This is a genomic window from Streptomyces sp. TRD_SC_5, assembly GCF_056836825.1.
Genome location: NZ_JBWZZS010000001.1, coordinates 1,243,505 through 1,300,214 on the forward strand (window position 1 = coordinate 1,243,505; position 56,710 = coordinate 1,300,214).

51 protein-coding genes (2 of these 51 cut by a window edge) are annotated in these 56,710 nt (G+C 70.7%); 18 read left to right on the forward strand and 33 right to left on the reverse strand.

Translation table 11 applies throughout. From position 1 onward, the window contains the following. From AC1P0E_RS05845 to AC1P0E_RS05855, 3 genes are all read right to left on the reverse strand, one after another. Positions 1-287, reverse strand: partial view of a TetR/AcrR family transcriptional regulator gene (locus AC1P0E_RS05845; RefSeq protein WP_482741073.1) — the beginning only. 349 nt of this gene lie to the left of the window's left edge; 287 of the gene's 636 nt are visible here — the first part of the coding sequence; it begins with the start codon at positions 285-287; its stop codon lies beyond the left edge, outside the window. A gap of 77 nt (positions 288-364) precedes the next feature. Further along, positions 365-652 carry a YiaA/YiaB family inner membrane protein gene (locus tag AC1P0E_RS05850; RefSeq protein ID WP_028815684.1) on the reverse strand — a complete coding sequence of 96 codons (288 nt, stop codon included), beginning with the start codon at positions 650-652 and terminating at the stop codon, positions 365-367. Positions 653-740: 88 nt separating this feature from the next. Further along, entirely contained in the window at positions 741-1,892 is a 1,152-nt protein-coding gene (locus AC1P0E_RS05855) for an acyl-CoA dehydrogenase family protein (protein WP_482741074.1), read from the reverse strand. 62 nt (positions 1,893-1,954) lie between these two features. On the opposite strand from AC1P0E_RS05855, the gene AC1P0E_RS05860 reads away from it, so the two are divergent. Then, positions 1,955-2,620, forward strand: a complete 666-nt coding sequence (locus tag AC1P0E_RS05860) for a TetR/AcrR family transcriptional regulator (RefSeq protein WP_482741075.1) — start codon at positions 1,955-1,957, stop codon at positions 2,618-2,620. Between the two features lie 296 nt (positions 2,621-2,916). Here AC1P0E_RS05860 and AC1P0E_RS05865 read toward each other — a convergent pair whose 3' ends face one another. The 13 genes from AC1P0E_RS05865 to AC1P0E_RS05925 form a co-directional block, all read right to left on the reverse strand. After that, positions 2,917-4,236: a pectate lyase family protein gene (locus AC1P0E_RS05865; RefSeq protein ID WP_482741076.1), complete on the reverse strand. Its 1,320-nt coding sequence runs from the start codon at positions 4,234-4,236 to the stop codon at positions 2,917-2,919. 45 nt (positions 4,237-4,281) lie between these two features. Then, entirely contained in the window at positions 4,282-5,124 is an 843-nt protein-coding gene (locus AC1P0E_RS05870) for a rhamnogalacturonan acetylesterase (RefSeq protein WP_482741077.1), read from the reverse strand. Between the two features lie 43 nt (positions 5,125-5,167). Continuing rightward, positions 5,168-6,502 (reverse strand): ABC transporter substrate-binding protein, encoded by a 1,335-nt coding sequence (locus tag AC1P0E_RS05875; RefSeq protein WP_482741078.1) that lies wholly within the window; start codon positions 6,500-6,502, stop codon positions 5,168-5,170. Positions 6,503-6,554: 52 nt separating this feature from the next. Beyond that, complete coding sequence (locus tag AC1P0E_RS05880; protein WP_482741079.1) at positions 6,555-8,573, reverse strand: pectinesterase family protein; 2,019 nt, start codon at positions 8,571-8,573, stop codon at positions 6,555-6,557. Further along, entirely contained in the window at positions 8,570-10,150 is a 1,581-nt protein-coding gene (locus AC1P0E_RS05885; RefSeq protein WP_482741080.1) for a glycoside hydrolase family 43 protein, read from the reverse strand. Before AC1P0E_RS05885 ends, AC1P0E_RS05880 begins: the two co-directional genes overlap by 4 nt. Next, the gene (locus tag AC1P0E_RS05890; RefSeq protein WP_482741081.1) at positions 10,147-10,971 is read right to left on the reverse strand and encodes a DUF6807 domain-containing protein; all 825 of its coding nucleotides are present in this window, start codon (positions 10,969-10,971) and stop codon (positions 10,147-10,149) included. Before AC1P0E_RS05890 ends, AC1P0E_RS05885 begins: the two co-directional genes overlap by 4 nt. Continuing rightward, the gene (locus AC1P0E_RS05895; protein WP_482741082.1) at positions 10,968-12,149 is read right to left on the reverse strand and encodes a Gfo/Idh/MocA family protein; all 1,182 of its coding nucleotides are present in this window, start codon (positions 12,147-12,149) and stop codon (positions 10,968-10,970) included. Before AC1P0E_RS05895 ends, AC1P0E_RS05890 begins: the two co-directional genes overlap by 4 nt. Beyond that, entirely contained in the window at positions 12,146-13,498 is a 1,353-nt protein-coding gene (locus AC1P0E_RS05900; RefSeq protein WP_482741083.1) for a pectate lyase family protein, read from the reverse strand. Before AC1P0E_RS05900 ends, AC1P0E_RS05895 begins: the two co-directional genes overlap by 4 nt. Further along, a complete protein-coding gene (locus tag AC1P0E_RS05905; RefSeq protein ID WP_482741084.1) occupies positions 13,498-14,412 on the reverse strand; it encodes a carbohydrate ABC transporter permease in 915 nt (304 codons plus the stop codon). The genes AC1P0E_RS05900 and AC1P0E_RS05905 overlap by 1 nt, the downstream gene beginning before the upstream one ends. After that, positions 14,409-15,338 carry a carbohydrate ABC transporter permease gene (locus tag AC1P0E_RS05910; RefSeq protein ID WP_482741085.1) on the reverse strand — a complete coding sequence of 310 codons (930 nt, stop codon included), beginning with the start codon at positions 15,336-15,338 and terminating at the stop codon, positions 14,409-14,411. The genes AC1P0E_RS05905 and AC1P0E_RS05910 overlap by 4 nt, the downstream gene beginning before the upstream one ends. Positions 15,339-15,451: 113 nt before the next feature. After that, the gene (gene araD / locus AC1P0E_RS05915; RefSeq protein ID WP_482741086.1) at positions 15,452-17,188 is read right to left on the reverse strand and encodes an L-arabinonate dehydratase; all 1,737 of its coding nucleotides are present in this window, start codon (positions 17,186-17,188) and stop codon (positions 15,452-15,454) included. Then, a complete protein-coding gene (locus tag AC1P0E_RS05920) occupies positions 17,185-18,087 on the reverse strand; it encodes a dihydrodipicolinate synthase family protein (protein ID WP_482745662.1) in 903 nt (300 codons plus the stop codon). The genes araD and AC1P0E_RS05920 overlap by 4 nt, the downstream gene beginning before the upstream one ends. 32 nt (positions 18,088-18,119) lie before the next feature. Next, a complete protein-coding gene (locus AC1P0E_RS05925) occupies positions 18,120-18,776 on the reverse strand; it encodes a GntR family transcriptional regulator (protein WP_482741087.1) in 657 nt (218 codons plus the stop codon). Positions 18,777-19,048: 272 nt separating this feature from the next. On the opposite strand from AC1P0E_RS05925, the gene AC1P0E_RS05930 reads away from it, so the two are divergent. Further along, on the forward strand, positions 19,049-19,858 hold the full coding sequence (locus AC1P0E_RS05930) for an NAD-dependent epimerase/dehydratase family protein (protein WP_482741088.1): 810 nt from the start codon (positions 19,049-19,051) through the stop codon (positions 19,856-19,858). Between the two features lie 332 nt (positions 19,859-20,190). Here the strand turns inward: AC1P0E_RS05930 and AC1P0E_RS05935 are convergent, their stop codons facing one another. After that, a complete protein-coding gene (locus AC1P0E_RS05935) occupies positions 20,191-23,415 on the reverse strand; it encodes an AfsR/SARP family transcriptional regulator (protein ID WP_482741089.1) in 3,225 nt (1,074 codons plus the stop codon). A gap of 138 nt (positions 23,416-23,553) precedes the next feature. On the opposite strand from AC1P0E_RS05935, the gene AC1P0E_RS05940 reads away from it, so the two are divergent. From AC1P0E_RS05940 to nadE, 4 genes are all read left to right on the forward strand, one after another. Then, positions 23,554-24,591: an NADP-dependent oxidoreductase gene (locus AC1P0E_RS05940; RefSeq protein WP_482741090.1), complete on the forward strand. Its 1,038-nt coding sequence runs from the start codon at positions 23,554-23,556 to the stop codon at positions 24,589-24,591. Next, positions 24,588-24,962 (forward strand): NAD(P)H oxidoreductase, encoded by a 375-nt coding sequence (locus AC1P0E_RS05945; protein WP_482741091.1) that lies wholly within the window; start codon positions 24,588-24,590, stop codon positions 24,960-24,962. Before AC1P0E_RS05940 ends, AC1P0E_RS05945 begins: the two co-directional genes overlap by 4 nt. Before the next feature lie 3 nt (positions 24,963-24,965). Further along, a complete protein-coding gene (locus tag AC1P0E_RS05950) occupies positions 24,966-25,160 on the forward strand; it encodes a hypothetical protein (protein WP_482741092.1) in 195 nt (64 codons plus the stop codon). Between the two features lie 151 nt (positions 25,161-25,311). After that, on the forward strand, positions 25,312-26,142 hold the full coding sequence (gene nadE, locus AC1P0E_RS05955; protein ID WP_482741093.1) for an ammonia-dependent NAD(+) synthetase: 831 nt from the start codon (positions 25,312-25,314) through the stop codon (positions 26,140-26,142). A 192-nt stretch (positions 26,143-26,334) separates the two neighbouring features. On the opposite strand, the gene AC1P0E_RS05960 is transcribed toward nadE, so the two are convergent. The 7 genes from AC1P0E_RS05960 to AC1P0E_RS05990 form a co-directional block, all read right to left on the reverse strand. Next, positions 26,335-27,669: an MFS transporter gene (locus tag AC1P0E_RS05960; RefSeq protein ID WP_482741094.1), complete on the reverse strand. Its 1,335-nt coding sequence runs from the start codon at positions 27,667-27,669 to the stop codon at positions 26,335-26,337. A gap of 230 nt (positions 27,670-27,899) precedes the next feature. Continuing rightward, the gene (locus tag AC1P0E_RS05965) at positions 27,900-28,991 is read right to left on the reverse strand and encodes a Zn-dependent alcohol dehydrogenase (protein ID WP_482741095.1); all 1,092 of its coding nucleotides are present in this window, start codon (positions 28,989-28,991) and stop codon (positions 27,900-27,902) included. A gap of 20 nt (positions 28,992-29,011) precedes the next feature. Then, positions 29,012-30,406: an aldehyde dehydrogenase family protein gene (locus AC1P0E_RS05970; RefSeq protein ID WP_482741096.1), complete on the reverse strand. Its 1,395-nt coding sequence runs from the start codon at positions 30,404-30,406 to the stop codon at positions 29,012-29,014. 95 nt (positions 30,407-30,501) lie between these two features. Further along, a complete protein-coding gene (locus AC1P0E_RS05975; RefSeq protein WP_482741097.1) occupies positions 30,502-31,302 on the reverse strand; it encodes a dioxygenase family protein in 801 nt (266 codons plus the stop codon). 67 nt (positions 31,303-31,369) lie between these two features. Next, entirely contained in the window at positions 31,370-32,278 is a 909-nt protein-coding gene (locus AC1P0E_RS05980; RefSeq protein ID WP_482741098.1) for a helix-turn-helix transcriptional regulator, read from the reverse strand. Beyond that, positions 32,278-32,523, reverse strand: a complete 246-nt coding sequence (locus tag AC1P0E_RS05985; protein WP_482741099.1) for a DUF397 domain-containing protein — start codon at positions 32,521-32,523, stop codon at positions 32,278-32,280. The genes AC1P0E_RS05980 and AC1P0E_RS05985 overlap by 1 nt, the downstream gene beginning before the upstream one ends. Then, the gene (locus AC1P0E_RS05990; RefSeq protein ID WP_482741100.1) at positions 32,520-33,338 is read right to left on the reverse strand and encodes a helix-turn-helix domain-containing protein; all 819 of its coding nucleotides are present in this window, start codon (positions 33,336-33,338) and stop codon (positions 32,520-32,522) included. Before AC1P0E_RS05990 ends, AC1P0E_RS05985 begins: the two co-directional genes overlap by 4 nt. A 158-nt stretch (positions 33,339-33,496) precedes the next feature. Here AC1P0E_RS05990 and AC1P0E_RS05995 point away from each other — a divergent pair, with 158 nt between their 5' ends. Continuing rightward, positions 33,497-33,958 carry an ATP-binding protein gene (locus tag AC1P0E_RS05995; protein ID WP_482741101.1) on the forward strand — a complete coding sequence of 154 codons (462 nt, stop codon included), beginning with the start codon at positions 33,497-33,499 and terminating at the stop codon, positions 33,956-33,958. A 2-nt stretch (positions 33,959-33,960) separates the two neighbouring features. Here AC1P0E_RS05995 and AC1P0E_RS06000 read toward each other — a convergent pair whose 3' ends face one another. From AC1P0E_RS06000 to AC1P0E_RS06030, 7 genes are all read right to left on the reverse strand, one after another. Beyond that, entirely contained in the window at positions 33,961-34,416 is a 456-nt protein-coding gene (locus AC1P0E_RS06000) for a DUF3574 domain-containing protein (RefSeq protein ID WP_482741102.1), read from the reverse strand. Positions 34,417-34,496: 80 nt separating this feature from the next. Further along, positions 34,497-35,021: a class F sortase gene (locus AC1P0E_RS06005; RefSeq protein ID WP_482741103.1), complete on the reverse strand. Its 525-nt coding sequence runs from the start codon at positions 35,019-35,021 to the stop codon at positions 34,497-34,499. A gap of 367 nt (positions 35,022-35,388) precedes the next feature. Then, the gene (locus AC1P0E_RS06010) at positions 35,389-36,018 is read right to left on the reverse strand and encodes a hypothetical protein (RefSeq protein ID WP_482741104.1); all 630 of its coding nucleotides are present in this window, start codon (positions 36,016-36,018) and stop codon (positions 35,389-35,391) included. Between the two features lie 128 nt (positions 36,019-36,146). Continuing rightward, a complete protein-coding gene (locus tag AC1P0E_RS06015) occupies positions 36,147-37,427 on the reverse strand; it encodes an MFS transporter (RefSeq protein WP_482741105.1) in 1,281 nt (426 codons plus the stop codon). Continuing rightward, a complete protein-coding gene (locus AC1P0E_RS06020; RefSeq protein ID WP_482741106.1) occupies positions 37,427-38,842 on the reverse strand; it encodes a CitMHS family transporter in 1,416 nt (471 codons plus the stop codon). The genes AC1P0E_RS06015 and AC1P0E_RS06020 overlap by 1 nt, the downstream gene beginning before the upstream one ends. 120 nt (positions 38,843-38,962) lie before the next feature. Next, positions 38,963-41,188 (reverse strand): molybdopterin oxidoreductase family protein, encoded by a 2,226-nt coding sequence (locus AC1P0E_RS06025; protein WP_482741107.1) that lies wholly within the window; start codon positions 41,186-41,188, stop codon positions 38,963-38,965. Between the two features lie 90 nt (positions 41,189-41,278). Next, positions 41,279-41,908, reverse strand: coding sequence for a TetR/AcrR family transcriptional regulator (locus tag AC1P0E_RS06030; protein WP_482741108.1), 630 nt, complete (start codon positions 41,906-41,908; stop codon positions 41,279-41,281). A gap of 126 nt (positions 41,909-42,034) precedes the next feature. Between AC1P0E_RS06030 and hmgA the strand changes: the two genes are divergently transcribed. The 4 genes from hmgA (at position 42,035) to AC1P0E_RS06050 (ending at position 46,725) form a co-directional block, all read left to right on the forward strand. Next, on the forward strand, positions 42,035-43,354 hold the full coding sequence (gene hmgA, locus AC1P0E_RS06035) for a homogentisate 1,2-dioxygenase (protein ID WP_482741109.1): 1,320 nt from the start codon (positions 42,035-42,037) through the stop codon (positions 43,352-43,354). 34 nt (positions 43,355-43,388) lie between these two features. Beyond that, on the forward strand, positions 43,389-44,138 hold the full coding sequence (locus AC1P0E_RS06040) for a GntR family transcriptional regulator (protein WP_482741110.1): 750 nt from the start codon (positions 43,389-43,391) through the stop codon (positions 44,136-44,138). Between the two features lie 43 nt (positions 44,139-44,181). Further along, positions 44,182-45,393 (forward strand): type ISP restriction/modification enzyme, encoded by a 1,212-nt coding sequence (locus AC1P0E_RS06045; RefSeq protein ID WP_482741111.1) that lies wholly within the window; start codon positions 44,182-44,184, stop codon positions 45,391-45,393. Positions 45,394-45,522: 129 nt separating this feature from the next. Next, complete coding sequence (locus AC1P0E_RS06050) at positions 45,523-46,725, forward strand: CaiB/BaiF CoA transferase family protein (RefSeq protein WP_482741112.1); 1,203 nt, start codon at positions 45,523-45,525, stop codon at positions 46,723-46,725. A gap of 31 nt (positions 46,726-46,756) precedes the next feature. Here AC1P0E_RS06050 and AC1P0E_RS06055 read toward each other — a convergent pair whose 3' ends face one another. Beyond that, entirely contained in the window at positions 46,757-47,020 is a 264-nt protein-coding gene (locus AC1P0E_RS06055) for a hypothetical protein (protein ID WP_482741113.1), read from the reverse strand. A gap of 292 nt (positions 47,021-47,312) precedes the next feature. Here AC1P0E_RS06055 and AC1P0E_RS06060 point away from each other — a divergent pair, with 292 nt between their 5' ends. Further along, positions 47,313-49,079 (forward strand): serine/threonine-protein kinase, encoded by a 1,767-nt coding sequence (locus AC1P0E_RS06060; RefSeq protein ID WP_482741114.1) that lies wholly within the window; start codon positions 47,313-47,315, stop codon positions 49,077-49,079. On the opposite strand, the gene AC1P0E_RS06065 is transcribed toward AC1P0E_RS06060, so the two are convergent. After that, positions 49,063-49,872, reverse strand: a complete 810-nt coding sequence (locus tag AC1P0E_RS06065; protein ID WP_482741115.1) for an SGNH/GDSL hydrolase family protein — start codon at positions 49,870-49,872, stop codon at positions 49,063-49,065. The two genes, AC1P0E_RS06060 and AC1P0E_RS06065, sit on opposite strands and share 17 nt — an antisense overlap. A 184-nt stretch (positions 49,873-50,056) precedes the next feature. Here AC1P0E_RS06065 and AC1P0E_RS06070 point away from each other — a divergent pair, with 184 nt between their 5' ends. From AC1P0E_RS06070 to AC1P0E_RS06095, 6 genes are all read left to right on the forward strand, one after another. Beyond that, on the forward strand, positions 50,057-50,464 hold the full coding sequence (locus tag AC1P0E_RS06070; protein WP_482741116.1) for a hypothetical protein: 408 nt from the start codon (positions 50,057-50,059) through the stop codon (positions 50,462-50,464). Beyond that, entirely contained in the window at positions 50,461-51,564 is a 1,104-nt protein-coding gene (locus AC1P0E_RS06075) for a GNAT family N-acetyltransferase (protein WP_482741117.1), read from the forward strand. Before AC1P0E_RS06070 ends, AC1P0E_RS06075 begins: the two co-directional genes overlap by 4 nt. 406 nt (positions 51,565-51,970) lie before the next feature. Then, positions 51,971-52,777, forward strand: a complete 807-nt coding sequence (locus tag AC1P0E_RS06080; protein ID WP_482745663.1) for a glycosyltransferase family 2 protein — start codon at positions 51,971-51,973, stop codon at positions 52,775-52,777. Then, entirely contained in the window at positions 52,774-53,784 is a 1,011-nt protein-coding gene (locus tag AC1P0E_RS06085) for a glycosyltransferase family 2 protein (RefSeq protein WP_482741118.1), read from the forward strand. The genes AC1P0E_RS06080 and AC1P0E_RS06085 overlap by 4 nt, the downstream gene beginning before the upstream one ends. Before the next feature lie 20 nt (positions 53,785-53,804). Continuing rightward, entirely contained in the window at positions 53,805-54,578 is a 774-nt protein-coding gene (locus tag AC1P0E_RS06090) for a polysaccharide deacetylase family protein (protein WP_482745664.1), read from the forward strand. Next, positions 54,571-56,710: the 5' portion of a lipopolysaccharide biosynthesis protein gene (locus AC1P0E_RS06095; RefSeq protein WP_482741119.1), read on the forward strand. Its footprint extends 1,826 nt past the window's final position; 2,140 of the gene's 3,966 nt are visible here — the first part of the coding sequence; the start codon lies at positions 54,571-54,573; the stop codon falls past the right edge of the window. Before AC1P0E_RS06090 ends, AC1P0E_RS06095 begins: the two co-directional genes overlap by 8 nt.

Consider the following 56,710-nt stretch of genomic DNA (forward strand, 5'->3'; position numbering starts at 1 on the left):
GTGCCCGGGGCCTCGGCCGAGGCCCGGAGAATCTCCAGGGCCTTGTCGTGCCCGATGCGGCTGATCCGGTGGAGCAGCTCTTCCTTCGTCTTGTAGTGGATGTACAGCGCCGCGGGGCTCATCCCCGCGCGGCCCGCGATGTCGCGGGTAGTGGTCGCGTGGTAGCCGCGCTCGGCGAACGCCTCGACGGCGGCGACCAGCAGCTTCCTGGCCGCCTCGGGGCTGACCTCGCCCCATGGCTTGTCCGTGTTGTCGCGTGGCTCGGCCATCTCGTCCGCCGTACTCATGGCTCGCCCCTTCCGTCCGACAGGAACGAACACCATACCCCGAAGGTGAGCAAGCGCTTAGAGCTTGCTCACCTCGCTCAGAGCTTCTGGAAGGGGTCGTGTTCGGCGAGGAGCTTCTCCAGCCGGGCCTGATCGACGCGGCTCACGATCTGCCCCGCCTCCTGCCGGTCCCTGATCACCTTCGCGAGGGTGAAGGCGGAGGTCACCAGGTACAGGACGCCGATGCCGAGGAAGGCGCGCACCCAGGCGTCGGCGTCCATGTAGAGGATGCCGAGAGTCACCGCTCCCAGGGCCACCACGAAGGCGGCCACCGCCTGTCCGTAGTACGCCGTCGTGTTCTGCTGCTTTACGGGTGTGTCGCTCATGACCGACAGCATGCGCGGGCCCGGCACAGGGTCACATCCGCTCACCTACTCACATCAGTCATGGGGTACTCAGGCGCCGGTCCGGCCGTCAGAAAGCGGAAACGCCTGTCAGTGCTCGGCCTATGACGAGCTTCTGGATCTGACTGGTGCCTTCGTACAGCGTCATCACGCGGGCATCGCGCAGCAGCTTGCCGGCCGGGTATTCGTCGATGTAGCCGTAGCCGCCGAAGACCTGGAGGGCGTTGTTCGCGGCGCGTACAGCGGCTTCGGAAGCGAAGAGCTTCGCCTTGGAGGCCGCAGTGACGAACGGCTGACCGCGGTCGATCAGATCGGCGACGCGCCAGGTCAGCAGGCGGGCGGCGTCCACGTCCACCGCGATGTCGGTGATCAGTTCCTGTACGAGCTGGTGGTGCGCGATCGTCTTGCCGAACTGCTCGCGCTCGGTCGCGTACTTCACGGCCGAGTCCAGCGCCGCCTGGGCGATGCCCACGCATCCGGCCGCGACCGACATGCGCCCCTTGGCCAGAGCCGACATGGCGACCGAGAAGCCCTTGCCCTCGCTTCCCGTCATGGCGGAGGCGGGGACCCGTACGTCCTCCAGGAACAGCTCGGCGGTGGCCTGGCCTCGCAGGCCGAGCTTGCCGTGGATCTCGCGGCGGGTGAGGCCGGGCGTGTCGGTGGGCACCAGGAAAGCGGAGACGCCCTTGTGGCCGGGGGCGTCGGTGGAGCGGGCGAAGAGCAGCACGACGTCGGCCCAGGTGCCGTTGGTGATGAACATCTTGGAGCCGTTGATGACGTAATCGTCGCCGTCGCGCACGGCGCGGGTGGTGAGGTTGCCCGCGTCGGAGCCGGTGCCGGGCTCGGTGAGCCCGAAGCAGCCGACCAGCTCGCCCGAGGTGAGGCCGGGCAGCCACTGCCGCTTCTGCTCCTCGGTGCCCCAGTGCGCGATGGTCTTGGCGACCAGGCCGAGCGATACGGACACGATGCCGCGCACCGAGGAGTCGCCGCGGCCGAGTTCCTCGGTGACGAGGCAGTACGCGAGGTGGTCGCCGCCGGAGCCCCCGTACTCCTCGGGGATGGTCAGACCGAGGAACCCGAGAGCGCCGAGCTTCTTCACGATGGCGCGGTCGACGCTCTCGGCGCGGTCCCACTCGACGACGTGCGGAGTGATCTCGCGGTCGGTGAAGTCCTTGGCGAGCTGCCGCACGGCGTTCTGCTCTTCGCTGAGCTCCAGATTCATCCCGGCACCCCACTTTTAATTAGCACTGCTAGTTTCCTGTTGCACGGCCTACTATGTGCCGCATGGCCCGACCGCGCAAGCCCCTCCTCAGCCGTGACCGCATCGTGGGCGCGGCGGGTGCGCTCGTGGACGCGGACGGTCTCGACGCGGTCTCCACGCGCCGGCTCGCGGCCGAGCTCGGGGTCAGCGGGCCGTCCCTCTACAACCACTTCCACAACAAGGACGAGATCCTCGACGCGGTCGCCGACGGGGTGAGCGCCAAGGTCGACCTGTCGATGTTCGACCCGGCGGACGGCCGCGACTGGCGGACGGCGCTGCACGACTACGCGGTCTCCTACCGCGCGGCGCTCACCGAGCACCCCAACATCGTTCCGGTACTGGCCCGGGGGCCGGGGCGGCGGCCGGCCGGCCTGCGGGTCGCCGACGCCGTGTTCGGAGCGATGGTGAGGGCGGGGTGGCCGCCCGCGCAGGCGACGTACATCGGTGCGCTGATGCGGTACTTCATCACCGGTTCGGCGCTCGGTTCGTTCGCGAGCGGCTTCGTGGACGACGAGACGGCGTACGACCCGGCGGACTACCCGCACCTCGGCCAGGCGCACCTGCTCGCCCAGCGGCGGCAGCAGGTCGACGAGGGCGCCTTCGAGACGGGGCTGCGGGCGCTGATCGAGGGCTTGGCGCTGCAGTACGAGCAGTTGGGTACGGTCCGGCGGTCGCCGAAGGATCACTGACGCACCCTGGGCACCATGGCGCGTGACGGCTCCCCGGTGGACCGGCAGCGCGCTGAAACTGGACGTACCCCTGGAAGAGACGACCTCATGAACCGTTACGACGCGTTCCGCGCCCTGCATCACCGCCCCGGCACCCCGCTCGTCCTCCCCAACGCCTGGGACCACGCCTCCGCCGCCGCGCTCACCGAGGCCGGCTCGCGGGCCGCCATTGCCGCGCGCCGAGCCGGCGCGCCGGGGATGGATGTGTGCCCTCCGTCGGACCGGTCCGACGGAGGGCACGTGTCTTCAGCGTGCCTTCAGCAGCCGGGCACCCTGCCCGCGCCCGCCCGGCGGTCCACGAGGGCGGGGACCGCGAGCGGGTGGTCGATATTCGCGCGCAGGGCCGGGGTCCAGCCGGCGCCCTCGGTGAGCTGCTCCTCGGGCACACCCGCGTTGTGGACGGCGATCAGGTCGGTCCTGCGGCCGTTGACGTAGTTGTTCTCGGCGGTGACCGGGGCTTCCTTCCACTTCTTCAGGATCGCCGCCGGGTTGAACCCCGGGCCGACCGAGAAGGCGTTGTGCTCGGCGACCAGCTGGGACTCGGCACCGATGCCGTACGTGTACCCGTACGCGCTGCCCTCGGTCGCCACGAAGTGGTTGTTGTACGAGTCGACCTTTCCGAAACGCACTCGGGGCGCGCGCTCCTTCACGTCCTGGAAGACGTTGTGGTGCAGGGTGACGCGGAGCTTGCCGCGGTCGGTCGAGCCGGCACTGTCGCTGTTGCCGATGAGCATGGTCTTGTCGTGGTTCTTGAGGACGTTCCAGGAGACGGTGATCAGATCGGCGCCGCGCACGATGTCGAAGAGGCCGTCGTGCTGCTGGAACAACTCGCCGTAGTAGCGCGGCTGGTCGGCGTCGGGCCGGTCGCCGTCGCTGAAGGTGTTGTGGTCGACCCAGACGTGGCTGGAGCCGCTGACGACGAGGTTGTCGTACTCGGAGTTCCAGGCGCCGCTCGCGCCGTCGGTGGGATCCCACTGCGGGAAGCAGTCGTAGGTGTCCTCGAAGGCGATGTTGCGGACGATGACGTTGGAGACGTTCTTCACCTGGAGGCTCACGCCGATGACGGTGGCGTCCTTGCCGACGCCGATCAGGGTGGTGTTGGAGGGGACCTCGACCGTGACGGCGGCCCTCTGCCGGGCGGCGGAAGCGGCGCGGGCGTCCTCCAGCGGGCCGGCCGGCGGCTCCTTGCCCCAGGTGGCCGGGTCGTACGCGGCGAGGTACTTCTCCAGGGTGTAGCCGTCGCTCTCGTAGTCCTCGCAGTCGACCGGGGTGCCGTCGGCGTCCGCGTTGCCGTGAATGGTCCCGGCGATCCTGACGATCTTCGGCGCGTCGCCCGCGTCCTCGAAGGCGGCGACGAGTTCGGCGCGGTCGGTGACGGTGTAGACGTGGTCGGGGGTGGCCGTCGACCCGCCGGTGGTGGAGCCGCCGGCGGCGGCCCAGCCGTCGCCGGCGGGGAGTACGGCGCGCTCGATCGGCGGCCGGGGCGCCGCCTGGGCCGGGAGGGCCGGGGTGAGGGCCAGTGAGACGCAGCCCATCACCACGGCGATGGCGCGCACATGACATGCGTGTGTCGGCATGGGTGATCCTTGTCTGTCGTACGGCGGGGAAGTCCGGACGCTGCCTCAGGCCTGCGGCCAGGTAATCCAGTCGACGGGCACCGGCGTGTCCAGGCGGCGGACCTCGCGCGGGGCGACGACCTGCCCGTCGCGCAGCGCCCGGGCGGTCATCCGGGCCACCTCGATGGCACCGGGCGGCCGGAAATGAGTGTTGTCCTGCTTGCCGTCCGGGTAGTTCGGGGACTCCCCCGGCTCCAGCAGGTTGAAGTACGCCTCGGTCCCGTCCGGGCCGAGCTCCTGCCAACGGGCGAGGGAGAGTGCCTGAACGTCGAGCAGCGGTACGCCCTCCTCGGCGGCAAGGGCGCGCATGGCGGCGGGGTACTCCCCGTGGGTGGGCTTCGCGGTGCCGTCGGCGGCGAACCGGCGCCGCTCCACCGAAGTGATCAGTACGGGCCGCCCCCGGCGAGCACGGGCGCCCTTCACGTACTGCCGCAGGTACTCCTGGTACGTGGTGTACGGGTCGGTGCCGCGTGCCGGGTCCTCGGTCTTCTCGTCGTTGTGCCCGAACTGGACGAGTACGAGGTCGTCCGGGCGGACGCCCTCCAGGAGCGCGGTAAGGCGGCCCTCGTCGATGAAACTCTTCGAACTGCGGCCGTTCACCGCATGGTTGGCGACATCGAGGCTTCCGCCGAGGAAGAACGGCAGGGCCATGCCCCAGCCGGTCTCGGGCGCGGCGTCGGTGTATTTCTGGGCGGCCGTCGAGTCGCCCGCGATGTGGAGGGTCCGCGTGCGGGGCCGGCCACCGCTCCCGCCCCCGCCGCTGTGCGCGGCGGCGGGGGCGGGGGCGGCGCTGAGGGCAAGGGGCAGCGCGACGAGCGCGGCCGCCGTCTGTCTGCGGGTGAGGGACACGGGGATTGCCTCTCTCGTACGAACGGGAACGGTCTGGGCCGGATCAGCTGTTGTCCCGTTCCTTCCACTCCTTCTGAGCCGCGTTCAGCTCGTCGGCGATCTTGTCCAGGAATGCCTTGGCCGTGACCTTGCCGAGCAGCAGCTTCTGGAACTCCGGCTCGTTGTCGGCCTTGCTGATGTTGTTCCAGTCAGGCAGGTAGTACGGCAGCTGCACGATCTCGGTGGAGCCGTCGGTGAGGGCCTTCGCGCCGAGCGCGGTCGGCTCGGACTCGGTGATCCAGGGGTCCTTGGCAGCCTCGGTGTTGGCGGGGATGGCACCTGCCGACTCGTTCCACTTGCTGTTGGACGCGTGGGAGGCGGCGAACTCGATGAACTTCCAGGCCGCCGCCTTGTTCTTGCTCGACTTGAACAAGCCCAGACCGTCGACCGGGTTGGAGACCTGGACGCGTGTGCCACCGTCCCCGATCGGGTTGGGGATACCGGCGAACTTGTCCTTGCCCAGCGCCTTCAGGTGGTCCTGGTAGGAGCCGAGGTTGTGGCTGAGCATGCCGATGGTGCCGGTGTCCCACTGCGCGACCATCTTGGTGAAGTCGTTGTTGACGTCGGCTGCCGGCGTCGTCCTCTTGAAGAGACCGGCGTACTTCTCCAGCGCGGCGACGTTCTTGGGGTCGTTTAGCGTCGTCCGGTCGCCGTCCCAGAACTCCGTGATGCCGGACTGGCCGTACGACGCGTCAATGGCCTGCGCGATGGAGCCGGCACCGCCGCGGATGGTGTAGCCGAACTTGTTGTTCTTCGCGTCGGTGAGCTTCTCGGCGGCCTCGTAGAACTTCGCCCAGGTGGTGGGCGCGCCCAGGTTCGCGGCCTTGAACAGGTCGGTGCGATACCAGAGCGCACCGTTGTTCGCGGAGGTCGGCACGGTGTACATGTCCTCGCCCCGGCCGCCCGCGTCCTTGACGCTGTCGACCATGGTCTCGACGAGCTTGCCGTTCAGCGACGAATCCTTGATCCGGTCGGTGACCGGTTCCAGCGCTTCCTGCGAGACGATGTTGGCGAGGTACGCGGTGCCGACGCCGCCGACGTCGGGCAGGCCGCCGCCCGCTATCGCCGTGTCGTACTTGGACTGGACGTCGGCGATCGGGATGGGGACGTACTTGACCTTGATCTCCGGGTTCTGCTTCTCGAAATCCTTGATGATTTCGGTCCAGACGGCGGTGCGCGGACCTCCGTTGTTGTCCCAGAAGGTGATCTCGCCCTTGCCGCTGCCCTCGTTGCCCGAGCTGGTCCCGTCGTCGCCGCAGGCCGTGGCCGTCAGGGCGAGCACCGCCGTGAGGGACACCGCTGCCGCGGCACGCCCCCGGCGCGTCTTCGAGATGTTCATGGTCGGCTCTTCTCTCTCGGTTCTCTCGGTCCTGTTACGCGTACGTGGGGGGTCAGTGGCGTGCGCGGTACGGCGCCCAGCCGTCCTCGCCCGCGAGGTAGTCGGACACCCGGTGGTCGGCGGCGTCCGACGCGGACATCTGCGGCCGGTCGGCGGTGACGCCGGCGCCGGGCCCGTACGTCCGGTATTCGCTGAACCGCGCCTCCTGCCAGGGGAAGCCGCCCATGTCGGTCCACGGCGTGTCCTTGACCGCGGCGGGCAGCTCGGTCTCCCGGATCAGCACCTGGCCGATCGCGTCCGGGTTGCCGCTGGGGTGCCAAGGGCGGCCGAGGTGGTAGGAGTTGGCGGGGGCGTCGCTGATGATCCGGCTGCGGGTGATCAGGAAGCCGTACGGGTTGTCCTTCCACGTCGAGGCGGCGGTGATGTAGCCGTTGTTGGTCTGTGATCCACGGCTGAGCGCCTTGATCACGGAGCGCTCGACGACGGTGGTGGCGCGGCCGTAGATGAAGTCGACATCGCCCTCGATGTAGGAGTCCCTGATGTAGACGCGGGCCTTCTGGGTGAGGACCGGGGTGTCCGTCATCAGGGTGTCCTGGTTGCCGAGGAACCCGGTGTTCTCGAACGTCAGCCGGTCGCCGGTGGTCTTCACCGCGAGGGCCTGTTCGCCGTTGATCTCGACGGCGGCCTCGTCGAAGTCGTTGGAGAAGGTCAGATTGCGGGCCGTGAAGTCATGCCCCTCGACGACTACGGTCGCGCTGCCCCAGGAGCCCTGGGTGGTGCCGTCCGGCTTCCGCTCGCCCGACGGGGTGTTGAAGACGATGAGCGTGTCGGCGCGGCGCTTGCCGGTGCCGATGAGGGAGACGTACGGCTGGTTCTTCCCGATCCGGACGTGCTCGCGGTACGTACCGGGGGCCAGCTTCACCGTGATCCGGCCGTCGTTGCCGGCGGGCACGGCGTCGACCGCCGACTGCACGGTCGCGTAGTCGGCCGGGACGCGCAGGACGGTGTCGGTGCCGATCTTCTTCTGCGGGCCGGAGTGGCGGGTCACCAGCTTCGGTACGTCGGCCGCCCGGTCCAGGGTGTACGGGTAGAAGTCACGCGGATCGAACGCGGTGCCCCGGGTGTCGGTGCGCCCCGTGGTGTTCTCCAGGATGGAGCCGCGCTGAACCAGTTGGGCGGAGGCGTCGGCCTGGTAGGGGTGCTGGACGTCCTCGTAGTAACTGTTCTCGATGACCATGCTGGTGCGTCCGCGCGCCCAGTTGCCGTACGTCCACAGCGGGTCGCCGTCCGCGAGCTGAGACGAGAGGTAGTTGTTGTAGAGGTGGGCGTAGGCGCAGTTGTCGGCCGACGGGTTGCGCTGCTTGGTGCCGCTGAACCAGTTGTGGTCGATGGTGATCTGCGTCTTGACGTTCTCGGTCCAGCCGATGCCGAGTGCCTTGTTGTGGTTGTCGAAGTGGTTGTACGACACGGTGATGTACTGGCTGTCCTTGCGGATGTCGAGCAGCCCGTCGCCCATGTGCGTCAGCCGGTTGTGGTCGATCCAGACGTGGTCGGCCGAGTCCATCTGAATGGCGTCGAAGTCGTTGGTCTTGCCGTCCCAGTCGCCCTCGACGTACGAGTCGCGGATGGTGAGGTTACGGATGATGACGTTGCTGGTGCCGGGGTTCAGATGCAGTTCGCCGTGGACGATCTCGCCCGTGTCGCCGACGCCGACGATGGTCTTGTCCGACGCCACGTCGATGTCGTGGCCGAACGGTTCGACGGCGATGGAGCCCGCCACCCGGATGATGTACGGCTCATCGGCACCGGCGTACTTCACCAGGTCGGCCTGGGTGGAGACGGTGACGACCTTGCCGCCGCGGCCCCCGGTGGTGCCGCCGGCCAGCGAGGCGAACCCGTGCGGTGTGTCGGACCAGGTGCGGTGCGCGGAGGACCGGTCGGGCGCGGAGGACCGGTCAGCAGTCGCGGCCGACGCGGTCCCGGGGGCGGAGGGTACAAGGAACGCTGCGGCAAGGGCGAAGGCCGTGACCAGGGTTCTCGCTCTGGTGCGCTTGGTACGGAGGTGCGTCATTGCGGCTCCCATACAGGCGGTTGGGGAAATCTCGGTGGCGGTCGGTCGCTGGTGCGGAAGTCGGTGAAGCCGGCTGTTCCGGAGGGTCCCGTTCCGGTCGGTGCGGTGGCGAAGAGTCCGAGGAGAGCACCGACCCAGCGCCAGGGCGTGGCGGCGAAGACCTGGCCCGAGGAGCGGAAGCCGGTGCCGTCGCCGGTGTCGGCGAAGAAGCGGCAGCGGGCACCGCGGGTGACCTCGATGCGGAGCCGGGCCCGGGCGCCGGGTGCCGGGCGGGGGTGCGCGGCGTCCCGTTCGTGCTCGGCGACGGTCTCGGCGTACCGGTGCACGAGCTGCACCGTTCCGTCCGCGCCGGCCTCCAGACCGATCCAGCTGAAGGCGTCGCCGAGCACCGCGAGCCCTGTCTTGGCCCCCGGTTCGTCGCTGTTCAGGGCGACATCGACCTCGACGGTGAACTCCTCGGCGGGCAATCGCTGCACCAGGACGTTGGGCAGGGCCCGCAGATCGTGTGCGTACGCGGTCCGTACGCAGCTGAGGCGCAGCCCGTCGCCCGCGTGCTCGACCGTCCAGCCGGGCCGGGGGTTGGCGGTCCACTGCCACTGCCTGCCGTACCGCCCGCCGGGGAAGTGGTCGTTGGAGGCCGGGGCCCCGACGGGCTGCCGTGGCGCGGCGGGCTTGAGATGTACGGAGACGGGTTCGCCGTCGTCGCCGATGACGGGCCAGCCGTCCGCCCCCCAGCGCATCGGCTGGAGGTGCACCACCCGCCCGTACGCTCCACGCGCCTGGAAGTGCAGGAACCAGTCCTCGCCGGCCGTGGTCCTGACCCAGCCGCCCTGGTGCGGCCCGTTGACCTCGGTGCTGCCCTGCGCGAGAACGATGTTCTCTTCGTACGGGCCGAAGAACTCCCGCGACCGGAAGGCGCCCTGCCAGCCGGTCTCCACTCCCCCGGCCGGGGCGAAGATCCAGAAGTGTCCTTCGTGCCGGTAGAGCTTGGGGCCTTCGAGGGTGAACCAGCCTGGGATCCGGTCGGCGTCGACGAGAGTCTTGCCGCCGTCGAGGAGTTCGCGTCCGTCGGGGCTCATCCGGTGGCCGGTGAGCCGGTTCTTCACCCCTGAACGGGACTTGGCCCAGGCGTGCACGAGATACGCCTCGCCGGTCTCCTCGTCCCACAACGGGCAGGCGTCGATCAGCCCCTTTCCCGCCTTGACGAGATGCGGGGCGGTCCACGGCCCCCGGATGTCCTCGGCGTTGACCTGCTGGATGCCGTGGTCGGGGTCGCCCCAGAAGATCCAGAACCGTCCGTCGTGGTGACGCAGGGAGGGTGCCCACACCCCACAGTCGTGGCGCGGCACGGCGAAGTCGGCGGCCGGTTCGAGGCGGTCCAGGGCATGGCCGACGAGCGTCCAGTTGACCAGGTCGCGGGAGTGCAGCAGCGGCAGTCCGGGGACGCGGCCGAAGCTGGACGCGGTGAGGTAGTAGTCGTCGCCGACCCGTACGACGTCCGGGTCGGACCAGTCGGCGTTGAGGACCGGGTTGCGGTACGTGCCGTCGCCGAGGTCGGCGGTCCAGGGCCTGCTCATGCCGTCACCACCTTGCGGACATGAGCGGCGGCCGTGTCCCGGTCGAGCCGGCCGTCGGCCACGACGGTGACGACGCGGCGTACGACGGTGGCGCCCGCGGCGACGGGCAGCCGCCGGTCCGCGGCGAGGGAGGAGCCGACGCCCGGGTACTCGGTGCTCCGTACGAACCACGGGTCGGCCCGGGTCTCGTCGGTCACCCCGGCGAAGACGAGGGTCCAGCCGTCACCGGCGAGGGCCACCCACTCGGCCGGGCTGCCGTGTACCGCCGCCTCTCCGTCGCGGTTCTCGCTGAACACGGCGGGTGCGGTGGGCTCCTTGGGGGCGCGCCAGAAGAAGCCGCCGTATCCCGCGCCGGGCCGGCCGTTGCTGGCGGGGCTGCCGATGGAGAGGTCGGTGGTGCCCCGGTTGGTGAGCGAGAAGGAGAAGTCGAGCGCCCAGGCGGTGTCGCCGAGGTGAACGACGGCGACGGTGCGGTGTTCGTGCAGCAGCTCGGTGCCGTCGGCCTCCCAGCTGAGCTCCTGGACGAAGCCGTCCGGATCGCGGAGCTTCCAGCCGAGGTGGCGCTGCACGCCGTGGTTGTCGAGCTCGGTGGGGCCCTTGCCGCGTACGAAGGTGCGCCCGCCCCAGAAGTTGTGTCCGGCCACATCGGGGACGGCGACGGAGGCGCCCAGGTGGTGGACGTGGTCGGCGGGGCGTTCCTCGGTGACGGGGATGCCCGCGAGGGTGGTGACGGGATGGAGGCGGGGGCGGCCGTCCGTTTCGGACCGGTAGCCGTAGCGGCCGACGGGGCGACCGGCGCAGGTGAGAACTGTGGTGGTCACGGTGCGTTCACCTCGCTGGGAAGCGCCCAGGGGACGCCGAGTTCGGAGAAGAGCCTGAGAGTGTCGGCGCCCGCGGCGACCAGCGCGTCTATGCCGCCTACGACGCGCCGCGTGCCGGTACCGGTGCCCGCCGCCTCGGTGTGCCAGGCGTCCGGGGGCAGTGCGGTGGGCTCGGGGGCGCTCCGTACTGCCTCGACGACGCGCATGAAGGCGCCGGTGCGGTGCGGCGGTGCGAGAAGTCCGGTGCCGCGTACCAGGTGGTCGACGAGGTTCTCCAGCAGGTCGGTCCGCCCGTACACGAACTCTTCGGGACCGCGTCCGGCGCGCTGGACCAGGAGCCGGTCCTGCTTGTACCAGAAGGTGATGCGGCCGCGGGAGCCGTGGACGATGACGTACGGCTCACCGGCCCGCTCGGCGCAGAGGGTCACGGCGACGGTGACCGGCAGCCCGTCCGCGGTGGTGACGCGGACGCAACTGGTGTCGTCGGCCTCGATGTCGTGGGCGCGGAACAGCTCGGTCTCGATCGTCGCCACGTCCTCGGCCGCGCCCCGGCCGGCGATTGCGAGGGCGGTGGCGACGGCGTGCGCGAGTGGGTTGGTGAGGACGCCGTCGACGACGTCGACGGCGGCGAGCCTGCGGCGTCCGGCCCAGGGAGCCCGTCGGTAGTAGGCGTCGTCGCGGACCCAGGCGCCTGCGGCGCCGATACCCCGTACGGTTCCGACGGCTCCCGTACGTATGAGCTCCCGGACGGCGGGCACGGCGTGCGAACCGAAGGACTGGAAGCCGATCTGGCAGGCGACACCGGCCGCCCGTACGCCGTCGGTCATGCGTGTGTAGTCGGCGAAGGTCGCGGCGGGCGGCTTCTCCAGGAGGAGGTGGACGCCGCGGGCCGCTGCGGTCAGGGCCAGTTCGGTGTGGGTCTGGATCGGGGTGCAGATGACGGCGGCGCGGGCCCCGGTGGAATGGAGAAGAGCGCCGAAATCTGACGACTGTGGCGGGAGTTCACCGGCGAAGGCTTCGAGTTCGTTGTCGGTCAGCGGGTTCGGTTCGCAGATCCCGACGAGCCGGACGAGGCCCTCGTTCTGGAGGCGGCGGATGTTGGCGAGGTGCCAGCGGCCGTGGCCACGGGCACCGGCCAGGACGACGGGGACGGGGACGGAAGCAGCGCTCGTACTCATCCGGCCCTCCCCGCTCCCGCGCCCCGTGCGACGTCGGCGGCGGCGCGCTCGGCGCTGTCGATCCGGCCGTGCAGGGCGGGCGTCCAGCCGACGTCGGTGGTGAGATCCCTCTCGCTGCCGGAGTTGTACGCGTTGTTGAGGGAAACCAGGTCGACGGGGAAGCCGTTGAAGTCCGTGCCCCGCTGGCTCAGGGCGCTGCCGTTCCAGCTCTTCAGCAGGTCAGCGGCTTCGACGTGGCCGGGCGTGGTGAAGGAGTTGTTCTCGGCGACGATCCGGGACTCGGTGGAGACGCCGATGGAGTAGCGGTGGTCGCTGCCCTCGGGAACCACGTACCGGTTGTTGTAGAGGTGCACCTGCCCGAAGCGGACGCGGGGTGCGCGCTGCACGACGGAGTTGAACTCGTTGTGGTGCAGGGTGACGCGGAGCTTGCCGCGGTCGGTGGTGACCGTATCGCCGTTGCCGATCAGCATGGCCTTGTCGTGGTCGGTGAAGCGGCTCCAGGAGACGGTGACGAGATCGGAGCCGTTGGTGATGTCGAGCAGCCCGTCGTGGCGCAGGTAGTTGCGTCCGAAGTGGGTCGGCTCCCGGTCGTCCGGATGCCCCTTGTCGCTCGCGGTGACGTGGTCGACCCAGACGTGGGTGGCGCCGCGCAGCCACAGGGTGTCGTACGCGGTCTTCCAGTCGCCGAGCCCGCCCGTGTTGGGCTGCCAGGCCGGGAAGCAGTCGTAGGCGTCGCGGAGTTCGAGATTGCGGACGATGACGTTCTCGGCGTCCTTGACCTGGAGGCTCGCGCCCTTGAGCACGGCGCCGCGGCCGGCACCGACGATCGTGGTGTTCGATCCCACGCGCATTTCGACGCGTTCGGCCTGGCGGGCGGCGGAGGCCTTGCGTGCGTCCTCCTGCGGCCCGGCGGGCTTGGCGCCGCCCCAGGTGCGGGGGTCGTAGGCGGCGAGGTACGCGTCGAGGTCGTAGCCGTCCGTGGCGTAGTCGGCGCAGTCCAGGCGGCCGCCCCGGTCGTCGGTGTTGGCGTCGATGGTCCCCTCGACGTGGATGATTTTCGGTACGGAGCTGCCGCCGTCCAGCGCGGCGACGAGCTGGGCACGGCTGCGTACGGTGAAGACGTGGGCCGCGTCGGCGGTGGAGCCACCGGTGGTGCCCGCGCCTTCGGCGGCCCAGCCGTCGTCGGCGGCGAGGACCTCCCGGCCGAGGTCCCGGCCGGAACCGGGCGCAGGGGCTTGAGGTGCGGCAGCGGCCTCGGCACCCGGCTGGAGGGCCGGGCTGCCGAGCAGCAGGGCGAGAGCGGCAGCGGTGCGACGCGCGGGTCGCAGGCGGGATACGTACATGTTCATCAGCCCTTCACAGCGCCGGCGCTGAAGCCGGTGATCAGCCACTTCTGGATGAAGGCAAAGACGATCACCACGGGTACGGCGGCGATGACGCCGCCCGCGGCCAGCGCGCCCAGGTCGACGCTGTCGGCGCCGATGAGGGTGTTGAGGCCGACCGGGATCGTCTGCTTGTCCTGTTCGCTGAGGAACATCAGGGCGAAGAGGAAGTGGTTCCAGCTGTGCACGAAGGCGAAGGAGCCGACGGCGATCAGTCCGGGGCGCAGCAGGGGCAGTACGACCGCGCGGAAGGCGGCGAAGCGTGAGCAGCCGTCCACCCAGGCGGCCTCTTCCAGGGAGACCGGCACGTTCTTGATGAAGCCGCTGATGAGGATGATGGACAGGGGCAGTTGGAAGACGGTCTCCGCGATGATGACGCTCCCCAGGGAGTTGATCATCTGGAGGTTTTTGAAGATCTCGAAGAGCGGTACGAGCATGAGTGCGCCCGGGATGAACTGGGAGCACAGCAGCGCCAGCATGAAGGCGTTCTTGATCTTGAAGTTGAAGCGGGCCAGGGCATAGCCGCCGGCCAGGGCGATCAGGGTCGTGGTGATCAGGGTGCAGACGCCGACGATCATGCTGTTCTGGAAGAAGAGCGCGAAGCTGCGTTCGTTCCAGACCTTGGAGAAGTGCTCGCCGGTCATGGGCCAGGGCACGAGCGAGGTGGAGCCCGCGGGCCGTACGGAGAACAGGAACATCCAGTAGAACGGGACGAGCGTGAAGAGCAGGTAGATGCCCAGGGGCAGATAGATCTGCCGGCGCGGGACGTCGTCGAAGGCACGCTCGCGCTTGCCGCGGCTGTGCTTGGCGGGCGGCGGGGCGTCGTGCGGGGGCAGAGCCGAGGAGGGGGTGCGGTTCTTCTCGGCAAGTGCTGCGGTCACTTGTGGTCGCCTCCGAACTTGCTCAGGCGCAGATAGAGGATCGAGCAGAAGAGGAGGATCACGAAGGCGACGGTGGTGAGCGCGGATGCGTAGCCGAAGTCGTGGCCCTCGATACCGGTGTTGGCGACGTAGAGCGGGAGTGTGGTGGTGACGCCGGCCGGTCCACCGCCGGTGAGGGTGTAGAGCAGGTCGACGTTGTTGAACTCCCATACGCCGCGCAGCAGGGTGGCCAGCACGATGGCGTCCCTGAGGTGGGGCAGCGTGATGTGGAAGAACTGGCGCAGCCGCCCGGCGCCGTCGACCGAGGCCGCCTCGTACAGCTCCTTCGACACGGACTGCAGGTCGGCGAGGATGAGGATGGCGAAGAAGGGCACCCCGCGCCAGAGTTCGGCGACGGTCGCGGCCCAGAAGACGGTCCCGGTGTCGGAGAGCACCGAGGTGCCGTACGAGCCGATTCCGGCGTCCGCGAGGTAGCGGCTGAAGCCGGTCGAGGAGTTGTAGAGCAGGATCCAGATGGTGCTGGTGAGCACGCCGGAGACGGCCCACGGCGAGAAGACCATGGCGCGGGAGATACCGCGGCCGATGAAGCTCTGGTTGACGATCAGGGCGAGCGCCAGGCCGAGCGCCAGCTGAAGCGCGACCTGCGTGACGACCCACTGGGCACTGAAGCCGAGCGTCGTCCAGAACTGCTCGTCCTCGGTGAAGATCCGGGTGAAGTTGTCGAACCCGGCGAAGCCGTTCCGCCACGGCTTGGTGACGTTGTAGTTCTGCAGGCTGTAGTAGAAGACGCTGATCACCGGATAGGCAATGAAGCCCAGCATCAGCAGCCCCGCGGGCGCGATCAGCAGGTACGGCAGTCGGCGCGGGCTCGCCGAGCGGTGCCGGGGCACCTTGGGGGGTTTGGCCACGGCTGCGGCTTGGGCCATGACACGTCTCCGTTCTCGTGAAGTGCTGGGTGTGGCGCGTGTCGTGAGCAAGCGCTTGCCGCACGATGTTCGGTATGCCGAACATGGCGGTGCGGAAGTTTCTTCCGGCCGTTTCAGCCCGCGTAGGGGTCGGGCACTTCTCCCTGCCGGGCCAGGAACGCGAAGTCGCATCCGGTGTCGGCCTGGGTGATCTGGTCCTGGTAGAGCGCCCCGTAGCCGCGCCCGTAACGCATGGGCGGCGGCGCCCAAACCGCTCTGCGCTTCTCCAACTCCTCGTCTGTGACGTGGAGATGAAGGCTGCGCGCCTCGACGTCCAGGGTGATCGGGTCGCCGGTGCGGACCAGGGCCAGCGGACCTCCGACGTACGACTCGGGGGCGATGTGCAGCACGCATGCCCCGTAACTGGTGCCGCTCATCCGGGCGTCGGAGATCCGCACCATGTCCCGTACACCCTGCTTCAGCAGGTAGTCGGGGATCGGCAGCATGCCGTACTCGGGCATGCCGGGGCCGCCCTTGGGTCCGGCGTTGCGGAGCACCAGCACGTGGTCCGGGGTCAGCGCCAGGGCCGGGTCGTTGATGGTGCGCTGCATCTCGCGGTAGTCGTCGAAGACGGCCGCGGGGCCGGTGTGGCGCAGGAGACCCGGTTCGGCGGCGATGTGCTTGATGACCGCGCCGTCCGGGCAGAGGTTGCCGCGCAGCACCGCCACACCGCCTTCGGGCGCCAGCGCGTTGGACCGGTCGCGGATGACGTCGGTGTTGTGCACGAGCGCTCCGTCGAGCTGTTCACGCAGCGTGGCGTGCGCGACGGTGGGGCGGTCCAGATTCAGTACGTCGGTGAGCCCGGCCAGGAACGCGGGCAGCCCGCCGGCGAAGTGGAAGTCCTCCATGAGGTACTTTCCGCCGGGTCGGAGGTTGGCGAGGACCGGGACGGTACGGGCGATGCGGTCGAAGTCGTCGAGGGTGAGCTTCACCCCGGAGCGGCCGGCCATCGCGATCAGGTGGATGACGGCGTTGGTGGAGCCGCCGAGTGCGAGGACGGTGGCGACCGCGTCGTCGTACGCGTCGGCGGTGAGGATCTTCGACAGCGTCAGCTGCCGCCACACCAGGTCGACGACCCGGCGCCCGGAGTCGGCGGCCATCCGCTCGTGCCCGGAGTCGACTGCCGGGATGGACGAGGCCCCCGGCACCGTGACGCCCAGTGCCTCGGCGGCGGCCGTCAGGGTCGACGCGGTGCCCATGGTCATGCAGTGGCCGGGCGACCGGGCGAGCCCGTTCTCCAGCTCGGCCAGGTCGCAGTCGCCGATGAGCCCGGCCCGCTTGTCGTCCCAGTACTTCCACATGTCCGTGCCGGAGCCGAGGACTTGGCCGCGCCAGTGCCCCGGAAGCATCGGCCCGGCCGGCACGAAAACCGTCGGCAGGTCGACGGAGGCGGCGCCCATCAGCAGCGCGGGCGTCGACTTGTCGCAGCCGCCCATCAACACGGCGCCGTCGACGGGATAGGAGCGCAGCAGCTCCTCCGTCTCCATCGCCAGCATGTTGCGGTAGAGCATCGGGGTGGGCTTCTGGAAGGTCTCCGACAGCGTGGAGACCGGAAATTCGAGGGGGAAGCCGCCGGCTTGCCAGACTCCCCGCTTGACCGCCTGGGCGCGGTCGCGCAGATGGACGTGGCAGGGGTTGATGTCGGACCAGGTGTTGAGGACCGCGATCACCGGCTTGCCCAGGTGCTCCTCGGGGAGGTAGCCGAGCTGGCGGGTGCGGGCACGGTGACTGAACGACCGGAGGCCTTCGGTGCCGTACCACTGGTGGCTGCGCAGTTCTTCGGGGGCGATGCGGCCGTCCTCGCTGCTCATATGGACCACCCGGCGACCTGGTCGACGACCTCGGCGCGCCGCGCCCCGGACAGGACGCGGCTGGGCGCGCGGACGTCGCGGCGGCAGAGTCCGAGGGAGGCCAGGGCTTCCTTGACGACCGTCACATTGTCGGCGGACTGCCGGTCGCCGCGCAGTTCCTCGAAGCGGCGGATCTGCTCCCACACCTTCATCGCGGCGGTGTAGTCACCGGCTCGCAGCGCCTCCAGCATGGCCAGCGAGACGCCGGGGGCGACGTTGACGAGGCCGGAGGTGAAGCCGGTGGCGCCGGTGGCGAAGTACGACGGGGCGTAGAGCTCGGCGAGTCCGGCGATCCAGACAAACCGTTCCAGGCCTGCGTCCCTGGCGAAGGCGCCGAAACGGGCGGCGTCCGGGACGGCGTACTTCACGCCGATGACATTGGGGCAGCTGTCGGCGAGGGCGGCCAGGCGGTCGCCGCCGAGCAGCGGATTGCGGATGTACGGCACGACACCGAGCCCGGGAACGGCCTCGGCGATGGCGCGGTGGTAGTCGATCCAGCCGTCCTCGGAGACGTACGGGTGAACGGGCTGGTGCACCATCACCATCGCGGCTCCGGCGTCCCTGGCGTGCTCGGCGGCGGCCACGGCGGTCGGAACGTCGTGGCCGACGCCCACCAGGATCGTGGCGCGGCCGCCCGCCTCGTCGATGGTCAGCTCGGTCACGGTGCGCCGTTCCTCGGGCGTGAGCGCATAGAACTCACCGGTGTTGCCGTTCGGGGTGAGAACGCGGACGCCGCCGTCGAGCAGCCGTCGCAGCAGGGCGCGGTGCGCCGCCGTGTCGATGCCTCCGTCCGCGGCGAACGGGGTCACCGGGATCGCGACGACGTCTGCGAGGGCCGCCTTCAGCGGGGAGAGGTCCATGCGGACCGGCCTTTCGTCGGTGTGCGGGCGGTTCACGCCACGTCACCCCCGTCTGCCTCCTGGGGGAACGCGCGGCGCACGAACGAAGCGATGTGGTCGTGCAGGGCCTGCGTGGCGGACGCCGCGTCACCGGCGAGCGCGAGCCGCAGGATCTCCCGGTGCTCGGCCGCCTCCCGCTCCCAGGACGGGACGGCCGCCCAGGCCACGGTCGACACGAGCGCGGCCTGGTCACGGATCTCGTCGAGCATCCGCGAGAGCAGGGGATTGCCACAGGGCAGATACAGCGCCCGGTGGAAGTCCCGGTTGGCCAGCGACCTGTCCGCCTTGTCCAGCGCCGAGTCGGCCCGTTCCAGGGCTTCCTGGGCCGCGTCGAGCGAGGCTTTGCGGCTGATGGAGCGCCGCAGTGCCTCAGGCTCCAGGAGCAGACGTACGTCGTACACCTCTCGCGCCATCGTGGTGTCGACGAGCCGTACGGTGGCCCCTTTGTACTGGCTCATGACGACGAGTCCGGTACCGGCGAGCGTCTTGAGCGCCTCACGCACCGGGGTCTTCGACACCCCGAACTGCGCGGCGAGTTCGGTCTCGACGAGCGCCTGCCCTGGTCGCAGCTGCGCTGTGAGGATCGCGTGCTTGATCGCCTCGAGCACGTACTGGGTGCGGGACGGAATCTGGGTGGGAGCAAAGGTCATGGGTGAAGGACTCTCGCATCTCGCGTACGGCGCATGGAGTATGGCATCTCATATATGACGTATGAAGTACGACGCGATGAAGCTAGAGCGGTCCGGAATGTTTAGTCAACGCTTCTGACAAAAGAAGTTCGGAAGATGGACGTAGTCGAATCACCCACTACGCACGGCACTTGACGCGATCGGCCGCACCTTCATAGCTTGCCCACGTACATAAACGCCGTCCACAGGCCTGTACGTCGCGCCCTGGCTCCCGCACCGAGGAGATCCCCGCCGTGCCCCGTCCGTGCACCATCCTGCTCACTGGCGCCGCCGGCGGCCTCGGCACCCTGATGCGGGGGCTGTTGCCCGCGTACGGTTACGAGTTGCGCCTTTTCGACGTCGCCCCGATCGAGGGCGAACCGGACGCGATCACCGCCGATCTCGGCGACAGGGAGGCGCTGCGCGAGGCCGTGCGGGGCGTCGACGCGATCATCCATCTCGCGGGAATCTCGCTGGAAGCCTCGTTCGACAAGATCCTGCGCGCGAACATCGAGGGCACGTACAACCTCTACGAGGCCGCGCGCGAGGAGGGCGTACGGCGCGTCGTGTTCGCCTCTTCCAACCACACCATCGGCCACACTCCGCGCCCGCTCCCCGGCGACCCGCTGATCCCCATCGACACGCCGCGCCGCCCCGACACCTTCTACGGTCTCTCCAAGTCCTTCGGCGAGGACCTGGCCCAGCTCTACTGGAACAAGCACGGCGTGGAGACCGTCTCCGTGCGCATCGGCTCCTGCTTCGCGGCGCCGACGTCGGTAAGGATGCTGTCGGTCTGGATGAGCCCGGCCGACGGCGCCCGGCTCTTCCACGCGGCACTCACCGCCGAGGACGTGCGGCACACCGTGGTCTACGGCTCCTCCGACAACACCCGCCTGTGGTGGGACCTGACGACGGCCCGATCACTGGGTTACGACCCCAAGGACGACTCTGAGCGGTACGCGCACCAGCTCGTCGCCGCCCAGGGTGAGCTGGACCCCCGCAACCCGGACCACGCCCACATCGGCGGCCAGTTCGTCACCGACCCGCCGGTCTGGCCGCACTGACCGGCCCCTCGGCTCAGCGCAGTTCCAGGCCGAGCTCCTTCTCCAGCACCGTCGCCTGTTCGGACCTCGCCGCACTCCTCGTCCTCACGCAGCCGGACGTCGGTGATGGTGACCGCGCCGTCGGTGAGTGCCGCGGCCTCTTTCAGGATGCCCGAGTAGCTCTGCTCCAGATCGTCGACATCGTCCGCGTGGGCCGAGATCGCCACACCGAACGCCTCGAGCGCGCCTGGCACCTCCTGGGGTCTCAACTCATCGTGTGCGAAGCCGGCGTACTCCGCGAGGACGCTGTAAGCGGGAAGGGGCGGATAGGGGAAAAGGCAGGCGCCGCAGGGTCAGCCGTGGGACTCCGGGGGCGAGGTCCGGCCGCGGGACATCGCTTCGGTGAACGCCGCCTCGCCCAGCACCGCCCTCGCCCGCGCCGCCGCCCTGTCCACGTCGGCGCGTTCAGCCGGCGGCAGACTCGCGTCCACAGAGGCGCGGAGCGCGGCGGCCGTGCCCAGGAGTTCCGCGGCCGGCGTCGCCGCACCCGCCGCCGCGTGCGCGCCGGCCAAGCCCTCCAGGGCCAGAGCCACCGCACGGGGGTCCTCGGTCCTGCGGGCCGCCGCCAAGCCCTCCCGGTGGAGTGCCAGCGCACCCTCCGCGTCCCCGCGCTGCTCCGCGACGTAACCGAGCTGCGCCAGGATCAGCGCGGCGCCGGAGTCGACGCCCAGGCGGCGGTTCCACTCCAGCCACGGGAGCAGGTGCTTCTCGGCGGTGTCGAGATCGCCCCGGCGACGGGCGCCGAGTGCGAGGCCCGTCTCGGCGAACTGTTCGGCGGGGCCGTGGGACTGCTCCGCCGCGAGCCGCCGGGCCCGCTCGTGATAATCGGTGGCGCGCGCGTCGTCGCCGGTCAGCAGCGCGACGCGGCCCAGCCGGGCCAGCCGGAAGGACACGTCGGTCCACAGCTCCAGTTCCTGCGCGCTGCGTACGCCTTCCTGGTGCAGACGGGCCGCCTCCTCGTACGACCCGGCGATCTCCGCCAGTACGCCGAGATGCTCCGAGGAGCGCAACTGACCCCACCGGTCACCGAGTTCGCCGAAGAGTGCCGCGCTCTCCTCCGCGCCGGCGCGCAGCGCGGGCAGGTCGCCCCGGTAGCCGGCCCTGGTCGCACGGGCGGACAGTACCGCCGCCACGCCCCAGCGATCGCCGCCGGACCTGAACTCGGCCAACAGCCCCGCGAGTTGCACGTTGTCCTCGGCCGCCTCGCCCTCGAATCCGCACCGCGCGATCTCCAGCAGCCAGCGGGCCCGCGGATCCGCCGCGTCGAAGGTCTCGCCGAGCAGCGAATCGTCCCCGGTGAGCAGAGCGAAGGCCGCGCGCCTGGCCCCGGCGCCGGCCCGGTCCCGCGCCGGCCCGCCCGCGCAGCCGAGCGCGAGATCCAGCGCCCGGCACGCCTCGCCGAGGCGCCCGCGCAGGAACCAGTACCAGGACATCGCGTTGACCAGCCGCAGCGCGAGCGCCGCGTCGCCCTGTTCCACGGCGGTGTCCAGCGCGGCGCGCACATTGGCGGTTTCGCTGTCGAGCGTGCGCAGCGAGCGGCGCTGGTCGGGGCCGTAGAGGCGGGGCTCGGTCCGTTCGAGCAGGTCGGCACAGTGGGCCGCGTGACGCAGCCGTACCGGCAGGGATTCGTCCGCCTCCTCCAGCCGTTCCCTGCTGTACGCCGTCACGGATTCGAGCATCCGGTAGCGGGCGTCGTACGTGTCGTACGTTCCGTCGACCGTGACCACCAGCGAGCGGTCCACGAGGCGGGTGACGATGTCGAGTACCTCATCGGTACGTACGTCCTCCGCCGCGCACACCGCTTCGGCCGCGTCGAGGCCGAACCCGCCCCGGAACACCGCCAGTCGGCGCAGGACGCTCCGCTCGGGGCCGGTCAGCAGTTCCCAGCTCCAGTCGATCATCGCGCGCAGAGTGCGTTGGCGGGCCGGGGCGTCTCGGCGTACCTGGTTGAGGAGCCGGAAGCGGTCGTGCAGGCGGTCGGAGAGGGCGTGGACGCCCAGAGCGCGTACGCGGGTGGCGGCGAGTTCCAGGGCGAGCGGTATGCCGTCGAGCCGGCGGCAGATGAGGGCGACGGCTTCGGTGTTCCCGTCGTCCAGTACGAAGCCGGGGGCGGCCGCCGCCGCGCGGGCCGCGAAGAGTCGCACGGCGTCGGCCTCGGCCAGTGGAGCCACCGCGTCGAGCATCTCGCCCGCGATGGCCAGGGGCTCCTGGCTGGTGGCGATGATGTGCAGGCCCGGCGCCCGTCGCAGGAGCTGTTCGGCGAGGGCGGCGACCTGCTCGACGACGTGCTCACAGTTGTCCAGTACGAGCAACAGCCGCCGGGTTCCGATCGCTCCGGCGAGACGGTCCAGCGCGGCACGGGGGGCGGAGGCTGGGCCCGGGGCGACGCCGACGCCTACGCCGGGCGCGGTGTCGTCGCGTATGCCGAGAGCTGCTGCCACGGTCTCCACCACCGACACCACCGACACCGCCGACGCCGCCGACGCCGCCGACGCCGCCGGAACCGCCTCGCCGGAACGCGCGCCCGCGAGTTCCACGAGCCACACGCCGTCCGCGAAGGCATCGGTGAGCCGCGCCGCCGCCTCCAGCGCCAGGCGCGTCTTGCCCACCCCGCCGGGGCCCGTGAGCGTCACCAGCCGGCCGTCGACGGCCAGCTCGCACACCCGGGCCACCGCGTCCTCGCGCCCGACCAGCCCGGTCACCGGCGCGGGCAGGTTCGTACGCGGCGGTCGCGCGTCGGCGGCGGCCGGGCCGTCGGGCCCGGGCGCCAGTGCGGGGTCCTGTTCCAGTACCGCCTGGTGCAGGGCGGTCAGTTCGGCGCCGGGGTCCAGGCCCAGTTCGTCCGCCAGGCGCCGCTTCAGGTCGTGGTAGGAGTCCAGCGCCTCCGTCGGGCGCCCGGCCCGGTAGAGGGCCCGGATGTGCACGGCCCGCAGCCGCTCCCGCAGGGGGTGGTCCGCGACCGTGCCCGCCAACTCGTCGGCCAGCGAACGGTGTTCGCCCAGCGCCAGACGCAGCTCGGCGAGCTCCTCCCCCACCGTGAGCCGCTGCTCCTCGAGCCTGGCCGCCTCCGCCCGTACGAACCCGGCGTCGCGGAAGTCCGCGTACGCGTCCCCCCGCCACAGGCCCAGCGCGTCCGCCAGCAACACCACCTTCGTGCGCTCGTCACCGGCCGCGCGGGCACGGGCGGCCAGGGCGCCGAACCGGGCCGCGTCGACCGCCTCGTCCGCGACGCGCAGTGCGTAACCGGCCGGACCGTACTCCACCAGCGCGCGGGCGCCGGGCTCCGCCTTCTCCAGGGTCCTGCGCAGCTGGGAGACCTTGGTCTGGAGGGAGTTGCCGGGATTGCCCGGCATGGCGTCCTCGCCCCACAGGTCGTCGATCAGCCGGTCCACGGGGACGGGCCGGCCATGGCGCACCAGCAGACAGGCGAGCAGCGCCCGGACCTTGGGCTCGGGCACGGCGACGGATGAGCCGTCGTCCGTCGTCACGTTCAGCGGGCCCAGCACTTCGAATCGCATGGCGCCCACGCTAATCCGTGCGCACGCGGGGCTGTTGGGCGGTCGTGCGCGGCCCGTCAGTGGCTCGTGCGCGACCCGCTCCATGGTGTTCACATCAGCCCGACCGAAGCAGTACCAGCCGAAGAGGAAGTGCACAGCATGTCCGAGACCGTCTCCACCGTCTCCCGGGAAATCCGGCTCGCCTCCCGCCCCGTCGGCGCCCCCGTCCCCGAGGACTTCGCCCTCGTCAGCACCCCCGTACCGGAGCCCGCCGAGGGCCAGATCCTCGTCCGTAACACCTGGATGTCCGTCGACCCGTACATGCGCGGCCGGATGAACGACGTCCCCTCCTACATCCCGCCCTTCGCCCTCGACACCGCGATGGACGGCAGCGCGATCGGTGAAGTGGTCGTCTCCCGCGACGCTTCGATCCCCGTCGGCTCGACCGTCTCGCACTTCCTGGGGTGGCGCGAGTACGCCGTCCTCGACGCGGCGGCGGCGACCGTGGTCGACCCGTCCCTGGCCCACCCGCAGGACTACCTGGGCGCACTGGGCACCACCGGCCTGACCGCGTACGCAGCGCTCACCCGGGTCGCCCCGGTCCGCGAGGGCGACGTGGTGTTCGTGTCCGCCGCCGCGGGGGCGGTCGGCAGTGTCGCCGGGCAGCTGGCGCGGAAGCTCGGCGCGTCCCGGGTGATCGGGTCGGCGGGCGGCCCGGCCAAGACCAAGAAGCTGCTCGACGGCTTCGGTTACGACGCGGCCGTCGACCACCGCCTGGGCGCCCTCACCGAGCAGCTCGCCCAGGCGGCCCCCGACGGCATCGACGTCTACCTGGACAGCGTGGGCGGGGACCATCTCCAGGCGGCGATCGGCGCGATGCGCGGTGGTGGCCGGATCGCGCTCGTCGGCGCGATCAGCGGTTACGACGCGACCGAGCCGGCGCCGGGTCCCGACAACCTCTTCCAGGCCGCCGCCCGGGAAGTCACCTTGCGCGGCATGCTCGTCAGCAGTTACTTCCAGCTCTTCCCCGAGTGGATCGGCAGGGCGGCGGGCTGGCTCGCCGACGGTTCGCTGCGTACGGAGGAGACCGTGACCGACGGCATCGAGCAGGCGCCGGCCGCGTTCCTCGGCATGATGCGCGGGGCGAACACCGGCAAGATGCTGGTCCGTCTCGGCGCCGAGGGCGGTCGGCGATGAGCAAGCACGCACTGGTGGTCGTCGCACATCCCCGCTCCGACTCGCTCACCGCGCAGCTCGCGGAGCGGGCCCGTGCCCGCCTCGCGGCGGACGGGTTCGGCGTCGACGTACTCGATCTGCACGCCGAGGGCTTCGACCCGCGGATGACCCCGGCCGACGAGCCGGACTGGGACGACCGGGAGAAGGTCTACTCCCCCGAGGTACGGGCGCACATGCGGCGCATCGAGGCGGCGGACACGATCGTCGTGGTCTTCCCGCTGTGGTGGTTCGGGCCGCCGGCCATCCTCAAGGGCTGGATCGACCGGGTGTGGAACTACGGCTTCGCGTACGGGCGCAGCGCGCCCCGGCTGCGCGGCAAGCGGATGCTGTAGCTCGTGCCGGCCGCTTACGAGCAGGAGCAGTTCACGGAGCTGGGGTGGGAAGAGATGGTCGGGCGGCAGCTACGGGTCGGGATCTCGGAGTTCTGCGGCATCGAGGATGCGAAGGTGCACTTCGTGTACGACTCGCTGAAGGCGGGGGCGGCTGCGCTGAAGGAGGCGGATGCGGCGCTGGACGCGGTTGGGGGGTAGGCGGGGGGCGTGAGTGCGGTGCGGCGCCGGGTGCTGCCGGGGCCCGCCGCGCTGGTTCTTGGCGAGTGTGCCGAATGGGCAGTCACGCCGGCTGCCGGGGCTAAGTAGGGTGGGCGCGACAGCACACCGTGAACCGGAACAAGGAGCAGACGTGAGCGAGCCGGCGTCCATCGCCCTGCAGCAGGAGATCGCCCGGGAACTCCAGGTCGCCGAGACCTTCGAGGCCGAGCGGGAGGTCGAACGCCGGGTGGCCTTCCTCGCCGAGCGACTGACCTCCACCGGTCTGCGCTCCCTCGTGCTCGGCATCAGCGGCGGCGTCGACTCCACCACCGCCGGCCGGCTGTGCCGGCTCGCCGTCGAGCGGGCCCGGGCCGCGGGGCACGAGGCGCGGTTCTACGCGATGCGGCTGCCCTACGGGGTCCAGGCCGACGAGCACGACGCCCAGCTCGCGCTCTCCTTCGTCCGGGCCGACCACGTACTGACCGTGGACATCAAGCCCGCGAGCGACGCCGCGTTCGAGGCCGCGCTGGCCGCCGACGTGAGCTTCCGCGACGCCCACCACCAGGACTTCGTGCTCGGCAACATCAAGGCCCGGCAACGCATGATCGCCCAGTACGCGGTGGCCGGCGCGCACGACGGCCTGGTCGTCGGCACCGACCACGCCGCCGAGGCGGTCTCCGGCTTCTTCACCAAGTTCGGCGACGGGGCCGCCGACCTGGTCCCGCTGACCGGCCTGACCAAGCGCCGGGTGCGCGCCGTCGCGGACGCGCTGGGCGCGCCCGCCGAGCTGGTGTGGAAGGTCCCGACGGCCGACCTGGAGACCCTCGACCCGGGCAAGGCCGACGAGGACGCGCTCGGGGTCACGTACGAGGAGATCGACGACTTCCTGGAGGGCAAGCCGGTGGACGAGCGCGCCTTCGAAACGATCGTCCGCCGCTACCGCCTCACCGACCACAAGCGCCGGCTGCCTGTCGGCCCGTAGGGCGGGTGTGCGGGTGCGGTGCGGGTGCGCGGGTGCCGGTGCGCCGGCGGGGGTGACTGCGGCGCATTCCCCTACCCGCCCCTTCCCGAACTGGGGCGCTGCCCCAGACCCCGCTCCTCAAACGCCGGAGGGGCTGGACTTCCTTGCGGCAACGTCCAGCCCGTCCGGGGGTCTGGGAGCTTGCCCCACTCCCTAGCCGGCCGCCGCCGCGCGGGCCCGATTCGACAGGATCCTGATCGAGATCAGGGCGATCACCGCCAGCCCGATGATGTACGCCGACACCGCCATCGACGTACCCGTCGCCTCAAGCAGCAGCACCATCATGAACGGCGCCAGCCCACCCCCGAACACCGCCGCGATCTGGTACCCCAGCGAGGCCCCCGTGTACCGCATCTCCGCCGTGAACAGCTCCGCGAACAGCGCCGCCTGGGGCCCGTACATGATGCTGAGGAAGCAGCTCGTCACGAACGTCCCGACCGCCAGCCACAGCAGCGACTTCGTGTCGATCAGCAGGAACATCGGAACGGCCCACACCAGCAGCCCCACCGCGCCCAGCGCGTAGATCCGCAGCCGGCCGATGCGGTCGGAGAGCGCCGCCGACGCGGGGATCAGCACCAGCTGCGTCAGGCTGACGCACAGCGAGACCATGAGGACCGCGCTGCGCTCCATCTCCAGTTCGCGGGTCGCGTAGTCCAGGACCCCGGTGATGATGATGTAGAACGTCGCGGTGTTGACGGCGAAGGACCCGCCCGCCAGGAAGACCGTGCCGAGGTGCTTGGTCAGGATCGTACGGAGTGGAGAGCGCGCCGCGCCCTTCTCCTGCTCGGCCAGCGCACGCTCGGCCTCCCGGAACGCCGGCGTCTCCTCCACCCGCGTGTGGATGTACCAGGCCAGCACCAGCACCAGCACGCCGACGAAGAACGGCACCCGCCAGCCCCACGAGGTGAACGCGCTCTCGCTCGTCATGGCGCCCGCGACGAGGAAGACCGTGTTCGCCGTGACGACGCCGATGGGAACGCCGAGCTGCACCAGACTGCCGTACAGGCCCCGCTTGCCCTCGGGGGCGTACTCCGTGGCCATCAGCATCGCCCCGCCCCACTGGGCGCCGACCGCGATGCCCTGCACGATGCGGAGCAGGACGAGCAGGACGGGTGCCGCGATTCCGATGGTCTCGTACGTCGGCAGGAGGCCGATGCCGGTGGTGGCCAGGCCCATCAGGGTCAGGGCCAGGACAAGCATCGGCTTGCGGCCGCGCTTGTCGCCGAAATGGCCTGCGATGACGCCGCCGACAGGGCGGGCGAGGAAGCCGACGGCGAAGGTCGCGAAGGCGGCGAGTACGCCCGCCGACGAGCTGCCGGACGGGAAGTACAGGTCGCCGAGGACGAGAGCCGCGGCGATGCCGAAGACGAAGTAGTCGTACCACTCGACGGCGGAGGCGAGGGCGGCGGCGGTTGCCACCTTGCGCCGGTTCCGGTCGTCCGGCGTGGCTGCCGTGGTGCCCGTGAGCGGGGAAGATGCCGTGTCCATGCGGTGCACACTCCGGTGGGTGCGGGGTGAAAGAGGGGACGGGAGCGGGGACGGAAGTGGGGGGTGGCTCCGAGATGTGCCGGACCGTACCGACCGGATGGTACGGAGGTCAACGGGTCTGGCATCCAGACTTTCCGACGCCCCCCTCCCGGGGCCGCAACAGCGTGCGCGCACGCAGCACGAGCACCCCGGCCGCGCGAAGGCGGCCGGGGTGATGGGGAGTGAGCGTCCTAGAAGACGACCAGTGCGCGGCCGCCCTTGCCCGCGAGCATGTTGTCGAATGCGGCCGGGATGCCGTCGAGCCCGATCTGTTCGGTGACCATGCTGCCGAGATCCAGGCGGCCGGCCCGGATGTGCTCGGCGAGTACGGGCAGGTCGCGCGCCGGGTCACAGTTGCCGTACACACAGCCCGAGAGCGTACGGCCGAAGTGGAAGATCTCCAGGGCGTTGAAGGTGACCTGCTGGTCCTTCCCGCCGATGCCGACGACCGTGGTGCGCCCGCCGCGACGGGTCGAGTCCCAGGCCGTACGGATCGTCACGGCCCGGCCCACGCACTCGATGGCGACGTCCGCCCCCTGCCCGCCCGTGAGCTTGCGGATCTCCCTGGCCGTGGTCTCGGACGCGATCACGAAGTCCGTCGCTCCGGCCGCCCGCGCCAGCTCCTCCTTCTCGGGGGAGACATCGACGGCGACGATCTGCCCCGCACCGGCGATACGGGCCGACTGGAGGACGGCCAGACCGACCCCGCCGACTCCGAAGACCGCCACCGACTCGCCCTCGCGGACCCGCGCGCTGTGGTGCACGGCCCCGTAACCCGTGAGGATCGCGCAGCCCAGCAGCGCCGCGTCGGTGAGCGGGATGCCGTCGGGCACCGGCAGGACACAGTTCGCGGCGACGACGGTCTCCTCGGCGAACGCCGCGACGTTCAGGCCCGGATGGAGGTCGGTGCCGTCGGCGGTACGGGCGTACAGGTTGCCGGCGCCGGACAGGGCGTTGGCGCACAGCCACACCTCGCCGATGCCGCAGTGGTGGCAGGTCCCGCACGACGGCGCCCAGTTGAGGACGACCGGGTCGCCGGGAGCGACATGCGTGACGCCCTCGCCGACGGACACGACGGTGCCGGCGCCCTCATGGCCGAGTACGGCGGGGACCGGCACACGCATCGTGCCGTTGGACAGGGAGAGGTCGGAGTGACAGACCCCGGCGGCGGCGAGACGGACCCTCACCTGGCCGGGACCGGTCTCCGGAAGCTCGATGTCGGTGATCTCCAGTGGAGCGCCGACGGCGGACAGGACTGCGGCGCGGACTCGGACGCGGGCCATGGTGTGCGTTGCTCCCGGGCTCAGAACTGGAGGGACTTGGTCTGGAGGTACTCGGAAAGGCCGTGCGACCCCAGCTCGCGGCCGACGCCCGACTGCTTGTAGCCGCCGAAGGGCGCGAGCGGGTTGAAGCGCCCGCCGTTGATGTCGACCTGCCCGGTGTCCATACGGCGTGCGAAGGCCACGGCCTCCGCGTCGTCCGCCGCCCAGACGGCGCCCGCGAGACCGTAGACAGTCCCGTTCGCGATCCGGAGCGCCTCGGCCTCGTCGGCGTACTTGAGGATGGAGACGACCGGGCCGAAGATCTCTTCCTGGGCGATGGTCATGTCCGGGGTGACGTCCGCGAAGACGGTCGGGGCGACGTAGTAACCCTTGTCGAGCGGAGCCTCGGGACCACCCGCGACGACGCGTGCGCCCTGCTCGACACCCGCCTCGATGTAGCCGCGCACTCGGGCCTGCTGCTTGGCGTTGACCAGCGGGCCGACGCGGTCTCCGACGGTGTACTTCGCCACAGCGGCGGCGGCGACTGCCACCGCCTCGTCGTACTGGTCCTCGTGGACCAGCATCCGGGTCCAGGCGCTGCACGTCTGACCGGAGTTGCCCATGACGTTGGCGATGCCCACGTTCACCGCCTTGGCCAGGTCCGCGCTCGGCAGGATGACGTTGGCCGACTTGCCGCCCAGTTCCAGCGCGACGCGCTTGACGGCCGCGCCCGCCGTCGCGCCGATCTGCTTGCCCACGGCCGTGGACCCGGTGAAGGACACCAGGTCCACGCCCTCGTGCTCGGCGAGCGCCTGACCGGCGACCGGACCGAGGCCGGTGACCAGGTTGAACACACCGGCGGGGATGCCCGCCTCGTCCACGGCCTCGGCGAAGAGCTGAGCGGTCAGCGGGGTGTCCTCGGCGGGCTTGAGTACGACCGTGCAGCCGGCGGCGAGCGCGGGGGCCACCTTCGCGACGATCTGGTGCAGCGGATAGTTCCACGGCGTGATCGCGCCGACCACGCCCACCGGTTCCAGGAGCACGGTCGAGTTCCCGACCTTCTCCTCGAAGGAGTACGTCGCGGCCAGCTCGGCGTACGAACCGGCGACCATGATCGGCACGCCCGCGTGCACCATCTGCGAGAAGCCGAGCGGCGCGCCCAGCTCGGCCGTGACGGTCTCCGCGATCTCGTCCTTGCGGGCCACCAGCACGTCACGCAGTGCGGCGATCTTCGCGGCGCGCTCGGCGGGCGGGGTCGCGGCCCAGCCGGCGAAGGCGTCGCGTGCGGCCCGTACGGCCGTGTCGATGTCTTCGGCGGTACCGGCCGGGACCTGGCCGATGACCTGTTCGTCGGCCGGGTTCACGACCGTGATCGTGTCCTGACCTGCGGCGGGCCGCCACTGGCCACCGATGTACATCGCGTCGTGGGCCTTCATCGCAATCCTCCAGAGCCGCTGAAATGCCGTTGTCGTCCGCACCCCAAACTAGCGCTGTTAGTTTTTGGGCGCCAGGGCCCAAAGTACCGAGTGACCTAAAGCGCCCGCCAGAGGGCCGGGACGTTCGGCGGCTCCCAGCCCGCCTGGGCGGTGTGCGCCTGGAGGCAGGCGTAGGAACGGCCGGTGCAGGTGGCCCTGTCCCCCGCCCGGTACGCCGCCCCGGCCTTCCAGGCGCCACCGGTCGGCGGGTCGGACGGGTCGCCGGGCCCCGGCGACTGCGGCACGTTCAGTACGAAGTCGAAGCTCGCCTCGCGCGCCGGACCGTTCGTCCGGACCGTCATCAGCAGCTCGGGGTCGAAGATCGCGTCGGTGTTGTTGCGCGGCTCCCCCGGGAAGTACAGCTGCGTCGTCAGGACTGGACGGCTGGGCGCCTGCACCTTGACGTGGATGTGGCGCGTACGCCCGGGATACAGTCCCGGCACGATGGTCGTGAGCGCGAAAGCCCCCTGCGCGTCGGTGAACTGGTGCCCACGGAAGCGGAAGCCGCTGTTGTCGTACGCCCCGTTGGTGTCCGCCTGCCAGAAGTCCAGCAGGGCGTTCGCGATCGGTCGGCAGGCCGCGCCGAAGACGAAGCCGGTGACGGACAGCCGGACGCCTTGGGTGCCGGCGTCGACGAGTGAGGTACGGCGCGGCGAGTTCGGCTTGAAGTACGGCCCTTCGGTCTGCGCGGGGGTCGGATCGTCGTCGCAGGCCGGGGTGAAGGCGGGGAGCCCGCCGCTGTCGCGCGCGGTCCGCGCGAGCGCCGGTACGCCGACCATCGCGATCGGCACCGAGGCGCCTGCGGCGAGGGCGGCTTTCAGTACGGTCTTGCGGCTGGGGTGATTGCCGTGGTCCATCGACGGACTCCTTGAGGAGGTAGGTCTTCGGATCGGAACGGGATCGGGGATGTGATCCGGTTCGAAGCTACGCAGGAGGCCGGGGGTGGTCGATGGACGGAATGCGGTAGTCGTGGTGCAAAGCACCGCTGCCCCGCCGGAACTCGCTGGGGCTGAGACCCGTCTCCCTCCGGAAGTACCGGCAGAAGTACGCGGGATCGGAGAATCCGACCTCCCTCGCCACCTGCCGTACGGTCAGGTCGGTCAGCGCGAGCAGCCGCTTGGCCTCGTGGGTTCTGGTCTGCCGGACGAGCTGACCGGGAGTACGGCCGGTGACGTGTTTGACGACCTCGTTGAGATACCCGACGGTCACCCCCATCTGCGAGGCCCAGGACCGCACCGACCGGACGCCGGACCCCGGGCCGGCCAGCAACCGTACGAACTCCTGCGCGACGGCATCCGCCCGACGCGGGCTGCCGGGACCGTCGCCACCGCCGAGCTCGGACATGCGGGCGGCGCGGAGTATCAGGACGTGAAGGAAGGCGCGCAGTACGGCGGCGAACTGCGGGCGGCCCAGGGCGTATTCGCGCTCCATGTCCGCGACGAGCGGGGCGAAGTCGGCCGTGTCGGCGTGGGAGAGGCTGAGCCAGGGCCGTTCGCCGAGCTTGCGCAGGACGTCACGGTCGGCCGGGTGATCGAGGAGGAAGTCTTCGGTGAAGAGGATGACGACGCCCTGGAGATCCGAGACGTCCTCCCAGTAATGGACCTGTCCGGGCACGACGAAGCACAGGTGCGGAGGGCGCAGTTCCCACCGGGAGAGATCGATGACGTGGGCGCCCGTCCCGCCCGTCACGTGAACGATCTCGTAGAAGGTGTGCCGGTGCGGGAACCCCGCTCGTGAGAGCGGCCCGATGGTGTCGAAGGACCCGATGGCGAACGGCAGGAGGTGAGGTGCGGGCACCTCCAGCCGGTGCAGTGGTACGGGACCGTCGTCCATCAGCCTCGCGCGGCGAGGGCGAGGAAGTCCGTCCAGGCGCGGGGCGGAAGGGCGAGTACGGGGCCGGACTTGTCCTTGGAGTCGCGGACGTGGACTGTGCCGGGGCAGGCGGCTACCTCTACGCAGTCGTCGCCCTGGGTCCCGCTGTAACTTGACTTGTGCCAGGACAGGGCGACTTCGACGCAGCTGTCGCCCTGCGTTCCACTGTAACTACTTTTGAACCAGGCAAGCTCAGTGGTCCTCATAGCGCTCCTCGCATTCGCTCCAGCAGGCCCCTGGAGTCCTTGGGCGAGAGGGCCTGCGAGCGCAGTGTCGCATACCGCCGGAGGAGTACGGCGACCGCTTTCGGGTCAGCGATCAATCGGCCGTTCTCCTGCCCTTCCGAGTAGGCGAGTCGCTGTCCGTCCGGCGTCTCCACCAGCTGCACGGGCCCGTCCAGACAAGCATGAAACTCACTGTTCGTCGGCATGACTTGAAGTCCTACGTTCCGTGGCGCAGTACAGGCCAGCACATGGTCGATGAGCCCACGCGTGACCTCCGTACCGCCCAGGCGGCGCTGGAAGACGTGCTCCTCAACAATGAAGCTGAACGACGTGTCAGGCCGCTCATGAAGCATGCGCTGACGTTCCATTCGAGCCGTGACCTGCGCCTCCAGCTGTTCGTCGAGCAGGAGCGGAATGCTGTTGCCGAACACGGCACGCGCGTACGTCTCTGACTGCAACAGCCCCGGCACCAGCCTGCACTCGTACGTATCCAGACTGACCGCCGTCTGCTCAAGCCGCGCCCACTTCCTGAACCACGCCGCCAGCCCCGGCTGCCGTGACAGATGCTCGAACCCCCTCCGCAGCGCCCCCGTCCCACCCAACGCCAACTCCGCCCGCTCCACAAAGTCCCTGTCCGGCATCCGCCTCCCCAGCTCGATCGACTCGATCGTGTGCTTCGAAAACTGCACCAGCGGACCGAACTCCTCCCTTGTGAAGCCCGCGTGCTCCCGCAACCCCTGGACGAAAGCCCCGAAAGTCTTCAGGCTGTCCGATGATTCCGGCTCGTCGTGTTCCATGTCCCCGGCCACCTCCCAGTGAGTGAATCACCCCGCACTCAGCTCACCCAGGGTTACGACATCCGCACCGTACGTCTACACCACGTGTCCGTACGGTGGCTCAGCGTACGGACGTGTCCGCTGGTGAACGGCGGTGGCGGACCGCCACGGTGGGCCCCATGCATACCGAGACTCAGCCGTCCGCCGCCCAACCGCCCGCTACCGTACGTGTGTTCCGGCAGCGGTTCTCCGCCACGCGTAAAGCCGCCCGGCTTGCGCGACTGCTGGCCGCGCACCAGCTCCACCAGTGGGGCATCCCGTACGGCAGCGACTCGTCCGACGTCGCCGCGCTGATCGTCGCCGAGCTCGCCGCGAACGCCGTCACCCACGGGCGCGTGAACGGCCGCGACTTCGAGCTGCGGCTCGCACTGGACGCCGGCGGCCTCCTGCGCATCGAGGTCACCGACGCCCGCACCGAACGCCGCCTGCCCGCACCGCCGCCCATCACCCCACCCGGCGACGCCGAGGCGGGGCGCGGTCTGCTGCTCGTCTCGGCGCTGGCCGAGTCGTGGGGCGTGACCGAGCGGCAGGTCGGCAAGAGGGTGTGGGCGACGCTCCGGACGGCGGGGGCGGCCGGGTGAGATCAGAAGTCGGCGCGGATCGGATCGTCGAGGCGGGCCACGGACTCCTGGGCGTACGCGCGCTCGTAGGCGTCGCGGATCCGCTCGATGTGCGGGTCGCGGGCCTTCGCCTGCGACGCCGGGTACAGGAGGATCAGCTCGTACGAACGCTCGCGCTCGATCGTGCCGTTGGCGTCCCGCCACTGACCTCGGCCGTCCTGCACGGTGAGCCCGTCCGGGAAGCGGCGTGTGACATGCCGGTCGACGAAGCGCATGAACTGTTTGTCGGTGACGTCCGGGCCGCCGTCGGGCCGCTCGGTCCCGAAGAACAGCCGCGTTTCCACGTACGCCTTCCCTCGTGCAGCGGTGGCGGCCGGGGCCTCGTCGCCGAGCGTGGCGTACGCGGCGGGGGCGCCTGCGGCGAGGAGTGCCCCGGCGGTGGCGGTGGCCAGGCGGGCAGGTGTGATCCGGAGAGGCATGGTGCAGTCCTTCGGAGGGAGCTGTCCGCGCGAAAACGGAAACCCCCCGACCGGACCGACGGCCCGGTCGAGGGGCACTGTTACGCGTACTTCACGTCCGTGAGGTGAGCGAAAACGACGACGTTGGAGGCGTATCCGGTCTTCTTGTCGAAGCTGCCGCCGCAGGTCAGGACCCGCAGCTCCGGGCGGCCGGCTCTGGCGCCGTACACCTCGGCGTCGGGGAATGCCTCCTTCTTGTACGTACGCACGGCGTCGACCGTGAACACCGCGGTCCGGCGGTCCTCCCGTACGACGTGGATGACGTCGCCGGGGACGAGTGCGTTGAGGTTGAGGAAGATGGCCGGTCCGGTCCGGGTGTCCCGGTGGCCGACGAGGAGGGACGTCCCCGCCTCTCCGGGGGTCGGGCCGTCCCGGTACCAGCTGACCAGCCGGGGGTTGTCGACCTGCGGGGTGGCCAGGCGGCCCTGCGGGTCGAGTCCGAGGCCGACGATGGGCGCCTCGATGGTGAGGGCGGGGACGGCCACACTCAGCGGTCGCGAGGTGGGCAGCGGCGGATGCGCCGCCTGGGCCGGCTTCGGAACCGGCTTGGGTACCGGCGACCGCACCGGCTTCGGGGCGGACTTCGGGACCGACGGCGATGGAACCGGCGTGGGGACCGCCTTCGGAACCGGCGGCGAGGGAACCGGCGCCGGTACCGACTTGCGTACCGGCGACGGGACAGGCTTCGGAACCTGTTCCGGCGCCGGTTCCCGTACCTGCGCGGCGTTCCCGGTATCCGCAGCAGGTTCCGGCGCCGGATTCTTGGCGGCCGTGTCGTGAGCAGCCGTGTCGTGAGCTGCGGTGACCGGTGCGTCCGGGGGTGCTTCGCCGCACCCCCGGACGAAACCGGTCCCCAGCGTCACCGTCACGGTCGCGGTCAGAGCGAGGCGGACGCCCCGGCTCGGACCGCGACGCTGACGGCGGTGGCGGCTGTTACGCGGCGCCATTTGCGCGGCGGCGGGCCCGACGGACGAAGATCAGCCCGGCCACTCCCGCAGCACCCGCGACCAGGGCGGGCGCCATGGCTGCCGACGAACCCTCCTCGGTCTCGGTGCCCGTGCCCGTGCCCGTGCCGATGTCCGCGGCCCCGCCCCCACCCGCGGGTACGGCGCCGCGCGGAGCGGGCTTGTCGTCCTGCTTCTTCGCGCAGTTGACCTTGAAGATCTTCTGCTTCGGGACACCGCCCGGGAAGGTCCAGCTGAGCTGGTAGTGACCGTCCGGGAGCGAGTAGTCCGCGGTGGCCCCCTTGCCGTTCATGATGACGAGACCTCCCGACAGGATGGGCTCGACGGGGGTCTTGGGCTGCGGGGGAGTGACCGTCCAGTTGACCAGCTTCACCGATTCGAAGTTGGACGCGGACAGCTTGAACGTACAGACCTCGTAGTGGTCGTTGGAGTCGGCGGCGCGGGTTCCGGTCTTGTGGATCTTGATTTCACCGCTGTCGCCCTCCACGGCGAACGCCGCCGACGCGCCCCACAGGGACACCCCTGCGAGGGCCAGCGTGGCGAGGGCTGCCGTGCCCGAGCGGACACCGTGGGAGCGAGGAGATGTCGAGGTGGTCATGCGGGCTCCTTCAAGCCGAGATGATTGTCGTACTGATCACTCGATCGCCTGATTAGATGTCACATATCGGGCGTGAAGAAGCCTAGAAACGCTGAGAAGACGTCAGATATGACCTGACTGGCGGACAGTCAGTGTCTGCCGCCCGAGCGAACGGCCCGCTTCCGCCCCCGTCCGGCCCCACCGCAGGAGGCGTCGGAGGCCTCGGAGGCGTCTGAGGCATCGGAGGCGTCGGAGGCTCGGGGCGGCCCCGGCGCACGCAGCGCCAGCGCCGATGCCCCCGCCAGCAGGACCCCGAGCATCAGGAACGGTGCCGCCGTGCCCGCCACGCCCGCCACCAGGCCCGCCGAGGCCGGCGCCGCGACCTGCCCGAGGCGGTTGCCGGTCAGGCGCAGGGCGAGCGCGGTCGAACGCGCCTCCGGCGGGGCCGCCTGGACCACCGTCGTCATCGACAGGGGCTGGCCCACCCCCAGGCAGAAGCCGAGGACGGCGAGCATCGGCGCGAGCGCCCATACCGGCACCGGCAGTGCGATCCCCGCGCACAGCAGCCCGGCCAGCAGGCAGGTGACGGTCATCAGCGCGCCGCGGCCGAGCAGCCGGATCATCGGCGTCATCACGAGCCGGCAGGCGATCGTCGCCGCGGCCCGCAGGCTGAGCAGCAGGCCGACGACCGAAGGGGCGATGCCCCGCTGCTCACCGACGACCGGGAGGTACGCGGTGAGGATGTCGGTCGCGGAGAGCACCGCGAGGCTGATGAAGATCCCGGCCGGCACGCCACGCGTCCCCAGGATGCGGTGGACGGGAACCTTGGAGGCGCGTTCCGTGCGTCGCGCCGCGCCCTCCACCCGGTGCTCGATCCGCCAGAGCGATGTGAACGAAACCGCCGCGACACCCGCCGAGACGACCAGGGCGAGGGCGCTGGTGCGGGCCATCGCGCCGTCGTGGCCGGATACCAACAGGCCCGCGGCGACCGGGCCGACGAGCTGGCCGAGCGAGGCGCCGATCGTGAAGTGGCCGAAATTGCGGTCCTGTTCGGCCGGCGCGGACTGACGGGCGACGATCGACTGCGCGCCGATGACGAAACACAGGTGCCCGAGGCCCATCACGCCGCTCCACGCGGCCATCGCCGCGAGGGAGTTCGCCGTACCACTGACCGCGCACCCGGCCGCGATCAGGACGACACCGACGGGCAGCAGAGGCGCACACCGCCCGTGGTCCGTCCTGCGCCCCAGCGGTACGGCGGCGAACAGGGGCAGCAGCGCGTACACGCCCGCGATCACGCCGACCGCGCGCTCGTCCGCGCCCAGGGCGAGGGCCCGGTACGAGACGGCCGGCCGCGCCATCGACACCGCCGCCTGCGCGAAGCCGAAGGCGATGACGAGGCGCAGCAGCCAGCCCCTGCCGCGCGGCATCAGATGATGCCGAAGAGAATTCCGGCGCCGAGCACCACCAGCGAGGTGAGCGCGGCCCATTTGACGGTGAACTTGGTGTGGTCGCCGAACTCGACCTTGGCCATGCCGACCAGGACGTACACGGCGGGCACGAGCGGGCTCGACATGTGGAGCGCCTGGCCGACGAGCGACGCGCGGGCGATCTCCAGCGACGACACCCCGTGCGCCGCGCCGGCTTCGGCGAGGACGGGCAGTACGCCGAAGTAGAAGCCGTCGTTCGACATGAAGTACGTCAGCGGGAGGCTCAGCAGGCCGGTGACGATCGCCATGTGCGGGCCCATGCCCTCGGGGATCGCGCCGACGAGCCAGTCCGCCATGTGCTTGACCATGCCGGTGCCCGTGAGGACGCCGGTGAAGACGGCGGCCGCGAAGACCATGCCGGAGACGTTGAGGACGTTGTCGGCGTGGGCGGCGAGACGGGCCTTCTGGTCGGCCATGTTCGGGTAGTTGACCGTGAGGGCGAGGGCCGCGCCGATGAGGAACAGGACCGGGATCGGCAGCAGCTCCATGATCATGGCGGTGAGCAGCACGAGGGTGAGCCCGGCGTTGAACCAGTAGAGCTTGGGGCGCAGGGTCGGGCGGTTGGGGTCGAGCCCCTGGAAGCCCTCGCCGTCAGCGGCGTACGCGGGACCCGTGTCGGCGTCCGCGTCAGTGCCGGTGCCGTCGCCCGTGCCGCCGGTGCTCTTGCGCGGCTCTCCGCCACCGCCACCGGCCGTGACCAGAACCTCCGCCTCGGCCTCGACCGCCTCGTCCAGCGTGAGGTACCCGAGGCGCTTGCGCTCCCGCCGGCCCAGCACGTACGCCAGGACGAAGACGAAGGCCAGGCCCACGGCGAGCGCCGGGATCATCGGCACGAAGATGTCCGCCGCGTCCAGCTTCAGCGCGGTGGCGGCGCGGGCGGTCGGGCCGCCCCAGGGCAGCGTGTTCATCACGCCATTGGCCGTGGCGGCGACGCCGGTCATCACGACCAGGCTCATCCCGAGCCGCTTGTAGAGCGGATACATGGCCGAGACCGTGATCATGAAGGTGGTCGAGCCGTCGCCGTCGAGCGAGACGATCGCGGCGAGCACGGCCGTTCCGACCACGATCCGCAGCGGGTCCGCCTTGCAGAAGCGCAGGATGCCGCGCACGATCGGGTCGAAAAGACCCACGTCGATCATCACACCGAAGTACACGATGGCGAACATCAGCATCGCTGCCGTGGGTGCGAGATTTCCTACGCCCTCGAGGACGTAGTCCCCGAGCTTGGCGCCCTGCCCGACGAACACACAGAAGAGTGCGGGGATCAGCACGAGCGCCGCGATCGGCGACATCTTCTTCATCATGATCAGGACCAGGAAGGTCGCGATCATGACGAATCCGAGGATTGTCAGCATTTGGGGTACCTAACGTTCGCCCTTGAACTCCCACCAGACCAGGCGGTTCGTTGACGTTAGGTCCCGTCCCGACGCGTTAACAAGATGTTGACGCGCGAGCAATAAGCGCAAAACCCCAGGTCACGATATGGGTGTTACGTCGACGGGGAATCCGTTGAGCACAGCCGTGCCCGACAGCGGGTCGAGCCTGCTCCCGTCGAGCAGCTGATTGACGTTGACTCCGGGGGTGGCGGCGGCGACCGTCATCCGGACGCCTTCCCGGTCGTGCCCCCAGCCGTGCGGCAGGCTCACGACTCCGGTGCGTACCGTGTCCGTCACCTCCACCGGGACCTGCAGTTCCCCTCCTTCCGCGCTGATCCGGGCGTTCTTGCCGTCCGTGAGACCGAGCCGCACCGCGTCGTCCGGGTGGACCTGGAGGGTGCAGCGGTTGCTGCCGCCGCCCAGTGCCGGGATGTTGTGCATCCAGCTGTTGTTGGACCGCAGGTGACGGCGGCCGACGAGGACCAGCGCGGCGGGCCGTTCGTCGAGCGCGCGCCGCAGCCTCGGCAGATCGGCGGCGATGGGTTCCGGCAGCAGCTCGATCTTTCCGCTGCGGGTCTTCAGTACCTGCGCGAGGCGCGGCTGGAGCGGGCCGAGGTCGATCCCGTGCGGCTTCGCCAACAGGTCCTCCAGGACCAGGTCGTACGGCCCCGTGCGCAGCATCATGTCGAGGCGCCGCTGCGGTCCGCCGCTCCCGGTGAGTACGGCGGCGAGCTGCTCGGGGTCGCCGCCGTGGAGCGGCGAAAGCGGTTCGGCGACGGTCTTGGTGAGGGCGCGCTCGATGACGAGGTCGTCGACGGCAGACGGGTCGGCGCCGTGCATGCCGCTCACCGCGAGGATCAGCCGGGCCTGGATCTCGCTCTCGTCCATGCGTCCGTCCTCCAGGGGGACGGCGGCCGGGGTGTACCGCGCCTGGTTGTGCACGGCGAAGGCGTTGAAGGAGAAGTCGAAGTGCGCGCTCTGGGAGGGCGGCGGCGGAGGCAGGACGACATCGGCGTGCCGTGAGGTCTCGTTGAGGTACGGGTCCACGCTCACCATGAAGTCGAGGTGCCCGCTCAGGGCGCGGTCGAGGCGCAGCCCGTCCGGCGCGGAGAGCACGGGGTTGGCGGCGATGGCGATGAGCGCGCGCACCCGCCCCTCCCCCGGGGTGTCGATCTCCTCGGCGAGCGCGGCCAGCGGCAGTTCGCCCTTGGCCTCGGGGTGCCCGCCGACCCGGCTCTTCCAGCGGCCGAGCGCGAACCCCTTGCCGGGACCGGCGGGGCGGGGCGGGGGCGCGGTGGCGGAGAGCGGGAAGAGCGCGCCGCCGGGGCGGTCGAGGTTGCCGGTGAGGATGTTCAGTACGTCGACGAGCCAGTTGGCCAGCGTCCCGAACTCGACGGTGGAGCTGCCGACCCGGCCGTACACCGCGGCGGTGGGCGCGGCGGCGAGCCCACGGGCCAGCAGCCGGATCTCGTCGGCGGGGATGTCGCAGGCCGCCGAGACGGCCTCGGGCGTGAAGTCCCGTACGGCTTCGCGGACTTCGGCCAGCCCTTCGACGTACTCCTCCAGGACGCCGGGAGCGGCCAGCTTCTCCTCGAAGAGCACCTGGGCGAGCGCCGCCAGCAGCAGCGCGTCCGTACCGGGCCTGATGGGGATGTGCCGGTCGGCGAGCTTGGCGGTGCGGGTGCGGCGCGGATCGACGACGACGAGCGTGCCGCCCCGGCGGCGCAGCGCCTTGAGCTTGCCCGGGAAGTCGGGGGCGGTGCACAGGCTGCCGTTGGAATCCAGCGGGTTGGCGCCGAGGAGCAGCAGGTGGTCCGTACGGTCGAGGTCGGGCACCGGGATGGCGAGCGGGTCCCCGAAGAGCAGCCCGCTGGACACGTGCTTGGGCATCTGGTCGACGGTGCTGGCGGTGAAGAGGCTGCGGGTGCGCAGCAGGGAGAGCAGGACGGGCGGGTAGAGGGCGCCGGCCATGGTGTGGACGTTGGGGTTGCCGAGTACGACGCCCACGGAGTTCGGCCCGTACTCCTCGATCAGCGGCCGCATCCGGGCGGCGACGAGATCGAAGGCTTCGCTCCAGGTCGCTTCCTGAAGGACGCCGTCCTTGCGGACGAGAGGCCCGGCCAGCCGGTCGGGGTCGCCGTCGGCTTCCCCGAAGGAGGCGCCCTTGGGGCAGATGAACCCCTGGCTGAAGACGTCGTCACGGTCCCCGCGCGCGCCGGTGACCTTTGTGCCCTCGATGGTGAGGGTAAGACCGCAGGTGGCTTCGCAGAGCGGACAGATACGCAGGGCGGTACGGGACGCTGTGGCTTCGTCTTGACCGGACATGGGCCCTCCAGGGGCGGCGGCGACGGTGGCGCGCGGGCACAGCGAGCATACCGACCGGTAGGCATGGCGGGGAGGGCCGGGCCGAATGGATCAGTCGAAGATCCGGGCCAGGTAGGCGTGCAGGACGGCGCGGGTTTCGGTGATCAGGTCCGGGTCGCCCGAAGGGCTCACGCGGAACGCCAGCTGGAGGAGAGCGTCGGCCGCCTCGACGGCGACCAGGACCGTCCGGCGCAGGGCCGCGTCCGGGGTGCGCGCGAGATGGGCCGACAGGAGGTCGGTCAGGCGGTCGGGGACGCGGTAGTCGATGTCGGCGCCGGGGTCGTCCGCCCGGTCGCCGACCGGGATCTGGACGCCGAAGTCGACGAGGCGGAAGCCGGGGACGGTGCGCTTCATGGCGATGTACTCGTCGAGTACGGCGTCGATGGCGCCGCGCCAGTCCTCGCCCCGCATCGCGGCGATGCGGCCGCCGATCCGCTCGGCGTAATGGTCGAGATTGCGCTGGGCGAGGGCGTCGGCCATGGCGCGCTTGTTGCCGAAGAAGCGGTAGACGGACCCGATGGGCACGCCCGCGCGGGCCGCGACTGCCCGCGTGCTCAGCTGCTCGTAACCGGTTTCGTCGAGGAGTTGGGCGCAGGCGTCCAGTATCCGGGCGAGCCGGTCGGCGCTGCGCTGCTGCACGGGGGCTCGGCGGAGTGAGTTCGTCGGGGGCACGGGCTCCATGATGCCGATACTCCCCACGAGTGCGGCACCCATTGGCGGGCGGCACCGTTGACGAGCGACCTCGTGAATCCTACTGTCAACCATAGGATTCACCGCAGGATTCCTTCGGCACCCCAGGAGCGAACGATGAACGGCATCGAGCAGGCGAGGAAAGCGGCTGAGGGACTGGCCCACTCCTCGGGCTTCGGCAACGAACACAGCTCGGAGGCCGTTCCCGGCGCCCTGCCGCACGGCCGCAACTCACCCCAGCGCGCCCCTCTCGGCCTGTACGCCGAGCAGCTGAGCGGCTCGGCCTTCACCGAGCCGCGCGCCCACAACCGGCGCTCGTGGCTGTACCGCATCAGGCCGTCGGCCGCGCACCCCCCGTTCGTACGCACCGACAACGGCAACGTGCGCAGCGCGCCCTTCACCGAGACCGTCCCCGACCCGAACCGGCTGCGCTGGAACCCGCTGCCCGAGCCCGCGCCCGGCACCGACTTCCTGGCCGGCCTGTGGACGGTGGGCGGCAACGGCGACGCGACGCAGCGCACCGGCATGGCGATTCACCTGTACCACGCCAACTCCTCCATGAACGACCGGGTGTTCAGCGACTCCGACGGCGAGCTGCTGATCGTTCCGGAGCACGGCGGTCTGCTCCTGCGCACCGAGTTCGGCCTGCTGCGCTGCGAGCCCGGCCACATCGCGCTGATTCCGCGCGGGGTCCGATTCCGCGTGGAACTGCTCGACGAGAGGGCCCGCGGTTACGTCTGCGAGAACTACGGGCAGCCCTTCCAGCTCCCCGACCTCGGCCCGATCGGCGCGAACGGTCTGGCCAACGCCCGCGACTTCCTGGCTCCGGTGGCGGCGTACGAGGACCGTGACGGGCCGGTGGAGGTGGTGAACAAGTTCTGCGGCAACCTCTGGTCGGCGACGTACGACCACTCGCCCCTCGACGTCGTCGCCTGGCACGGCAATCACCTGCCGTACGTCTACGACCTGCGCCGCTTCAATGTCATCGGCAGCATCAGCTACGACCACCCGGACCCGTCGATCTTCACCGTCCTCACCTCGCCGTCCGACACCCCGGGCCTGGCGGGCGTCGACTTCGTCGTCTTCGCGCCGCGCTGGCTGGTCGGCGAGGACACCTTCCGGCCGCCGTACTTCCACCGCAATGTGATGAGCGAGTACATGGGCCTGATCGAGGGCGCGTACGACGCGAAGGCCGAAGGCTTCGTCCCCGGCGGAGGCTCGCTGCACAACATGATGTCGGCGCACGGGCCCGACCGCGAGACCTTCGACCGGGCGAGCGCCGCCGAGCTGAAGCCGCAGAAGATCGACGACGGTCTTGCCTTCATGTTCGAGACGCGCTGGCCGGTCACGGCGACCGGACAGGCGGCGATCGCCGACCACCTTCAGGCGGCGTACGACGACGTGTGGCAAGGTCTGCAACGCCACTTCAGGTCGTAGTACGTACGTACCGTGCCTTCGGAGACATGAAACCGTGACCGCATTCGCCCCCGACTCGCTGGTCCTGAACCGGAAGCTGCCGCTCTGGTACCAGGTCTCGCAGTCCCTGCGCGCTTCCATACTGGGCCGCATGCCCGACGCGTCACTGCGGCTGCCCACCGAGGAGCAGCTCGCGACGCACTACGGCGTGAGCGTGCTCACGATGCGCCAGGCACTGAAGGAGCTGGAGGCGGAGGGCCTGATCAGCAGGCACCGGCGGCGCGGCACGTTCATCGAGCCGGGCGCCAGGCGCGGCGCCCCGCGCCGGCTGCTCGGCTCGATCGACGCGATCGTGGCGCAGCAGTCCGGGGAACTGACGACGATCCTGGGGCACGGCCCGACGCCTGTCCCCGGCGAGCTCGTCGAGTACTTCCCGGACCTGGACGAAGTCGTCACGTACAAGCGGCTGCGCTGCGACGGCGAGAGCGGCGAGCCGACCAACTGGGCGGAGAACGCGGTGCGGCCGGACGTCGCCGCCGGGCTCGACCTCGCCGATCTCGAACGCTGGCCGATGACGAAGGTGCTGCGGGACGTGCTGGGCGTACGCATCAGCAAGATCACGGACACGGTCGAGGCGCGGCTCGCGGACCCGGCGACGGCGGACCTGTTGAAGGTCCCGCTGCTCAGCCCGATCCTGCACTACACGGGTGTGACGTACGACCGGGAGGGCCGGGTGGTGGATGTGGCGCGCATCCGTTACCGGGGCGACCGCTTCTCCTTCTCGGTGACGGTGGACGCGCACTGACCGGCCGCCCGCCCGCCGTGGCCGTCGTCGCTACGATGCCCACATGACTGCCACGCGGCCCGAAGCCCCGTTGCTCGGCGAACTCATGCCCTGGTCGGTGGCGCCCCTGCGGCTGGGCCGGGGATGGGTGCTGGCGCCGGACAGCCGTACGCTGCGGGCCCGTTGGGACGCGCTGGTACGGGCGGATGGCGCCGGGCGCGAGGAGCTGTTCGGGGCCACGCGGGCGCGTACGACGCGCACTTCGGTGGCCGCGCTGCCGGGGCAGCGGACGGGCACGGGCCGCCTCGCACGCGAGAGCGGCCCCTGCCCGGACCCGGTACGCGTGCTCCACGGCCCCTTCGACGAGCAGTGGCTGATTCCCGACCACCGGCTGATCGACGCCGCCCGGCCGGAGCTGTGGCGGGTGGCCGACTACGCCGACGGCTCGGTCCAGCTCTTCGCCGTGGAGCAGGGGTACGTGTCCGGGGCGGCGGCCGGGCCCGCGCTGCTGGTCAGCGCCCTGCTCCCGGACGGCCGCTCCCCCGCCGGCCGCCCCGGTCGCATCCGCCCACTGCACCGCCGCCCCGGCGGCCGGGAGCCGAACCTGACGCCGGGGCTGCTGCCGCTGCTGAGCGGGCGTTACGGGCACGAGGTCGCCGCGGGGGACGTGCTGGCGTGGGCGGTCGCGGCGGAGGAGCCGTCACCCTCGGGCGCGGTGGTCCCGCTGCCGGCCGGGCCGGACGTGTGGGCGGCGGGTGTGGAGCTGGGGCGGCGGATGACCGCGGTGCAGGTGCGGGGGGCGCGGGGCGGGGCGCGGCCCCGGCTGCCGGGGGGCCGCCGCCCGTACGTACGGTCCGCCGTGCCGGCGTGGCCTTCGGCGCTGCGGTACGACGCGGAGGCGGAGGTGTTGCACCTCGGGGAGGGGCGGGTGTCGCCCGTACCGGCTGCGGCCTGGGACTTTCATGCGGGAGGAGCCCGGGTGCTGGACCTCTGGTTCGAGCGGCGTACGGCGTCGGGCCGGCCGGGCACCCTGGAGGCGATCCGCCCTTCGGCGTGGCCGCAGGAGTGGACGTCGGACCTGCTGGAGCTGATCACGGTCCTGGCGCTGCTGGCCGAGCTGGACGCGGGGCGGGAGGAGCTGCGGGGCGGCGAGCGGATCACGCGCGCGGAGCTGACGGAGGCGGGAGTACTGCCGGTGCCGGATGCGGCTCGGCGCCCGGCGTCGGTCCTGGACCACCAGGAGGAGGGCCCGGAGGGCCAGTTCGCCCTGCTGTAGCCCCAAGGGCGAAGCCGACACTTTGCGGCTCCGCCGAGCCGCAAGTGCGCGAACGGCGGAAAGCGAACGGGGTCTCCGCCACCATGTCCGGGTGACAAAGGTGTGACGTACACGATAGTCAGTGATGTCATGAGCACTCAGCCCCTGCCCCTTCCCCTGGACGGCGTCACGGTCGTCGCCGTCGAACAAGCCGTTTCGGCGCCCTTCGCGACACGCCAGCTCGCCGATCTCGGCGCCCGCGTCATCAAGATCGAGCGCCCGGACGGCGGCGACTTCGCCCGTGGTTACGACACCGCCGCCCGCGGCCTCGCCTCGCACTTCGTCTGGTGCAACCGGGGCAAGGAGTCTCTCGCTGTGGATCTGAAGGACCCGCGAGGGCTGGACATGGTGCGTCAACTCATCGCCGGGGCCGATGTGTTCATGCAGAACCTCGCCAACGGGGCGGCGGCGCGGCTCGGGCTGGACGCCGCGACCCTGTGCGCGGCGCACCCGCGCCTGGTCGCCGTCGACATCTCGGGTTACGGCGCTTACGGGCCGTACGCCGACAAGCGGGCGTACGACATGCTCGTCCAGTGCGAGGCGGGCCTGGTGTCCGTGACCGGCACCGCTGAGCAGCCCGTCAAGGCCGGCATTCCGGCGGCCGACATCGCGGCGGCGATGTACGCGTTCTCCGGGGTGCTCGCGGCGCTGCTGCGGCGCGCGAACACCGGGCTCGGCGGGCCGATCGAGGTGTCGATGCTGGAGGCGCTCACCGAGTGGATGGGGCATCCGCTGCACCACGGGATGCATGGGGGTGAGGCCCCGGCGCGCACCGGGGTCGCGCACGCCGTCATCTCGCCGTACGACGCCTACCCGACGGCGGACGGCGGCTCGGTGCTGCTGTCGGTGCAGAACGACCGGGAGTGGCGACGGCTGGCCGAGCAGGTGCTCCGGCGGCCTGATCTCGCGGACGACCCGGCCTTCGCCACGAACACCGCCCGTACGGGCAACCGGGGCAAGACGGACGCGGTGGTGGCTGAGGCACTGGCGGTGCTGAGTGCGCGAGAGGCGATCGCGGCACTGGAGGCCGCCGGGATCGCCTGCGCCCGGCTGAACACGGTGGCCGATGTGGCGTCGCATCCGCAGCTGGCGGCGCGAGACCGCTGGCGGGAGGTCGGTTCACCGGTGGGTCCGCTGCGGGCGATGCTGCCGCCGATCACGATGCCGGGCGGACCGGACCCGCTGATGGGTCCGGTTCCCGCGCTCGGCGAGCACACCGACGCGCTGCTGCACGGCCTGGGGATGACGGACGTACAGGTGTCAGCGCTGCGCCGGGACGGTGTGATCGCCTGAGCCGGGCGTGTCCGAACCGCTGTCCGCCGCGTCAGTGGCGGCTGCCGAAGAGAGATCGACGCAGCCGCCGCAGCGGCGCGAAGAGCGAGACGCGCGCGCTCCTGCTCGTCCTCGAGTGCGCGACGTCACGTGACGTGAGCTCGCGCATCAGAAGCGTCGCCTCAGCTGCCTCTCCGAGCGGGACGGCTGGTCCGCCGAGCACCGCGAGATGGCGGTCGAGGCGCGAGCTGGTCGCACTGCTCCCGCATGTGATCGCAGGCACTCGAGGCCTGCTGCGCACCGTTATCTGTTCCATGTCACTCCCCACCCGTACGAGGGCACCCGGCCCGGGCAGGTTAACCCTATCGCCCCGTCGAGACACTCGTGTATCCCGCCCATGTGATTCACCACCCCTGTACGGGGGTTGACGCCTTCCTGCCGATTACTCTCCGAATACGTCCGATTCCAGGGTGAGTTGGACAGTTTGCGCGCCGCAGTACCCCGCGCGGGCGGATTGACGTCCAAGGGGGCTGCACCAGGCCGGAGTTGAGCTAACTTTGAGTGGTTTCCACCGCGATGCCGCTCTCCTGCGGACAGGAGGCTCGCCAGTGACTGAACAGCCGGGCAACGAGCAGCGGGTGATCGCGGGCCGGTACCGCCTGCTGGCACCGCTGGGCGAAGGCGGCATGGGCGTCGTGTGGCGCGCCCGCGACGACGTCCTGGGCCGCGAGGTCGCCGTCAAGGAGGTCAGGGCGCCGTCCAACTTCGGTGCCACCGACGGACAGCGGCTTTACGCACGGCTGGAGCGCGAGGCGTGGGCGGCGGCCCGTATCTCGCACCGCAACGTCATCACCGTGTACGACGTGGCGACCGAGGAGGGCCGACCGTGGATCGTGATGGAGCTGGTGCGCGGGCTCTCGCTCTCCGACGTACTGGACGCGGAAGGGCCGATGCCTCCGCAGCGGGCCGCGCGGATCGGCACCGAGGTCCTGGCGGCCCTGCGCGCGGCGCACGAGGCGGGCGTACTTCACCGCGATGTGAAGCCCGGCAACGTACTGATCGCCAATGACGGCCGGGTCGTACTGACGGACTTCGGCATCGCGACGGTCGAGGGCAGCTCGGCGCTGACGATGACCGGCGAGCTGATCGGGTCGCCCGAATTCCTGGCGCCGGAGCGGGCGATGGGGCGTACGCCGGGGCCCGAGTCGGACCTGTGGTCGCTCGGAGTGCTGCTGTACGCCGCGGTCGAGGGCAACTCGCCGTTCCGGCACGACACCCCGCTCTCCACGCTGCGCGCCGTGGTCGACGAGGAACTGCCGCGCCCGGTGCGGGCGGGCGCGCTGGCGCCGGTGATCGAGGGGCTGCTGCGCAAGGAGCCGGCCGAGCGGATGTCCGCCGCGGAGGCGGAGAGCCTGCTGCGGATCGTGGGGTCCGGTGGTACGCCGCGCACGGGGGCGGTGCCGGTGGCGGCCGGTCCGTACAGCCCGACGGTCACGGGCTCGACGCCGGTCGCGGGCTCGTCGCCGTACGGCAGCCCCACGCCTCTCCCGCCGCCTCTGCCCTTCACCGCGGCGACGACGGCCACCACGACGCGGGGCGGGTCACGGCGGGGCCTCCTGGTCTTGGTGGCGGGGGTGGTCGCGCTGCTGCTCGCCGTGGGTGGGATCGCGTGGGCGCTGATGAACGCCGACGACGACCCGGGCACGCCTTCGGGCGGCACCTCCTCCGCCTCCTCGTCCGGCGCCACCGGCGGCGGCGGGGGCAGTGACGGTGGCGGGGCTACGGACGGCGGGGCGGACGACGAGGCTACGGAGGGCGGCGCGAGTACCGGCGACTCCACCGGCGGGGACAGCGACACCGGCACCAGCACTACCGGCGGGAGCAGCGACAGCGGCGGCGGCACCGGGGGCGACGGCGGGTCCGGGGACGACGGAGGCGGCAACGGGGGTACGGCCACCCCGCCGCACCAGTCCGTGAAGGTCACCGTCGCGGCGGTGAGGAGTGGCTACTCAGGCACGTGTCCGCCGCCCGAGGCCGAGGCGCCGTCGTTCACCGCGACGTTCACGGTCGGACGCGTCCCCGTCGAGGTCGGCTACCGGTGGGTGACCGGGAGCGGTGAGTCCTCGGACTCCGGGTGGAAGACGCTGAGCTTCGGCGCGGGCGAGGAGAAGACGAAGCAGGTGGACCACACGGAGCTGACGTACAAGGACGGCGAGACCCACCACGACGAGATCAGCGTGGAGGTCAGGAGCCCGGTGGGAGCCACGTCGAACTCCGTGGCGTTCTCGGTGACCTGCGAGCAGGAGACCCCGACGGGCGGGGCCTCCTACACCGCGAGCGGTACCGCGAGCGTGCCGGTCAGGCAGCGGAGGTGAAGACGGGCAGATAGCCGCCCGACTGGCCTGCCGCCGTCGGGTGGTACGACTCGCCGATGTTGGTCCACTTCACGCTGTGCAGCCACGGCGCCGACGAGCAGATCTCATGGCCGGTGAAGGCCGGAGTGACCTGCGCGAAGGTGTAGCCGTGGTCCGCCGCGCGCTTCGCGGTGGCGTCGTTGAGGTAGTCGGAGGCGTCGTTGATGGCGGAGCGCTCCCGCTCGGTGAGTCCGGCGATGCAGCCGCCGCCCAGCTTGTAGAAGCGGGGGTAGCCGAGCACGACGACGTGCGCCGTGGTGGCCTTCGCTCTGATCGCCGAGTACACGGAGTCGAGCTTGCCGGGCAGGGTGGAGTCGACGTAGGCGCGGGCTTGGGCGATCCGGGCCAGACAGGCGGACTCGGACTGGGTCACGCACGTCGTCATGACGTCCGCGAAGCCGGCGTCGTTGCCGCCGACGGTGAGGGAGACGAGGTCGGTCGAGGGGTTGAGCGGGGCGAGCTGACCAGCTGTCACGTCACCCGTACGAGCGCCCGAGCAAGCGGTGAACGCGAACGTGGAGGGTGAATGGGAAGCCGCCCACAGGACGGGGTAGGCGCGTGTGCTGCGCTTGCAGTTGCCGCTCGCGCTGTCGTAGCTGCCGGCCCCGACACCCGAGGAGTAGGAGTCGCCGAGGGCCACATAGTCCGGGGCTTCGGCCTGTTGGGCCGCCTGCGCCGCGCTCGCCCCGGTGAGGGCGAGGGCCGCGGTGAGCAGGAGTGAGGATGAGAATGCCGCGATTCGGGACAGTTTCATGGAACCTCCCTTAGCAGGATTTCCGCCACAACTGTCGTAGCAGTCCCCATACATCACCGGAAGTGTCCATGCCAAGAACCTTCGCAAGAGATCTTCCGCACATCTCTCCGCGTCCTTGACGCACCCGAGCGGGCTGAGCGACATTGAAGCCCGGCATCCGGCGCTTCGGGGGGCAAAGTCGCCAATGCAGAACATCGGTAACAAGCCATTAGCAGGTGTCGCGGACTCGCTACCGGTTCTGGCGGGCGCGGCGCTCGCCGTGTCGGCGGTCGGCGCCGCCTTGGCGCTCGCGGACCTCGCGTCGCCTTTTCGCGCGCCGTTCACTTTCTTCTTCCTGATCGTGGCGCCGGGCTGCGCCGTGAGCGCGGGACTTCGGGGCCTGGAGCCACTGGGCCGCCTGGTGGCGTCGGCAGCCGGGGCCGTCGTACTCAACCTCCTGGTGGCACAGACGATGCTGGCCACGCACACCTGGTCGATCAGGGGCGGAGTCGCGGCGATCGCCGGAATCAGCGCGCTGCTCTTCCTGCTGGCGCTGGTACGGGTACGGCGCCCCCGGCGGCCTCACGGCGAGAAGGCGGACCTCCTGACATGAACATCAGCGTGCACCGCCCCGGCGACCTCACCGCCGCCGACCGGGCGGCCTGGACCGCCATGCAGTCCAAGGCCCACCTCCACGGTTCGCCGGAACTGGCGAACCCCTTCCTCTCCCCCGAGTTCACGCTGACGCTGGGCCGGTACCGGCGCGGGGTGCGGGTCGCCGTCGTACGAGAAGACGGTGAACCCGCGGCCTTCTTCCCGCACCACAGATCCGCCACCGGCGTCGGCCGGGCCGTCGGTCTGGGCGTCTCCGACAGCCAGGGTCTCGTGCACAGACCCGGCTTCGCGTGGGACGCGCAGGAACTCCTGCGGGCGTGCGGGCTCGCGGTGTGGGAATTCGACCATCTGGTGCAGGGGCAGACGGCGTTCGGGGCCGGCGTCACGGGGTCGTTCCCTTCCCCGGTGATCGACATCGAGGACGGGTACGCGGCGTACCTCGCGTACCTGCGGAAGAACTCGCCGAAGTTCGCCAGGTCGACCTTCGCCAAGGAGCGCAAGCTGATCCGCTCGGTCGGCGAACTGAAGTACGTGCACGACGAGCGCGATCCGGCGGCCCTGCGCACGCTCATGCGCTGGAAGTCCGCGCAGTACCGCAGGACCGGGCGCAGCGACCGCTTCACCCAGCCCTGGATCGTCGGGCTCGCGGAGCGGCTGTTCCACACCCGGACGCCGTCCTTCGGCTGCCCGCTCTCCGTGCTCTACGCGGACGGCCGGCCGATCGCCGCCCATTTCGGACCGCGTTCGGAAAGGATCATGTGCTGCTGGTTCCCGGCCTATGATCCGCAGTTCGCGAAATTCTCGCCCGGCCTGCTCATGCACCTGCGGATCGCCGAAGCGGCCGCCGCCGAAGGAATCGCGTACATCGACCTCGGCCGAGGACAGAAACAGTACAAAGACTCCCTCAAGACCCGTGAAATCACGGTCTCCGAGGGTTGGGTGATGCGACGCCATCCGGTCGCACTCGGACATTGGGCGCACCGTGCTCCGGCCCGGGCGCTGCGCAATACCGTCGTAGAACGGCCGGAACTGTTCGAGCCCGCGGATAAGCTGCTCAAGCGGATCGGCGAATTCCGATCGGGACGGTTCCGTATGTGACCGCCGATGTAAGGCCAAAGGCGCAAATAAGCGAGGCAGCGTTCCAGGTCTTGCCATACGGTCCCAATCATCAATACCGTCGTACATCCACCCGCAACGGTCCATCATGCAAGGCGGCTCTAGGGGAGGGCTCAAGCGTCGCGATGGGGTCCGTTGCGGGGCGCGGTAGGGGGGTGCCGTGCTCGGTGATCACAACTGTGCCGAGTCGCGTGCCGCGCGGAAAAGCTGTGTCAACTCGCCCGGCCAGTACGGAGCGCATTCCGTCATGGGCAGGGTGAGAACCCCCCTTTCGAACCGGAAACTCATCCGGACCGCCCGGGGGCGGGCGGTCCACCGGTGGAGAGGGAAAAGACTCATGAGCTCATTTCTCCGTCCTGCGATCGACCCGATCGACCCGATTGACCCGATGGACCCCATCGAGGGCCAAGATCTTTTAATGTCGGGCCACGCCTACCGGCCGATCTCTTCACATCTCGCCATAGCGCCACCGGTGAGCGTCGTGATCCCCGCCATGAATGAGGCGGAGAATCTCCCGTACGTGTTCAAGACCCTTCCCGCGTGGATCCACGAAGTGATCCTGGTCGACGGGAATTCCACCGACGACACCGTCCAGGTGGCGCGCGATCTCTGGCCGGGAATCAAGGTCGTGAAACAGCGCGGAAAAGGCAAGGGCGACGCACTGATCAGCGGATTCGCGGCCAGCACCGGCGAGATCATCGTGATGGTCGACGCGGACGGTTCGGCCGACGGCCACGAGATCGTCAGTTACGTGTCGGCGCTCGTCTCGGGGGCCGATTTCGCCAAGGGTTCGCGCTTCGCCAACGGCGGCGGCACGGACGACATGACGCCGATCCGCAAGCTCGGGAACCGGGTGCTGTGCGCCGTGGTCAACGCCAAGTTCGGCGCCCGCTACACCGACCTGTGCTACGGCTACAACGCCTTCTGGCGGCACTGCCTCGACAAGATCGACCTCGACTGCACGGGTTTCGAGGTCGAGACCCTGATGAACATCCGGGTCGTCAAGGCCGGCCTGCGGGTCCAGGAAATACCCAGCCACGAGTACGTCCGTATCCACGGCATGAGCAATCTCAGTGCCGTACGGGACGGGCTGCGCGTCCTCAGAGTGATCCTGAAGGAGCAGGGCAAGCGGCGCGTCGGACGCCGCCGCCCGCCGGTCTTCGCGCCCGGTGCCAGCCGGGGAGAGGTGTCTTGAGCCACTTGGACATCTCGGTGGTGATCTGCGTGTACACCGAGGACCGCTGGGAGGACATCCTCGCGGCCGTCGACTCGGTGCGCCGCCAGTCACGGCCCGCCGCCGAGACACTGCTGGTCGTGGACCACAATCCGGCGCTGCTCGAGCGGCTCGGCAAGGAGTACAAAGCGGACCAGGAGGAGGTGCGGGTGCTCGCCAACGCGGGCCCCCGCGGCCTGTCCGCGGGCCGCAACACCGGTATCGCCGCCTCCCGCGGCGAGATCGTCGCCTTCCTCGACGACGACGCCGTGGCCGAGCGCGAGTGGCTGCGGCACTTCGCCCAGGGGTACGACGACCCTCGCGTGATGGCCGTCGGGGGGAGGACCGTGCCCGCCTGGGCGTCCGGCCGCCGGCCGGACTGGTTCCCCGAGGAGTTCGACTGGGTCGTCGGCTGTACGTACAAGGGCCTGCCGCCGGGGCGGGTCCGGGTCCGTAACGTCCTCGGCGGGAACGCCTCCTTCCGCAAGTCGGCGTTCGACACGGCGGGCGGCTTCGCCACCGGCATCGGCAGGGACGGCGACAAGCGGCCGCTGGGCTGCGAGGAGACGGAGCTGTGCATCAGGCTCACCCGGGCTATGCCGGACGCGGTGCTGCTGATCGACGACCGCTCGGTGATCCACCACAAGGTGCCGGCCGTACGGGAGCGCTTCGGATACTTCCGCACGCGGGCGTACGCCGAGGGACTGTCGAAGGCACTCGTGGCGCGAAGTGTGGGAGCCGGCAAGGGCCTTGAGTCCGAACGCCGCTATACGACCCGTGTCCTGCCGGCCGGTGTCGCCCGAGGGCTGCGCGACGCGGCCCTCGGGCGGCCGGGCGGTGCGGGGCGGGCCGGGGCCATCGTGGCCGGAGTGGCGGCAGCGGCGGGCGGGTACGTCCTCGGCAGCGTCCGCGCCCGCAGGGGCGGGAGCGCGTTCTCGGTGCCGGGCCCGGCCTCCGAAAGACCGCACGCGCGAGGTGAGACACCGTGAACGGGCCGGTCCCGATCCTGATGTACCACGCGGTGGGACACCGGCCCGCGAAGGCGGCGTACGGCCTCTCGGTCTCTCCCGAGGCGTTCGCCGAGCAGATGGAACTGCTCGACGGGCGCGGCTTCACCCCGCTCACCACGGCGCAGCTGGGCGCGGCCTGGCGGGGCCGGCGAAAACTGCCGGAGCGGCCGGTGCTGATCACCTTCGACGACGGATACGAGGGCGTGCACCGGCACGCCCTCCCCGCCCTCGCCAAGCACGGATTCTCCGCCACCCTCTTCGTCTCGACGGGCTGGCTGCGCGGCCCGTACGACGACGGGGGCGCCCTCGACACCATGCTCGACTGGGACCAGGTGCGGCAACTGGCGGCCGCCGGAACCGAGATCGGCGGCCACAGCCACACCCACCCGCAGATGGACCAACTGGGGGACACCGAGCTGTGGTTCGAGACCCGTCGCTGCCGGGAGATCGTCACGGAGGAGCTGGGCACCCCGCCCGTTTCCTTCGCCTATCCGTACGGTTACTCCAGCCGGCGCGTGCGCCGTACGGTGCGCGAGGCGGGCTTCGCGCAGTCGCTCGCCGTGGGGAACGCGCTCGCGGCGCGGTGCCAGGGGCCGTACGCCCTGGAGCGGGTGACCGTACAGCGCCGTACCGGTATCGAGGAGTTCGAGCGGCTGGTGGAGGGCCGGTCGGTCGCCCGTAACTTCGCGCGGGACCGGATCCTCACCAAGGGGTACGCCGTGGTCCGCAGAGCCCGAGCGGCCGGCCGGAAGGTAAGCGGGAGCCGTGCCTGACACGACCACGACCACCACCACCGACCGGGCCGAGAGCCCGGCGACGCGGCAGCCGTCGTCCGGACTCCGCCTGCGTCTGCCGGGAAAGGGCGGCGGGAATCCGCTCTTCCGCAACGCCTACGCGCTGATGCTCAACACCGGTATCAGCGCGCTGCTCGGTCTGAGCTTCTGGCTGGCCGCGGCCCGGTACTACTCGGAGTCCGCGGTCGGCCAGGGTTCGGCGGCCATCGCCGCGATGAAGCTGCTGGCCGGCCTGACCGCGCTGACGCTCACCGGGGCGCTCGCGCGCTTCATACCGGTGGCGGGGCGCGGAACGGGGCGGCTGGTCCTGCGGACCTACGCGGGCAGCTCCGTGGTCGTCGCGGTGGCGGCGCTGGTCTTCCTCTCCACGCTCGGCCTGTGGGGCCCTTCGTACAGCTTCCTGCACGGCCCGCTGAACGGCCTCTTCTTCGTACTCGCCGTCGTCGGCTGGTCGTTGCTCACCCTCCAGGACGGAGTACTGACGGGCCTGCGCAGCGCGCTGTGGGTGCCCGTCGGCAACACCGTCTTCTCCGCGGTCAAGCTGGTTCTGCTGATCGTGATCGCGGCGTCGATCCCCACGGCGGGCGTCTTCGTCTCCTGGGTCGCGGCGATCGCTGTGTCGGTGATCCCGCTGGCGTGGCTGGTCTTCCGGCGCCTGGTGCCGCGACACATGACGGCCACCGAGGGCCGCACGCAGCCGCCGACGCTGCGGCAGATGGGCCGGTTCCTGGCCGGTGACTACACCGGTTCGCTCTTCTCGCTGGCCGTCGTCTACGCGGTGCCGGTGATCGTCGCCTCGCAGGTCAGCTCCGAGGACAACGCGTACTTCTACATCACCACGACCATCGGCGGCACGGTCAATCTGCTCGCGATCAACATGGGCGCCTCGCTGACCGTGGAGGGCGCGCACGACCTCAGCACCCTTGCCCAGAACTGTCGGGCCGCGCTGCGCCGCATGGCGCGCATCATGGTGCCGGTCGCGGCCGTCCTGTTCTTCGGCGCCCCGTACATCCTGGGCGTGTTCGGCGAGGGGTACGCGGACGCGGCGACGCCGCTGCTGCGCTGGTTCGCCGTCGGCGCGCTGCTCCGCGTCGTCATAGAGGTGTACTTCGCGGTCCTGCGCGCCCAGAGCCGTACGTCCCCACTCGCCTATCTCCAGGGCGGCCTGTGCGTTCTGGTGCTCGGCCTCACACTGCTGCTGCTGCCGCGCATGGGGCTCGTCGGGGCGGGGATCGCGGAGATCTCCAGCCTGGCGGTCGTGGCTTCGGTCGCGGGCGTGATGCTGTACCGGGTGGTGCGCTCGGCGCCGCCCGCCGGGACCACGGGCGCGGACTCGGCGGCCCCGGACGGCGACCTGGCGGACCTGGCCGTCGACGGTGACCGCGCGGACGGCGCCGACTCCCCCGGTGGCGACCGTACGGACGAGGAGAAGCCGTCCGGCGGCGAGTTCGGTACGCGCTGGGCACTGCGCTCGGCACTCGACGCGCCCACGATGCCGCTCGGGGCGCGGCTGGACTTCGACCACCCGGAGCGCAGGCCCGACGTGCGGCCGGGACCGGAGACTCCGGCCGCGGGTACGCCTGCGGCGGGGAGCGGCGGGGCGGGCAGGCCCGGTGGTACCGGCAAGCCGGACAGGCCCGACGGCTCCCACAGTTCCGCCACGCCCGCCGGGTCCGCCACGTCCGCCACGTCCGGCGCGTCCGCACGGCCGGGAAGCTCCGGTGCGCCCGCCGGTGAGGGCGACGACCGGCCGACGTGGGCGCTCAAGTCGCCGCTGCCGAGGGCGCTTCCCTCCCTCCGTTCCACCTCGTCCGTACCGGCGGCCACACCGTCTCCCGAGGCGAGCGAGGAACCCGTGGCGTCCGCCGGCCCGGCGCCCGCCACACCGCCCGCGCCCCGTCGCACTCCCGTGCTGCGCGCCCTGCACACCCGCGCCCCCGAACTCGGCGTCGGGCTACTGCTCCTGGCCGCGCTCGCGCTCTACTGGCTGCCGGTGCGTGACATCGGCGAGGCCGGCCTGGACCGCATGGGCGGCCTCGGGCTGATCTCCGTACTCCCGGCGGCGACACTGCTCGGCGCCGGGCTGCTCGCGCTGTCCTTCGCCTCGCTGC

Coding starts and splice junctions, on each gene's coding strand:
- AC1P0E_RS05850 (WP_028815684.1), bottom strand. CDS start 652: ATGAGCGACACACCCGTAAAGCAGCAGAACACGACGGCGTACTACGGA.
- AC1P0E_RS05855 (WP_482741074.1), bottom strand. CDS start 1,892: ATGAATCTGGAGCTCAGCGAAGAGCAGAACGCCGTGCGGCAGCTCGCC.
- AC1P0E_RS05860 (WP_482741075.1), top strand. CDS start 1,955: ATGGCCCGACCGCGCAAGCCCCTCCTCAGCCGTGACCGCATCGTGGGC.
- AC1P0E_RS05865 (WP_482741076.1), bottom strand. CDS start 4,236: ATGCCGACACACGCATGTCATGTGCGCGCCATCGCCGTGGTGATGGGC.
- AC1P0E_RS05875 (WP_482741078.1), bottom strand. CDS start 6,502: ATGAACATCTCGAAGACGCGCCGGGGGCGTGCCGCGGCAGCGGTGTCC.
- AC1P0E_RS05880 (WP_482741079.1), bottom strand. CDS start 8,573: ATGACGCACCTCCGTACCAAGCGCACCAGAGCGAGAACCCTGGTCACG.
- AC1P0E_RS05885 (WP_482741080.1), bottom strand. CDS start 10,150: ATGAGCAGGCCCTGGACCGCCGACCTCGGCGACGGCACGTACCGCAAC.
- AC1P0E_RS05895 (WP_482741082.1), bottom strand. CDS start 12,149: ATGAGTACGAGCGCTGCTTCCGTCCCCGTCCCCGTCGTCCTGGCCGGT.
- AC1P0E_RS05900 (WP_482741083.1), bottom strand. CDS start 13,498: ATGAACATGTACGTATCCCGCCTGCGACCCGCGCGTCGCACCGCTGCC.
- AC1P0E_RS05910 (WP_482741085.1), bottom strand. CDS start 15,338: ATGGCCCAAGCCGCAGCCGTGGCCAAACCCCCCAAGGTGCCCCGGCAC.
- araD (WP_482741086.1), bottom strand. CDS start 17,188: ATGAGCAGCGAGGACGGCCGCATCGCCCCCGAAGAACTGCGCAGCCAC.
- AC1P0E_RS05920 (WP_482745662.1), bottom strand. CDS start 18,087: ATGGACCTCTCCCCGCTGAAGGCGGCCCTCGCAGACGTCGTCGCGATC.
- AC1P0E_RS05925 (WP_482741087.1), bottom strand. CDS start 18,776: ATGACCTTTGCTCCCACCCAGATTCCGTCCCGCACCCAGTACGTGCTC.
- AC1P0E_RS05935 (WP_482741089.1), bottom strand. CDS start 23,415: ATGCGATTCGAAGTGCTGGGCCCGCTGAACGTGACGACGGACGACGGC.
- AC1P0E_RS05940 (WP_482741090.1), top strand. CDS start 23,554: ATGTCCGAGACCGTCTCCACCGTCTCCCGGGAAATCCGGCTCGCCTCC.
- AC1P0E_RS05945 (WP_482741091.1), top strand. CDS start 24,588: ATGAGCAAGCACGCACTGGTGGTCGTCGCACATCCCCGCTCCGACTCG.
- AC1P0E_RS05960 (WP_482741094.1), bottom strand. CDS start 27,669: ATGGACACGGCATCTTCCCCGCTCACGGGCACCACGGCAGCCACGCCG.
- AC1P0E_RS05965 (WP_482741095.1), bottom strand. CDS start 28,991: ATGGCCCGCGTCCGAGTCCGCGCCGCAGTCCTGTCCGCCGTCGGCGCT.
- AC1P0E_RS05970 (WP_482741096.1), bottom strand. CDS start 30,406: ATGAAGGCCCACGACGCGATGTACATCGGTGGCCAGTGGCGGCCCGCC.
- AC1P0E_RS05975 (WP_482741097.1), bottom strand. CDS start 31,302: ATGGACCACGGCAATCACCCCAGCCGCAAGACCGTACTGAAAGCCGCC.
- AC1P0E_RS05980 (WP_482741098.1), bottom strand. CDS start 32,278: ATGGACGACGGTCCCGTACCACTGCACCGGCTGGAGGTGCCCGCACCT.
- AC1P0E_RS05985 (WP_482741099.1), bottom strand. CDS start 32,523: ATGAGGACCACTGAGCTTGCCTGGTTCAAAAGTAGTTACAGTGGAACG.
- AC1P0E_RS05990 (WP_482741100.1), bottom strand. CDS start 33,338: ATGGAACACGACGAGCCGGAATCATCGGACAGCCTGAAGACTTTCGGG.
- AC1P0E_RS05995 (WP_482741101.1), top strand. CDS start 33,497: ATGCATACCGAGACTCAGCCGTCCGCCGCCCAACCGCCCGCTACCGTA.
- AC1P0E_RS06000 (WP_482741102.1), bottom strand. CDS start 34,416: ATGCCTCTCCGGATCACACCTGCCCGCCTGGCCACCGCCACCGCCGGG.
- AC1P0E_RS06010 (WP_482741104.1), bottom strand. CDS start 36,018: ATGACCACCTCGACATCTCCTCGCTCCCACGGTGTCCGCTCGGGCACG.
- AC1P0E_RS06015 (WP_482741105.1), bottom strand. CDS start 37,427: ATGCCGCGCGGCAGGGGCTGGCTGCTGCGCCTCGTCATCGCCTTCGGC.
- AC1P0E_RS06020 (WP_482741106.1), bottom strand. CDS start 38,842: ATGCTGACAATCCTCGGATTCGTCATGATCGCGACCTTCCTGGTCCTG.
- AC1P0E_RS06025 (WP_482741107.1), bottom strand. CDS start 41,188: ATGTCCGGTCAAGACGAAGCCACAGCGTCCCGTACCGCCCTGCGTATC.
- AC1P0E_RS06030 (WP_482741108.1), bottom strand. CDS start 41,908: ATGGAGCCCGTGCCCCCGACGAACTCACTCCGCCGAGCCCCCGTGCAG.
- hmgA (WP_482741109.1), top strand. CDS start 42,035: ATGAACGGCATCGAGCAGGCGAGGAAAGCGGCTGAGGGACTGGCCCAC.
- AC1P0E_RS06045 (WP_482741111.1), top strand. CDS start 44,182: ATGACTGCCACGCGGCCCGAAGCCCCGTTGCTCGGCGAACTCATGCCC.
- AC1P0E_RS06050 (WP_482741112.1), top strand. CDS start 45,523: ATGAGCACTCAGCCCCTGCCCCTTCCCCTGGACGGCGTCACGGTCGTC.
- AC1P0E_RS06055 (WP_482741113.1), bottom strand. CDS start 47,020: ATGGAACAGATAACGGTGCGCAGCAGGCCTCGAGTGCCTGCGATCACA.
- AC1P0E_RS06065 (WP_482741115.1), bottom strand. CDS start 49,872: ATGAAACTGTCCCGAATCGCGGCATTCTCATCCTCACTCCTGCTCACC.
- AC1P0E_RS06070 (WP_482741116.1), top strand. CDS start 50,057: ATGCAGAACATCGGTAACAAGCCATTAGCAGGTGTCGCGGACTCGCTA.
- AC1P0E_RS06075 (WP_482741117.1), top strand. CDS start 50,461: ATGAACATCAGCGTGCACCGCCCCGGCGACCTCACCGCCGCCGACCGG.
- AC1P0E_RS06080 (WP_482745663.1), top strand. CDS start 51,971: ATGGACCCCATCGAGGGCCAAGATCTTTTAATGTCGGGCCACGCCTAC.
- AC1P0E_RS06090 (WP_482745664.1), top strand. CDS start 53,805: ATGTACCACGCGGTGGGACACCGGCCCGCGAAGGCGGCGTACGGCCTC.